General features: G+C 68.0%; 50 protein-coding genes and 1 pseudogene (2 of these 51 cut by a window edge). 25 read left to right on the forward strand and 26 right to left on the reverse strand.

What is annotated here, in order from left to right; genetic code table 11:
* The 3 genes from AC5RVV_RS14890 to AC5RVV_RS14900 form a co-directional block, all read right to left on the reverse strand.
* Positions 1-262, reverse strand: the 5' portion of a protein-coding gene (locus tag AC5RVV_RS14890; RefSeq protein ID WP_494002167.1) for an MFS transporter. Its footprint begins 956 nt before the window's first position; 262 of the gene's 1218 nt are visible here — the first part of the coding sequence; it begins with the start codon at positions 260-262; its stop codon lies off the left edge, out of view.
* An 84-nt stretch (positions 263-346) separates the two neighbouring features.
* Positions 347-1162: a matrixin family metalloprotease gene (locus AC5RVV_RS14895; protein WP_494002168.1), complete on the reverse strand. Its 816-nt coding sequence runs from the start codon at positions 1160-1162 to the stop codon at positions 347-349.
* Between the two features lie 428 nt (positions 1163-1590).
* Positions 1591-2823, reverse strand: a complete 1233-nt coding sequence (locus tag AC5RVV_RS14900; RefSeq protein WP_494002169.1) for an MFS transporter — start codon at positions 2821-2823, stop codon at positions 1591-1593.
* Positions 2824-2913: 90 nt separating this feature from the next.
* Here AC5RVV_RS14900 and AC5RVV_RS14905 point away from each other — a divergent pair, with 90 nt between their 5' ends.
* Together AC5RVV_RS14905 and AC5RVV_RS14910 are read left to right on the forward strand one after the other, a co-directional pair.
* Entirely contained in the window at positions 2914-3648 is a 735-nt protein-coding gene (locus tag AC5RVV_RS14905) for a DUF8548 family protein (RefSeq protein ID WP_494002170.1), read from the forward strand.
* A gap of 367 nt (positions 3649-4015) precedes the next feature.
* Entirely contained in the window at positions 4016-5689 is a 1674-nt protein-coding gene (locus AC5RVV_RS14910; protein ID WP_494002171.1) for a ribonuclease J, read from the forward strand.
* Positions 5690-5835: 146 nt separating this feature from the next.
* Here AC5RVV_RS14910 and AC5RVV_RS14915 read toward each other — a convergent pair whose 3' ends face one another.
* Both AC5RVV_RS14915 and AC5RVV_RS14920 read right to left on the reverse strand, forming a co-directional pair.
* A complete protein-coding gene (locus tag AC5RVV_RS14915; RefSeq protein WP_494002172.1) occupies positions 5836-6585 on the reverse strand; it encodes a TMEM175 family protein in 750 nt (249 codons plus the stop codon).
* Between the two features lie 167 nt (positions 6586-6752).
* On the reverse strand, positions 6753-7949 hold the full coding sequence (locus AC5RVV_RS14920) for a M14 family zinc carboxypeptidase (RefSeq protein WP_494002173.1): 1197 nt from the start codon (positions 7947-7949) through the stop codon (positions 6753-6755).
* A gap of 290 nt (positions 7950-8239) precedes the next feature.
* Here AC5RVV_RS14920 and AC5RVV_RS14925 point away from each other — a divergent pair, with 290 nt between their 5' ends.
* Both AC5RVV_RS14925 and AC5RVV_RS14930 read left to right on the forward strand, forming a co-directional pair.
* Positions 8240-8680 (forward strand): helix-turn-helix domain-containing protein, encoded by a 441-nt coding sequence (locus AC5RVV_RS14925; protein ID WP_494002174.1) that lies wholly within the window; start codon positions 8240-8242, stop codon positions 8678-8680.
* A 9-nt stretch (positions 8681-8689) separates the two neighbouring features.
* Positions 8690-9094 carry a VOC family protein gene (locus tag AC5RVV_RS14930; protein WP_494002175.1) on the forward strand — a complete coding sequence of 135 codons (405 nt, stop codon included), beginning with the start codon at positions 8690-8692 and terminating at the stop codon, positions 9092-9094.
* A 77-nt stretch (positions 9095-9171) separates the two neighbouring features.
* Here the strand turns inward: AC5RVV_RS14930 and AC5RVV_RS14935 are convergent, their stop codons facing one another.
* Positions 9172-9816 carry a TetR/AcrR family transcriptional regulator gene (locus tag AC5RVV_RS14935; protein WP_494002176.1) on the reverse strand — a complete coding sequence of 215 codons (645 nt, stop codon included), beginning with the start codon at positions 9814-9816 and terminating at the stop codon, positions 9172-9174.
* A 97-nt stretch (positions 9817-9913) separates the two neighbouring features.
* On the opposite strand from AC5RVV_RS14935, the gene AC5RVV_RS14940 reads away from it, so the two are divergent.
* Both AC5RVV_RS14940 and AC5RVV_RS14945 read left to right on the forward strand, forming a co-directional pair.
* Positions 9914-10960 carry an agmatine deiminase family protein gene (locus AC5RVV_RS14940; RefSeq protein ID WP_494002177.1) on the forward strand — a complete coding sequence of 349 codons (1047 nt, stop codon included), beginning with the start codon at positions 9914-9916 and terminating at the stop codon, positions 10958-10960.
* Positions 10957-12675: an amidase gene (locus AC5RVV_RS14945; protein ID WP_494002178.1), complete on the forward strand. Its 1719-nt coding sequence runs from the start codon at positions 10957-10959 to the stop codon at positions 12673-12675. The genes AC5RVV_RS14940 and AC5RVV_RS14945 overlap by 4 nt, the downstream gene beginning before the upstream one ends.
* Before the next feature lie 68 nt (positions 12676-12743).
* Here the strand turns inward: AC5RVV_RS14945 and AC5RVV_RS14950 are convergent, their stop codons facing one another.
* Positions 12744-13517, reverse strand: a complete 774-nt coding sequence (locus AC5RVV_RS14950; RefSeq protein ID WP_494002179.1) for a VOC family protein — start codon at positions 13515-13517, stop codon at positions 12744-12746.
* A gap of 155 nt (positions 13518-13672) precedes the next feature.
* On the opposite strand from AC5RVV_RS14950, the gene AC5RVV_RS14955 reads away from it, so the two are divergent.
* Genes AC5RVV_RS14955 through AC5RVV_RS14965 form a run of 3 tightly spaced genes read left to right on the forward strand, consistent with a single transcriptional unit; the run spans position 13673 to position 17642 of the window.
* Positions 13673-14527, forward strand: coding sequence for an ABC transporter ATP-binding protein (locus tag AC5RVV_RS14955; protein WP_494002180.1), 855 nt, complete (start codon positions 13673-13675; stop codon positions 14525-14527).
* Positions 14524-15492: an ABC transporter substrate-binding protein gene (locus AC5RVV_RS14960; protein ID WP_494002181.1), complete on the forward strand. Its 969-nt coding sequence runs from the start codon at positions 14524-14526 to the stop codon at positions 15490-15492. The genes AC5RVV_RS14955 and AC5RVV_RS14960 overlap by 4 nt, the downstream gene beginning before the upstream one ends.
* A 17-nt stretch (positions 15493-15509) precedes the next feature.
* Positions 15510-17642, forward strand: a complete 2133-nt coding sequence (locus AC5RVV_RS14965) for an iron ABC transporter permease (protein WP_494002182.1) — start codon at positions 15510-15512, stop codon at positions 17640-17642.
* A 49-nt stretch (positions 17643-17691) separates the two neighbouring features.
* Here the strand turns inward: AC5RVV_RS14965 and AC5RVV_RS14970 are convergent, their stop codons facing one another.
* Genes AC5RVV_RS14970 through AC5RVV_RS14990 form a run of 5 tightly spaced genes read right to left on the reverse strand, consistent with a single transcriptional unit; the run spans position 17692 to position 22422 of the window.
* A complete protein-coding gene (locus AC5RVV_RS14970) occupies positions 17692-18966 on the reverse strand; it encodes an ABC transporter substrate-binding protein (RefSeq protein ID WP_494002183.1) in 1275 nt (424 codons plus the stop codon).
* Between the two features lie 59 nt (positions 18967-19025).
* Positions 19026-20057 (reverse strand): branched-chain amino acid ABC transporter permease, encoded by a 1032-nt coding sequence (locus AC5RVV_RS14975; RefSeq protein ID WP_494002184.1) that lies wholly within the window; start codon positions 20055-20057, stop codon positions 19026-19028.
* A complete protein-coding gene (locus AC5RVV_RS14980; RefSeq protein ID WP_494002185.1) occupies positions 20054-20938 on the reverse strand; it encodes a branched-chain amino acid ABC transporter permease in 885 nt (294 codons plus the stop codon). The genes AC5RVV_RS14975 and AC5RVV_RS14980 overlap by 4 nt, the downstream gene beginning before the upstream one ends.
* 3 nt (positions 20939-20941) lie before the next feature.
* Positions 20942-21652 carry an ABC transporter ATP-binding protein gene (locus AC5RVV_RS14985; RefSeq protein WP_494002347.1) on the reverse strand — a complete coding sequence of 237 codons (711 nt, stop codon included), beginning with the start codon at positions 21650-21652 and terminating at the stop codon, positions 20942-20944.
* Complete coding sequence (locus AC5RVV_RS14990; protein WP_494002186.1) at positions 21652-22422, reverse strand: ABC transporter ATP-binding protein; 771 nt, start codon at positions 22420-22422, stop codon at positions 21652-21654. The genes AC5RVV_RS14985 and AC5RVV_RS14990 overlap by 1 nt, the downstream gene beginning before the upstream one ends.
* A 232-nt stretch (positions 22423-22654) precedes the next feature.
* On the opposite strand from AC5RVV_RS14990, the gene AC5RVV_RS14995 reads away from it, so the two are divergent.
* Both AC5RVV_RS14995 and AC5RVV_RS15000 read left to right on the forward strand, forming a co-directional pair.
* On the forward strand, positions 22655-24325 hold the full coding sequence (locus AC5RVV_RS14995) for a CocE/NonD family hydrolase (protein ID WP_494002187.1): 1671 nt from the start codon (positions 22655-22657) through the stop codon (positions 24323-24325).
* 85 nt (positions 24326-24410) lie between these two features.
* A complete protein-coding gene (locus AC5RVV_RS15000; protein WP_494002188.1) occupies positions 24411-25763 on the forward strand; it encodes an aminomethyl transferase family protein in 1353 nt (450 codons plus the stop codon).
* Between the two features lie 76 nt (positions 25764-25839).
* Here AC5RVV_RS15000 and purU read toward each other — a convergent pair whose 3' ends face one another.
* Positions 25840-26736 carry a formyltetrahydrofolate deformylase gene (purU, locus tag AC5RVV_RS15005; RefSeq protein WP_494002189.1) on the reverse strand — a complete coding sequence of 299 codons (897 nt, stop codon included), beginning with the start codon at positions 26734-26736 and terminating at the stop codon, positions 25840-25842.
* Between the two features lie 188 nt (positions 26737-26924).
* On the opposite strand from purU, the gene AC5RVV_RS15010 reads away from it, so the two are divergent.
* From AC5RVV_RS15010 to ligM, 6 genes are all read left to right on the forward strand, one after another.
* Positions 26925-27659, forward strand: coding sequence for a PIG-L deacetylase family protein (locus tag AC5RVV_RS15010; protein ID WP_494002190.1), 735 nt, complete (start codon positions 26925-26927; stop codon positions 27657-27659).
* Positions 27656-28351, forward strand: a complete 696-nt coding sequence (locus AC5RVV_RS15015; RefSeq protein ID WP_494002191.1) for a 4-carboxy-4-hydroxy-2-oxoadipate aldolase/oxaloacetate decarboxylase — start codon at positions 27656-27658, stop codon at positions 28349-28351. Before AC5RVV_RS15010 ends, AC5RVV_RS15015 begins: the two co-directional genes overlap by 4 nt.
* Positions 28341-29510 carry a 4-oxalomesaconate tautomerase gene (locus tag AC5RVV_RS15020; protein WP_494002192.1) on the forward strand — a complete coding sequence of 390 codons (1170 nt, stop codon included), beginning with the start codon at positions 28341-28343 and terminating at the stop codon, positions 29508-29510. Before AC5RVV_RS15015 ends, AC5RVV_RS15020 begins: the two co-directional genes overlap by 11 nt.
* Positions 29507-30469: a VOC family protein gene (locus AC5RVV_RS15025; protein ID WP_494002193.1), complete on the forward strand. Its 963-nt coding sequence runs from the start codon at positions 29507-29509 to the stop codon at positions 30467-30469. Before AC5RVV_RS15020 ends, AC5RVV_RS15025 begins: the two co-directional genes overlap by 4 nt.
* A gap of 52 nt (positions 30470-30521) precedes the next feature.
* Positions 30522-31211, forward strand: coding sequence for a GntR family transcriptional regulator (locus AC5RVV_RS15030; RefSeq protein ID WP_494002194.1), 690 nt, complete (start codon positions 30522-30524; stop codon positions 31209-31211).
* Between the two features lie 99 nt (positions 31212-31310).
* On the forward strand, positions 31311-32717 hold the full coding sequence (ligM, locus tag AC5RVV_RS15035; protein ID WP_494002195.1) for a vanillate/3-O-methylgallate O-demethylase: 1407 nt from the start codon (positions 31311-31313) through the stop codon (positions 32715-32717).
* Between the two features lie 106 nt (positions 32718-32823).
* On the opposite strand, the gene AC5RVV_RS15040 is transcribed toward ligM, so the two are convergent.
* On the reverse strand, positions 32824-34329 hold the full coding sequence (locus tag AC5RVV_RS15040; protein WP_494002196.1) for an aldehyde dehydrogenase family protein: 1506 nt from the start codon (positions 34327-34329) through the stop codon (positions 32824-32826).
* Between the two features lie 207 nt (positions 34330-34536).
* A complete protein-coding gene (locus AC5RVV_RS15045; protein ID WP_493977043.1) occupies positions 34537-34719 on the reverse strand; it encodes a hypothetical protein in 183 nt (60 codons plus the stop codon).
* A gap of 79 nt (positions 34720-34798) precedes the next feature.
* On the opposite strand from AC5RVV_RS15045, the gene AC5RVV_RS15050 reads away from it, so the two are divergent.
* Positions 34799-36262, forward strand: coding sequence for a protein adenylyltransferase SelO (locus tag AC5RVV_RS15050; protein ID WP_494002197.1), 1464 nt, complete (start codon positions 34799-34801; stop codon positions 36260-36262).
* A 235-nt stretch (positions 36263-36497) separates the two neighbouring features.
* Positions 36498-37199 (forward strand): endonuclease/exonuclease/phosphatase family protein, encoded by a 702-nt coding sequence (locus AC5RVV_RS15055; RefSeq protein WP_494002348.1) that lies wholly within the window; start codon positions 36498-36500, stop codon positions 37197-37199.
* Between the two features lie 148 nt (positions 37200-37347).
* On the opposite strand, the pseudogene AC5RVV_RS15060 reads toward AC5RVV_RS15055, so the two are convergent.
* A pseudogene (locus AC5RVV_RS15060) lies at positions 37348-38163 on the reverse strand (EamA family transporter); the annotation flags it as partial.
* Positions 38164-38209: 46 nt separating this feature from the next.
* Between AC5RVV_RS15060 and AC5RVV_RS15065 the strand changes: the two are divergent.
* A complete protein-coding gene (locus AC5RVV_RS15065; RefSeq protein ID WP_494002198.1) occupies positions 38210-38704 on the forward strand; it encodes a MarR family winged helix-turn-helix transcriptional regulator in 495 nt (164 codons plus the stop codon).
* 201 nt (positions 38705-38905) lie between these two features.
* Entirely contained in the window at positions 38906-41269 is a 2364-nt protein-coding gene (gene treS / locus AC5RVV_RS15070; RefSeq protein WP_494002199.1) for a maltose alpha-D-glucosyltransferase, read from the forward strand.
* 4 nt (positions 41270-41273) lie between these two features.
* Here the strand turns inward: treS and AC5RVV_RS15075 are convergent, their stop codons facing one another.
* The 3 genes from AC5RVV_RS15075 to AC5RVV_RS15085 form a co-directional block, all read right to left on the reverse strand.
* Positions 41274-42179, reverse strand: coding sequence for a hypothetical protein (locus AC5RVV_RS15075; protein ID WP_494002349.1), 906 nt, complete (start codon positions 42177-42179; stop codon positions 41274-41276).
* A 102-nt stretch (positions 42180-42281) separates the two neighbouring features.
* Positions 42282-42629: a GNAT family N-acetyltransferase gene (locus AC5RVV_RS15080; protein WP_494002200.1), complete on the reverse strand. Its 348-nt coding sequence runs from the start codon at positions 42627-42629 to the stop codon at positions 42282-42284.
* A gap of 34 nt (positions 42630-42663) precedes the next feature.
* Positions 42664-43677 (reverse strand): pirin family protein, encoded by a 1014-nt coding sequence (locus AC5RVV_RS15085; protein ID WP_494002201.1) that lies wholly within the window; start codon positions 43675-43677, stop codon positions 42664-42666.
* An 84-nt stretch (positions 43678-43761) separates the two neighbouring features.
* On the opposite strand from AC5RVV_RS15085, the gene AC5RVV_RS15090 reads away from it, so the two are divergent.
* Positions 43762-44385 carry a DedA family protein gene (locus tag AC5RVV_RS15090; RefSeq protein WP_494002202.1) on the forward strand — a complete coding sequence of 208 codons (624 nt, stop codon included), beginning with the start codon at positions 43762-43764 and terminating at the stop codon, positions 44383-44385.
* A 44-nt stretch (positions 44386-44429) separates the two neighbouring features.
* On the opposite strand, the gene AC5RVV_RS15095 is transcribed toward AC5RVV_RS15090, so the two are convergent.
* The 3 genes from AC5RVV_RS15095 to AC5RVV_RS15105 form a co-directional block, all read right to left on the reverse strand.
* Positions 44430-45704 carry an ArgE/DapE family deacylase gene (locus AC5RVV_RS15095; protein ID WP_494002203.1) on the reverse strand — a complete coding sequence of 425 codons (1275 nt, stop codon included), beginning with the start codon at positions 45702-45704 and terminating at the stop codon, positions 44430-44432.
* A gap of 135 nt (positions 45705-45839) precedes the next feature.
* On the reverse strand, positions 45840-47168 hold the full coding sequence (locus tag AC5RVV_RS15100) for an MFS transporter (protein WP_494002204.1): 1329 nt from the start codon (positions 47166-47168) through the stop codon (positions 45840-45842).
* Between the two features lie 186 nt (positions 47169-47354).
* On the reverse strand, positions 47355-48551 hold the full coding sequence (locus AC5RVV_RS15105) for a helix-turn-helix domain-containing protein (RefSeq protein ID WP_494002205.1): 1197 nt from the start codon (positions 48549-48551) through the stop codon (positions 47355-47357).
* Between the two features lie 162 nt (positions 48552-48713).
* On the opposite strand from AC5RVV_RS15105, the gene AC5RVV_RS15110 reads away from it, so the two are divergent.
* Positions 48714-50408 (forward strand): amidohydrolase, encoded by a 1695-nt coding sequence (locus tag AC5RVV_RS15110; protein WP_494002206.1) that lies wholly within the window; start codon positions 48714-48716, stop codon positions 50406-50408.
* Positions 50405-51658, forward strand: coding sequence for a M20 family metallo-hydrolase (locus tag AC5RVV_RS15115; RefSeq protein ID WP_494002207.1), 1254 nt, complete (start codon positions 50405-50407; stop codon positions 51656-51658). The genes AC5RVV_RS15110 and AC5RVV_RS15115 overlap by 4 nt, the downstream gene beginning before the upstream one ends.
* Positions 51659-51685: 27 nt before the next feature.
* Here AC5RVV_RS15115 and AC5RVV_RS15120 read toward each other — a convergent pair whose 3' ends face one another.
* The 4 genes from AC5RVV_RS15120 to AC5RVV_RS15135 are packed head-to-tail and all read right to left on the reverse strand — an operon-like array spanning position 51686 to position 55496.
* Positions 51686-52126 (reverse strand): ATP-binding protein, encoded by a 441-nt coding sequence (locus tag AC5RVV_RS15120; protein ID WP_494002208.1) that lies wholly within the window; start codon positions 52124-52126, stop codon positions 51686-51688.
* Complete coding sequence (locus AC5RVV_RS15125) at positions 52119-52451, reverse strand: STAS domain-containing protein (RefSeq protein WP_494002209.1); 333 nt, start codon at positions 52449-52451, stop codon at positions 52119-52121. Before AC5RVV_RS15125 ends, AC5RVV_RS15120 begins: the two co-directional genes overlap by 8 nt.
* Positions 52435-54387 carry a glycosyltransferase family 2 protein gene (locus AC5RVV_RS15130; RefSeq protein ID WP_494002210.1) on the reverse strand — a complete coding sequence of 651 codons (1953 nt, stop codon included), beginning with the start codon at positions 54385-54387 and terminating at the stop codon, positions 52435-52437. The genes AC5RVV_RS15125 and AC5RVV_RS15130 overlap by 17 nt, the downstream gene beginning before the upstream one ends.
* Positions 54384-55496, reverse strand: a complete 1113-nt coding sequence (locus tag AC5RVV_RS15135; RefSeq protein WP_494002211.1) for a response regulator — start codon at positions 55494-55496, stop codon at positions 54384-54386. The genes AC5RVV_RS15130 and AC5RVV_RS15135 overlap by 4 nt, the downstream gene beginning before the upstream one ends.
* Before the next feature lie 58 nt (positions 55497-55554).
* Here AC5RVV_RS15135 and AC5RVV_RS15140 point away from each other — a divergent pair, with 58 nt between their 5' ends.
* Positions 55555-56939 carry the 5' portion of a sensor histidine kinase gene (locus AC5RVV_RS15140; protein ID WP_494002212.1) on the forward strand. The gene runs 373 nt beyond the window's last position, so the window shows 1385 of its 1758 coding nt (coding positions 1-1385); the start codon lies at positions 55555-55557; its stop codon lies beyond the right edge, outside the window.

Below are 56939 nucleotides of genomic sequence, written 5' to 3' on the forward strand. Positions count from 1 at the left end.
AAGCCGCGACGAAGGCGGCCAGGCTGATCAGCAGCATCCGCCGCCGTCCCGCGTTGTCGATCAGCGGCCCGGCAAAGAACCGCGAGACGAGCGCCCCCAAAATGAAGGCGCTGGACGCAAAGCCGGCCCCGGCGTCGGAGGCCAGGAACCGCTGGGCCGCGTAGAGCGCCATGGACGTCATCAGCAGGTAGAAGACGATGTAGATGAACAGATTCGCGCCGATGGCCAGCACGAAATTTCTGCTCCACAGCTTCTCCTGCATTCGGACTGCCTCCTAGCCTGCCTGGGCCGGTCCTCGTTGTCCCAGCGTTCCGGACAGACCAGCAGTCCCGATTATGCCGCCGGGCTACACTTCCGGCACGCACGGCCCGGTGCCCAGCAGCGCCAGGCCCGCCCGGTCGCCGTCGGCCAGTGCAGTCACGTCGTTTGCCCCGGCATACATCAGTTGCTCCGGATCATCCACATGCGCCAGCCCCAACACGTGGCCGAGCTCGTGGATGATGACGGCGCGCACGTGCTCCCGACCGTCGGGATACGTGAGGACGTTCCGGAGCGACGGCGCATCCAAGGTGATCTGGCCGGCGACGAGAACGTGCGGCGTTCCCCGTGCGCCGACCGAGGAGCTGCCGCCGAGCCCGGCTATATCTCCGGCCAGCCGGGACACTTCGTCTGGATCCGACCACGTGATCAGCACCGGCGCCCACCGCTTGCCGTACCGTTCCGGCTGAAAGCGTTCGCGGCCTTCCTCGGCGAAGGCCTCGTCAGTAGGTCCGTCGTAAGCGAACCGCAGTCCGCTGGCCGCGGAAACCTCAGCGATGGCTTCCTGAATGATCGTGTCGCCCCCCGGCGGCGCATTGTCCGGACGGACCACGTAGTGGATGGGGCGGCAGGGGTCATAGGCGAGGAAGGGCTGCGGCAACTCCGGCGGTGTTGCGTACAACTCGTAGGCGTCCGACTCCGCGACGGCGGGCGGCCGGCCCAGGGGGTTGTCGGCAGCTTCGACGCCGCGGGGCGGAATGTCCGCGCCGGGAAGGTAGGGGGCTATCGCCGGCATGACGTGTCGGCTGAACACGCCCGGGGCGAAGCACAGGGCGATGATGAAGGCGAGGGCCAGCCCGGTCGACAGGCGGCCGGCGCGGCGCGGGGAAACACCCCGCTGCACGGAACGCGGGCGGGACTTTCTTGCCGGCGTCGGCCAGCCGGCAGCGGGCCCCTCGGCGGGCCGGGGCGGGGAAGAGGTTCCCAGTGCCTCGTCCAACGCCCATTGCGGGATCCTCCCGCTGGGTGACCGCTTGACGCCCGGCTGCCCGGGCCCGGTTTGCGCCCCGGGAGACGCGTCCCTTGACAGTCCCTCTGCCCGGTGCTGCATCTGCTTCCCCCAACTACCCCAATTCGGCCTCGCCGAACGACGACAGCAGCAAAATTATACGTTTCATCATCGCGAAACCACCAGCGTAGAGGCAGCTCCAGGGCGGTCGCCGGCCCGAATAATTCCGCGGCCTACTACCGCTCGGACACCCGCACGGCCAGCGGCCGGCCCGCGGCCTACTGCCGCTCGGACGCCCGCACCGCCAGCGGCCGGCCCGCGGCCTACTGCCGCTCGGACGCCCGCACGGCCGACAGCCCGCCCGCGGCGAACGCCACCGTGCACGCGAGGACAAGAAGCAGGGGAGCGGTCCAGCCGCCGGTCACCGTGTTCAGCCATCCGGCCACCGGCGGAGCGCAGGTCGCGGCCAGATATCCGCCCGTCTGGATCCGAGCGGACGCGGAGGCCGCTTCATTGTCGTTGCGGGCCACGCGCGGGATGACCGAAAAGATGGCTGTGAACCCGCCGCCCTGGGCGATCCCTCCCGTGATGGACCAGAGAATGTAGGCGTCGGGTGCCAGGAGCAGGCCGAGGGGGAGGGTCATCCACAAGACGGCGATGCCTGCCGTCGGCACCCAGAGCCGGGTTCGTGCTGCCACGAGCGGCACCCCGAAAGCGCCGACAATGGCGGCCACCTGGAAGAGCGAGGCCGTGGCTCCGGAGGCGGCGATGGACATGCCCCGGACTTCGGACAGCAGCAGGGGCAGCCAGGTGGTCGTTCCGTAGTAGGCGGCGGACTGGCCGCAGAAGGCCAGGGTCAGCAACCAGATGATCCACCTGTTGGGCCGCCCGCCGCCGGTCTTCGGGCGCGGCAGCGACGCCGTTCCGGATCCACCGGTGCCAGAGGGTCTGGCTGCGGCGGTATTGGCGGGCGGTTCAGCGAACGCGCGGTCCGGCCCGGCTGCCAAAGCCGCGCGCCGCCGTCGCGCCGTCGGCAGCCAGTAGGCGAGGCCGAGGATGGCCAACACGCCCCAGGCCGCCAGTGCCCACCGCCAGCCGACGAGCGCGGCGAGCGGTGCGGTGCCCAGCAAGGTCGCCATGGAGCCGACGTTCATCGTGGCCGAGTAGACGCCGGTGGCAGCGGAAACGCGGTTCCAGGGCACGTCGCGGCGAATCAGCACCGGAACCACGATGTTGCCGAGCGTGAGCGCCGCGCCGATGATTACCGTCCCTGTCAGCACCACCGGTACCGGGCCGAGGGATCGGATCACGGTGCCGGCCAGGACGCCGGCCAGGCACAGCACCACCGTGGCTTCCGGACCCCAGCGCCGGATCGTCTGGGTGGCCAGGGGAGTGGCCAGCGCGAAGAGCAGCACCGGCAGCCCCGTGAGCAAACCCGCGCCCGCGGCCGACAGCCCGGTGTCGGCGCGGATGTCCCCGACGACGGCGGTGGGCGCGATGATCGGTGCACGCAGGCTTAAGGCCAGGATGGCGATGCCCAGAAGCACCCACGGCAATGCCGGCCGGGAGGCGAATGCGCGGACCGTGGCTGGCTCCTTCGGGTCGTGTGGGCGGCAACGGAGAATCCCCCAGTCACCCTAGCCGAAGTGATCGGTGCCGGTTCTTCACTGCCGCTGGTCGTTACGGTGCAAGGCGCCGTCGTGCGGGCGCAGAATTCTCCCAAGGAAGTGGTACACGAAACCGACGGACTGGCATGGCAGTATTCAGGCATGATCACACTGGACGCAGAAAAGCTTCTCGCATACATGGATTCAAACGGAATTGCCGGATCCACAAAAATCACCCGTGGTTGGTCCCATATGGGGGCGATCGTGGTTGACGCTGTTCTCCAACGACGGCAGAAGTACAAGAGCACAGTTCTACCGCGCGTGCAGGCCCTTATTGCTGCGTGGCCCGATGCGGAGACGACTTCCGGCTTCCGCCGACACCTGGATCAGGGCGGGCTCTCGGGTGTAATTCGGTGGAGGGGGCAGGAACGTCTGACCCAGATTGAAGAAATCGTCAAGGTTCTTGAAAGTGACGGATTCCAAATCGACACGGTTGAAGATCTTCGTGCTCAGCTCTCGGATGCTCCTCAACGTCAGGTACTTCGCGCAGCCCTGCGTGAAGTCGATCATGTGGGCCCGAAAACGGTGGACTACTTGGACATTCTCGCGGGGATCGATTCAGGGACAGCAATAGATGTACGCATTCGTCGCCACATGCGGTCGGCTGGCATTTCGAATCTGCAGTATGACCACGTGCAGGCAGTCATTCGTTCTGCTGCTGATATGAGGCAATGGCGTCACGGTGATGTCGACGCTGCACTGTGGAACGCCTGACCCGATCACGGGAAGGATACTGAGTTCCAGTTCGGATGACTGCTAAATCCGCCGAAATTAGGACGGCTTTCGAATCTGCTCAGATGCGTTGCATCCAGCATCGCGGGGGAACCAAGGTCCCCCGAGGACGATGCACGATAAATGCAAGACGCAAAGCACTTTGCGGTGCCAGTAGTCTCGGGTCGGAACTGAAGAAGCGAAGCGTCAACGATGGTAAAGTCGGGAGAAGTATGCTTTCCGTCCGCACCCGCTGCGCGGAAGGCCGTCGAAGCGCCTCGGGCGCATCGGCCACCCAAGACTTCAGTGCCGGCAACTCCGGCTTCGGGCGTTGATGCCCGGCAACACACCGCACCACAGATCGGAATCCATGAACACCAAGCCGTTGCAAACTCCTCCGAAACTCGCCAAGGACGCCTTGCGCATAGTCCCCTTGGGCGGACTGGGCGAGATCGGCCGGAACATGACGGTGTTCGAGTTCGGCGGCAAGCTGCTGATCGTGGACTGCGGCGTCTTGTTCCCCGAGGAGCAGCACCCGGGCGTGGACCTGATCCTGCCCGACTTCTCCTACATCCGCGAACGCCTCAACGACGTCGTCGGCATTGTCCTCACCCACGGGCACGAGGATCACATTGGCGGCGTGCCGTACCTGTTGAAGGAACGCGCCGACATCCCCGTGATCTCCGCGAAGCTGACGCTGGCCTTCGTGAAGACCAAGCTGCAGGAACACCGCCTGAACGCCAAGATGGTGCAGGTCAAGGAGGGCGACCGGAAGAAGTTCGGTCCGTTCGACCTGGAATTCCTGGCCGTCAACCACTCCATTCCGGACGGACTGGCCGTGGCCATCCGGACCGGGGCGGGGCTGGTGCTGGCAACCGGCGACTTCAAGATGGACCAGTTCCCGCTGGACCGCCGGATCACCGACCTGGCCGGGTTCGCGCGGCTGGGCGACGAGGGCGTGGACCTGTTCCTGCCGGATTCCACCAACGCCGAAGTCCCCGGTTTCCTCGCTGCCGAGGCCGATCTGGTGCCGGCCATCGATACGGTCATGCGCACCGCCCCGCGCCGCGTGATCGTCTCCAGTTTCGCCAGCCACGTGCACCGCATCCAGCAGGTCATCGACGTGGCACACAAGTACGGCCGCAAGGTCGCCTTCGTGGGCCGGTCCATGGTGCGCAACATGACGACGGCGCGCGAGCTCGGCTACCTGAACATCCCGCGCGGGGTGCTCGTGGACTTCAAGGAACTGGAGAAGCTGCCGCCCACCAAGGCCGTGCTGATCTGCACCGGCTCCCAGGGCGAGCCGATGGCTGCGCTGGCCCGCATGGCCGGCGGCGACCACATGATCGACCTGACCGAAGGCGACACCGTGCTGCTGGCGTCCTCGCTGGTGCCGGGCAACGAATCCTCCATCTACCGGCTGATCAACGACCTGACCAAGCGCGGCGCCAACGTGGTGCACAAGGGCAACGCGAAGGTGCACGTCTCCGGCCACGCCTCGGCCGGCGAGCTGGTGTACTGCTACAACCTGGTCCGCCCGAAGAACGTGCTGCCCGTCCACGGCGAGCACCGCCACCTGAAGGCCAATGCCGAACTGGCCGTTCGTACCGGCGTGGACCCGAAGCGCGCGCTGATCGTGGAAGACGGCACCACCATCGACCTGAAGGACGGCGTGGCCCGGGTTTCCGGCCAGATCGCAGCCGACTACGTCTACGTGGAGAACATGGTGGCCGGCGCGGCCACCGAAGCCTCCCTGCAGGACCGGCTCCGGCTGGCCGAAGACGGCGCAGTCACCGCGCTGCTGATCGTCAACCCGGACACCGGGCGGCTGGAGGAAGACCCGGAGTTCTTCCCGGTCGGCTTCGCCCCGGCGGTCGAGCAGTTGGAGAAGGCCACCGGCATCGTGGAGAAGACGCTGATGCAAATGCGCGGCGACAAGACCGGCCCGGACGCCGAGAAGGCGATCGCGCAGGCCCTGATCCGCTGGTCCGACCGGGCGCTGCGGCGCAAGCCCGTGGTCACGGTCATCATCGTGGAGGCGTAGCCGGCCCGTTCGTCACAGCGAAGAAAGCCGGGAGGGACGGACGGGCATAAGCCCGTCCGTCCCTCCGCTCTTTTAAGGAGCGCTCCTGCCTCCCGCTCACTGCCCGAGGGCCGGCGGGTTCCGGCAGCCCGTGGAGGAATTCCTGGTCACCGGCGCTCCTTCTGCCGTGAATCAGCCGTTGGCCGCCGGCTTTCCCGGGCGGCGAGCCTGCCCGAAAGCGGTCCCAGCACGATGAGCGAGGCCCAGGTGAGCTTTCCCGCCGTCCCGCCGGCGGCGAAGGCCACCGGGATCGATATCGCGAAGACCAGCGGCGGGACGAGGGAATCGAGCACGAACGCCCGATGCTGCCTGCGGTTCATCGGCTCGATCTCGAGGCGGTTCCTGCGGGCGATCTCGAACATGGCCAGCTGCGCCAAGGCAGCGAGGGCAAGGTTGGCTGCGTACAGCACGGTCGACAGTTCCAGGGACGAGGTTTCGGGGTCGCTGATGCCCTGCGTGGTGAACGGAATCAGGATGACGAAGGAGGCAGCCACCAGGTTCGCCGTCGTCGTTGCGGAATCCAGCGCCGAGAGCCGTTGTATCAGGCGGAGGTTCATCCGCCAGAACACGGCGATCACCACGAAACTCAGGACGAAACCGGCAAGCTGATGCACCAGGCCGGAGCCTGCCAGCGACCGGAGGTCTTGCCATGCCTCCGGCGAAGGAGCATCCAGGTTGGTGATCAGCAGCGTGATGGCAAAACCGTAGATCACGTCGTAAAAGCCGATGCCGCGGTCAAACTCGCTGGACTCCCGGGCCAACATGGCGGAATTGCGCTCCGGCTGTTCGGAATGTTCCGCGGAGCTTTCGGGGCCCGCGCCGTATGCCGGCGGTTCGCCGTCCCGGGGTTGTGCCACGAGATCAGCGTGGCGCAAACCGTGGTCACTATGCAATGGGCGGAAGGCGCGAGGGCGGCGCCCGCCTCTGGTCGGGACTGAGGCCCGATGGTGTACCCCGCACCGCCGTCGTTGGTGGCGCAGTGGCGCGGCGCGGGAAAGCGCCGCGCCACTGCTGGCAAGGCCGGCTACGGGACCGGGATGGTCCCGGCGTAGTCGGTGTTGTAGCCGGTGACCGGCTGATGCGGGATCTCCTCCCAGCGGTCCGCGTCCTCCTGCTGGACTTCGCCGGTGGCCAGGCCCAGGAGCAGTTCCTTCATGGCGAGCAGATTCTGCCTGACGCTCTTGCCCCTCGCCTTCTGGCCGAGGCTGCCGTCGGACGTGTTGCCGGACGTTTCGAAGAAGACCACGGGGTTGGAGTGGCCCTCCGGGTTCATTCCCTGATAGTCCAGGCCCAGCATCATGGCCGAGACCACGCCGCCCTTGATGTCGATCTCAAGGCCGTTGCCCACCTGGTAGCGGTCCATATTGATGGAACCGTACTGGGAGAGTTCGTCGTAGACGTGGACGTGCATCTGGCGGGTCAGTTCGTCGTAGGCCCCGTCTTTGATCCCCGGCAGGGTCGGTCCGCCCGGGGCGAGCGAGATGCCCAACGACAGCGTGACGTCGTCGCCGGTGCCCCACTCCTTCTTCAGGCCCTGGTGGTGGATGTCGATCCCGTAGGCCGGCTTCACATCGGTCCAGTACTCGTAGAAGGCCAGCGACTCGTTGGCCACGAATCCGGTGGGCGTCCAGTCCCGGTTCAGGTCGATCCGCTGTTCCCGCCCGTTGGCGCCGAACTCCGGCAGATCGGCGGCCTGGTCCCAGAGCACGGTGTGGCGGATGTTCGCCTCTGAACCGTCCGGGTTGTACATCGGGATGAAGTGGAAGGTGAACTTCTCGCGCAGCAGCTGATAGTCCGCCGAACCGTTGGTGCCCAGGTCCTTCAGCAGCGACAGGATCGACTCGGTGCCGTAGGGTTCGTTGCCGTGGATGCGGCCCTGGATCCACACATGCTCGGCGCCGGTGCCGACGGTGGCCACCCAGAGGTCGCGGCCCTGCTCGGACTTGTTGACCTGCGTGCCGGCCTCCTCCAGCGTGAAGGCGTCCACGCCGAAGCGGCTGTTCTTTTCCAGCTTCCGCAGTTCCTTCACGAGGTCGTCATAGGTCAGGATGCTGGCGGTATTGGTGTTGCCCTCGGTGGAGGGGAAGTTGGCATCCGCAAGAACAGGGGTTGCGGCGCTAAAGGGAATGACGACGGCGAGGGCCGCCGCCGCGGCCAGGCTGCGGTAGCGCCGGGGCTTGGTCGAACCGTGGCTGGTGCTGCTTTTGGGCTGGTGCGTCACTGCATGTCCTCCAAAGGTTGAGCGATTCATGCTTCAGCGCAGCCGGCTCAGGCGGCTGCGCTGAAGGGATCGGCGGCTCGAGGGAACTGCCGGTAATGAGACGCTAGCGGTGGGTCCCGGGATTGCACCAGAGTTCAGGGGCGGATCGCGGACTGCCACCCCATAGTTGCCGGCCGCGACGTCCAACGACCCGCCACGGCTGCATCCGGGGTCCGGGAAACCGCGCGGCGGCCGCCTGCCGCCGCCCCGCACGGCTACCCGTCGCTCCGGGCAGGGGATAACCTCGACGTGTGACCCCTGAGGAACTGGTCAACCTGGCGCATCTGCGCCGGGCGCGGGACCTGATCGACCGGGACTTTGCCCGGCCTCTCGATGTGCCGACGATGGCGGCGAAGGCGCTGATGTCGCCGGCGCATTTTTCGCGCCGGTTCAAGGCGGCCTACGGGGAGACGCCCTACAACTACCTGATGACCCGCCGGATTGAGCGCGCGATGGCGCTGCTGCGCTCCGGGGCGAGCGTCACGTACGCGTGCATGGAGGTGGGCAGCACCTCGCTGGGATCGTTCAGCACCCGGTTCACCCAGCTGGTGGGCGAAACCCCCAGCGCTTATCGGGCCCGGGAGCATCCGGCGGCCGAGGCGATGCCGCCCTGCATCGCGAAGCTGCTGACCCGGCCCGTGAACCCGAGATCGAGCAGGATCGAAGAAGCGGCCGCCCCGGCCCCTGCGTAGGTTGGGTGCATGAGCATTTCACTTCAGTACTGCAACATCACGGTCAATGACCCCGCGGAATCCATCCCGTTCTACCGGGACGGCCTGGGGCTGGAAGTCCGCAACGACGTCGCCAACGACGGCTTCCACTGGATCACCATGGGCAGCCCCGACCAGCCCGGGCTGGAGCTGGTGCTGTCCGCTCCCCACGCCGGGCGCTCGCAGGCCGACGGCGACCAGCTCCAGGAGCTGCTGGTCAAGGGCGTACTGCCCATGCTGGTCTTCAGCACCGATGACCTGGACGCCGCCTTCGAACGGCTGGTGTCCATCGGGGCGGAGGTCCTGCAGGAGCCCATGGACCAGCCGTGGGGACCGCGCGACTGCGCCGTCCGCGACCCTTCGGGCAACATGATCCGAATCAATCAGGACGAGTAACCCCGGAACGACGGCGGCCGCTCACCGGTTGAGGCGAGCCTCCGCCGTCGTCCCATACCCCGGCATGCGTCCGCGGGTCACGTGTCCGTGACGGGCGCCGCGTGGGGCAGCAGCGACGACGGCGCCGCTCCGACCATCACTTCCACGGCGCGGGCGAGGTGGGTGTGCCGGTCGCTTACCCCGTTCCAGCGCACCAGCCCCTGGGCATTCAGCCCGTCGATCATGCCCAGAACCTGCCAGGCCACGGTTTCCGCGTCCGGCGTGGTGAATTCGCCGGCGGCAACGCCCGCCTCGAGCAGCTCCCGGATCACCGCCTGCCACGCGTCCATCTGCGCGCGCACGCTGACTGCCAGCGCCTCGTTCCGGCGGCCCAAGGACCACGCTTCCACCCATACCGCCGTCACATCCAGCCGGCGGTCGTCCAGGAGCGTGTCAAGCAGCAGGCCGAGGCCCTGCCGGGGCGTGGGCCTCTCCGCCACCATGGCCGACACCTCATCGATTTCGGCGGCCACGATGGAGGTGAAGGCGCCGGCCACGAGGACGTCGACGGTGGGGTGGTAGTGCGCCACCAAGCCCGGGGCCACACCGGCCCTGCCCGCCACGTTGCGCAGGGTGATCGCGGCAAGGCCCTGCTCGAGCCCGATGGCCCGGGCCGCTTCGGCGAGTTCCGCGGCGCGTTCGGCGGGCGCCTTGCGCGGGGTGCGTTTGGGTGTGCTTGACATCACAGAACAGTCTAGAGTAACTTCGCTGCATTATTGATCAAGCGATCAACAAGCGGGCCGGGCGGCCCTTCCTGTTCCTCACGAGACGGAGGCCTCTGTGGCTTGGAGAATGCCGGCGGAAACCGATCCCCATGAGCGCACCTGGATGGCGTTCCCGCGGGCCGGCCTGACGCTGGGCGCGGATGCGGCGTCGGCCGAGGAAGCGTACGGCGCCTGGGTCGCGGTCGCGCATGCCGTCGCGGAGTTCGAACCGGTTGCCATGGTGGTCGACCCGACGGAGCGGGAGCGCGCCGGCCGCATGCTGGATGGCGGTATCGACCGGCTCGAGGCGCCGCTGGATGAGTTCTGGATGCGTGACATCGGCCCCACCTTCGTGGTCGACGACGAACGGCCGGACGTCCTGGGAGCGGTGGACTGGACCTTCAATGGCTGGGGCGCGCCGGCTTGGGCCGAGTGGGAGAAGAGCCGCGGCATCGGAAGCTTTGTTGCCGCGCAGGCAGGCGCCGAACTCGTCACCTCCCTGCTGGTGAACGAAGGCGGCGCCATCCACGTTGACGGCGAGGGCACCGTGCTGGTGACCGAAACCGTGCAGCTCGATCCCGATCGGAATCCGTATGCGGACAAGGGGCGGGTGGAAGCGGAACTGGCCCGCACGCTGGGCGCCACGCATACAGTGTGGGTCCCCCGGGGCCTGACCCGTGACTACGAGGACCTGGGCACGCGCGGGCACATAGACATGGTGGCCGCCCTTCCCTCGCCGGGACGAATCCTGCTGCACATGCAAAACGACCCCGCACACCCCGACTTCGACGTCAGCCGGTCCCTGCGGTCCTTCTTTGAGACTCAGGTCGATGCGGCGGGCAAGCCGTTCGACATCGTCGAACTGCCCGCCCCGGACACCCTGAAGGACGAGGAGGGTTTCGTCGACTGGAGCTACGTCAACCACCTGGTGGTCAATGGCGGCGTCATCGCCTGCGGCTACGGCGAGGAGCGCGCCGATGCGCTGGCGGCCGAAATCCTGGCCGAGGCCTACCCCGGCCGCCGCGTGGTCACGGTGGACGCGCGGCCGATACTGGCCCGCGGCGGCGGGATCCACTGCATCACGCAGCAGCAACCCAAGCTCGGCGCGAAGGCGGCAGCATGAGCCGGTTCGACGTGGTCGAGGCCTCGATTGCCCAGCTGCGCGAGGCGCTGCACACGGGGCAGGCGACCAGCGAGGAACTCACGAACGCCTACCTGGAACGCATCGCCGCCTACGACCACGGCGGCATCCGGCTGAACGCCGTCGTCGTCATGAATCCCGAGGCGCTCGCGGACGCCCGCGCTTCGGACCGGAGGCGTTCGCGCCGAGAAACCCTGGGACCGCTGGACGGCATCCCCTATACGGCCAAGGACAGCTATCTGGCGGAAGGCCTCACCGCCGCCGCGGGCTCGCCCGCCTTCGAGCATCTGGTCGCCAGGCGGGACGCGTTCGCCATCGAACGGCTGCGCGCGGCAGGGGCGGTGCTCCTGGGCCTCACCAACATGCCGCCGATGGCCAATGGGGGCATGCAGCGCGGCCTCTACGGGCGCGCCGAAAGCCCCTACAACGCCGACTTCCTGACGGCCGCCTTCGGCTCCGGCTCATCCAACGGCTCCGGAACCGCGACCGCGGCAAGTTTCGCCGCCTTCGGCCTCGGCGAGGAGACCTGGTCCAGCGGCAGGGCCCCCGCGTCCAACAACGCTTTGTGTGCCTACACCCCGTCGCGCGGCGTCATCTCGGTCCGGGGCAACTGGCCGCTGGTTCCCACCATGGACGTGGTAGTGCCGCACACCCGGACCATGGCCGACCTGCTGGAAGTGCTGGACGTGATCGTGGCGGACGACCCCGAGGTTCGCGGCGACTTCTGGCGCCTGCAGCCCTGGGTGCACCTCCCCGCCGCCTCGTCGGTCCGGCCCGCCTCCTACCCGGCCCTGGCGCCCAGCGGACTGCAGCAGGCACGGGACGCGCTGCAGGGAAAACGGTTTGGCGTGCCCCGCATGTACATCAACGCCGACCCCGATGCCGGCACCAGCGAGGACCCCGGCATCGGCGGTCCCACCGGGCAGCGGATCGAGACCCGGGCCTCCGTCATCGAGCTGTGGGAAGCTGCCCGCCGAGACCTCGAGGCGGCGGGGGCCGAGGTGGTTCCCGTCGATTTCCCGGTCGTTTCCAACTACGAAGGCGACCGGCCCGGTGCCCCGAAGATCGGCACCCGCGGCCTGGTCAGCCCGGAGTACCTGCGGCGGGAGATCCTGGATCTCTCCGCGTGGGCGTGGGATGACTTCCTCGCCGCCAACGGGGACCTGGCGTTTCGGACCCTGGCCGACGTGGACGGGTCGAAGATTTTTCCGCACCCGCCCGGAGCCCTGCCGGACCCCTACGACGATTTCGACGACATCGCCGCCTATCCGGCGCACGTGCGCGAACACGGCGTTGCCTCGTTCACCGACATCCCCCATCTGGAGGAGGGGCTGCGGGGACTCGAGGAAACCCGCCGGGTGGATCTGGAAGCATGGCTGGACCACCATGCGCTGGACGCCGTCGTCTTCCCGGCGGTGGCGGACATCGGCCCCGCGGACATGGACGTCAACCAGGCTTCGGCAGACCTTGGCTGGCGCAACGGCGTCTGGGTGGCCAACGGGAACCTCGTCCCGCGCCACCTCGGCATTCCCACCGTCACCGTGCCCATGGGCACGACGGCGGACATCGGCATGCCCGTGGGGCTCACCTTCGCGGGGCGAGCCTACGACGACAACGCCCTGTTGGCCGTGGCGGCCGCCTTCGAGGCGACCGGCGCCCGCCGCACCGAGCCGCCCCGGACCCCGCGGCTCGGCTGACGGCAGGGCGGGCCGGCAGGGGCGGGGGCGACGCCCCCTGATGTGCCCGCCCGCAATCCCGCAGGCTATTAGTGCGGCAACTCCTGGACCACGAGGAACATGGCGCCGGTCGGGTCGGTCAGGGCGGCGACGCGGCCGAAGGACGTGTCTTCGGCGGGCTGGACCACGCTCCCGCCCAGGGCGGTGGCCTTGTCGACGGCCGTGTCGGCGTTCTCGACGGCGAAGTAGATGCGCCAGTGCGCCGGGACGCCCTCGGGCAGCCAGGCGCCGGCGTCCATGATCCCGGCCGCCGCGGTGTCGCCGGAGCCAAGCGTGGTGTAGCGGAACTCGTCGGTGTCGCTCATGACGTCGGTGTCCCAGCCGAACACGTCCTGGTAGAACTTCACGGTGGCGGGGTAGTCGCGGGTGAAGAGTTCGTGCCAGGCGGGGGCGCCAGGTTCGGCGGCCAGCTCGTAGCCGGTATGCCCGGCGAACTCCCAGAGGCCGACGGCGGCCCCTCCGGGATCGGCGAGCATGCCCATCTTGCCTTGTTCGGGAACCTCCATCGGCTCTACGTAGACCTGGCCGCCGTGGGCCGCGGCGATGCTGGCGGTGGTGTCGATGTCGTCCACGCGCAGGTAGGTGGTCCACGTGTCCGGGGTGTCGGCCTGCTGGCTCTGCATGATGCCCGCAACGGCATGGCCGTCCTTGAAGGCCATGATGTAGCCGCCGTACTTCTCCTGGTCGCCGGTCTCATAAGTCCAGCCGAAAAGCTCCGTGTAGAACTGCTTGGCCCGCTCCGGATCGGAGGTCATCAGGTCCACCCAGCAGGGTGCACCGGGTGCGAGGGTGGGCTTGGGCATGGCTGGCTCCTGTTCAAAGGGTGGGTGCTGGAGACAAGCGCGAGCCTACTCGGGGCCGGGCCGCGGCGGCAATGGGTGTTCCGGGGGACCGAGGGGCGCCGCAACATTGCGGCCGCATTAGGTTAATTAGGTAAGCCTTAGCTAATCTGTTCCGCGTGATCCAACCAACACGAGCAGGACTCCACGCACGCGACTTGGTGCTGCGCTATGGAAACAAGGACGTTGTCCACGGTGCCGGCCTTCAGTTGGAGCCAGGGCGGATCATCGCACTCGTGGGGCCGAACGGCAGCGGAAAATCAACCCTGCTGCGGGCGCTCGCGCGGCTGCACGCAGTGTCTGCCGGAACGATCGCCGTGCAGCCCGACGACGGAGCCCCAACCGATGCGCTCATGATGAAACGCAGCGAATTTTCCAGACACGTGACTCTCCTGTCGCAGAGCCGGCCGGTTCCGCATGGACTAAGCGTCCGCGAGGTGGTGGAATTCGGACGCCACCCGTACCGCGGACGCTGGAGGGCCGCCGATCCTGAGGGGCCCGTCGCAGTCGAACGGGCGATGCTGCTCACGGGTATCACGGATCTGGCGGACCGGGGCGTCCAGGAACTGTCCGGCGGCCAGTTGCAACGCGTGTGGCTGGCCAGCTGCCTGGCGCAGGATGCTGCCGTGCTGCTGCTGGACGAGCCCACCAATCACCTGGACCTGCGCTACAAAGTGGAGATCCTCGATCTGGTCTTTGACCTGGCCCGTGTCCACGGCGTAGCGATCGGCCTGGTACTGCACGATCTCGACGAGGCCGCCGCGCTCGCCGACCACGTCGTGGTGCTCTCGGAAGGCCGCATCGCAGCCGCCGGCCCGGCCCACGAGGCGCTGGACGCGGAGCTGCTCAGCAGGGTTTACTCCATCCCCATTGTCACCCATGCCGACCCGCTGACCGGGCGGCTGCGCACCCGGGCCGTGGGGCGGCACACCGACCAAACGCATGACCAACACGAAAGGACCATCCGTCCATGAAGATCCATAAGGCCCTGGCGGCCCTCGGCGCCGTGGCATTGTTGCTCACCGGCTGTGGCACCACCGAAGAGCCTGCCGAACCCGCAGCCGCCGGCAGCGGCGGCAGCCTCACGGTCACCGACTCGCGCGGCGTAGACGTGGAGCTCTCAGGACCGGCCACCCGCGTGGTCGGCACCGAGTGGAACGTGGTTGAAAACCTGGTCACCCTGGGCGTGATGCCGGTCGGAGTCGCCGACGTCAAGGGCTATGGCGCCTGGGTGAATGCCGCTCCGCTGGACGACACGGTAACTGACATCGGCACCCGCGGTGAACCAAGCTTCGACACGATCGCCTCGCTGGACGCGGACCTGATTGTCGCCACCACCGACCTGGCCGAGAACGTCGTTTCCCAGCTGGAAGAGCTGGCCCCGGTGGTGGTGGTTAAGTCCGCCGACGCCAGCCGCCAGATCGATCAGGCCAAGGACAACCTTCGGCTGATCGCCGAGGCCACAGCCACCGAAGCGAAGGCCGACGACGCCATCGCCGAGTTCGACGCCGCCATGGCGGATGGCAAAGCCGCACTGGAAGAAGCAGGGCTTGCCGGCTCCCGGGTCGCTTTCGCCGACGGCTGGGTGGCCGACGGCCAAGTCTCGATCCGGCCCTTCGTCGAAGGTTCGTTGCTGGCCGACATCAACACCGGATTGGGTCTGGTCTCTCCCTGGGATCTCGAAGGAGATGCCGCCTACGGCCTGGCCTCCACCGACGTTGAGGGGCTGACCACGGTTGACGCGCACAGCTTTGTCTACATCACCAACAGCGTCGAGGGTGACTTCACCGACGAACTGGCCGACAATGCCGTCTGGAAGTCGCTGCCGTTCGTAAAGGCCGGCGAGGTCCACAGGCTGGAGGACGGCATCTGGCTGTTCGGCGGTCCCGCGTCGATGACCCAGTACGTCGACGCCATAGTTTCCACGCTCACCAAGTAGCACGGGACGGACCAACCATGACCGAGACGGTGAACAGGCCCGCGCCGTCCGTGCAGGCGGCCGTTGCAGGGGCTCCCGAACCGGTTCCCGCCGGGGCAGGCGGGCGACGGGCCGCAACAGGGGTGGTCGCCGGAAGCGGACTGGTGCTCCTGCTCCTCTTCTCACTGGTCCACCTCACCCAGGGGACCGCCGCCGTCGGGCTGGCCGAGTTGCTCGGCCTGCTCGACGGCGGCGGTTCCGACCAGCAGACCGCCGTTTTGGTTGCTTCCCGCATTCCGCGGCTGCTGGCCGGAATCCTGGTCGGCGTTGCCCTCGGGGTAGCGGGTGCCGCGTTGCAGTCCGCTACCCGCAATGTCCTGGCGTCCCCGGATACATTGGCGGTCGACGCCGGCGCCCATTTGGCGATCGTCGCGGTCGCCGCGTTTGGGATCACGCTACCCGCGCTGCTCTCCGGCGGCCTCGCATTCATCGGTGGCCTCGCCGCTGCTGCACTGGTGCTTGCCTTGTCCGGGGCGGGGGCCAACAGCAATGGCGGCCCGATCCGTCTGGTGTTGGCGGGAACCGCCCTGGCCCTGGGACTTCACTCGGCTACCAGCGGCCTGCTGCTGTTGTTCAGCCAGGAGACCACCGGCTTGTATGCCTGGGGCAAGGGCAGCATTGCCCAAACCAGGAACGATGAGCTGCTGCAGTTCACCCCGATCATCCTGCTGGCTGTTGCCGGGCTGATGTTCCTGGCCCGGAGGATGGACCTGCTGGGTCTGGGCGACGATGCTTCCCGCTTGGCCGGCGCCGACCCCCGGATCGCGCGCACCGGCGCAATCGTCCTGGCCGTGATGCTGTCCGCTTGCGCGGTGACCGTTGCGGGTCCGATCGGCTTCGTGGGTCTGTGCGCACCCGCCATCGTGCGGCTGCTGGCCTCCCGCGTCCGGGGCTTGGGTCACCACCGGGTGCTGCTGCCCATCTCAGGGCTGGCGGGCGCGGTGGTCGTGGTCGGCGCCGACGTGGCGGTCCGGGTGGTGCTCGGTGCGCAGGCCGGGGTCGAAGTGCCGACCGGTGCGGTCACCACGGTATTCGGCGCGGTCTTCCTGGTGATCCTGGCGCTGCGGATGCCGGACGCCGGACTCAGCGCGGCCGGCGACGCCCTGGCCAGATTGCGTTCCCGCACGTTTTATCTCAGCGTGGTTTTGGGGCTTGTCCTCCTGTTGGCCGGCCTGGTGGTGGCCGGGGCGCTGCTCGGCGACGCAAAACTGCTGCTCGGCGATCTGGCCAATTGGCTCACCGGTCAATCCGGAGACCGCGTGAGCGCGGTTCTGGGTACGCGGATGCCTCGCGTTGTGGCGGCAGTGCTGGCCGGTGCGGCGCTGGCGATCGCCGGAGCGCTGATCCAGGCGGTGTCCCGGAACTCCCTGGCCGAACCGGGCATTATCGGCGTGTCCGGCGGCGGCGGGCTCGCGGCTATCATCGTCATCACCACTGTTCCGCTGGCCGGCGCCTGGGCGGTCACCGGAACCGCGCTGGTCGGGTCGGCGCTGACGGCTCTGTTGGTGTTTGGCCTGGCGTTCCGTGGCGGCCTGCAGCAGAACAAGCTCGTCCTGATCGGCATTGGCGTCTCCGCCGCGCTCACCGCGGTGATCGCAGTCCTGCTGGTCACCACGGACCCCTACAACCAGACGAAAGCCCTGACCTGGCTCTCGGGTTCCACGTACGGCCGGACCTTCGCCTCCGTGCTGCCGCCGCTGGCCGCGCTGGTTCTTGCCGTGCCGGTGCTGGCGGGGCTGCGCCGCGACTTGGACCTGGTCGCCGTCGACGACGATTCCCCGCGCGTGCTGGGCGTCGGCCTGAACGGCACCCGGCTGCTGCTGCTGACGACGGCGGTGCTGCTGACCGCCGGCGCGGTGTCCTCGGTGGGCGTGATCGCCTTCGTTGGCCTGGTCGCCCCGCACGCGGCCCGGTCGCTCGTGGGCGCCCGGCACAGCCGGGTTTTGCCGGTGGCCGCAATGCTCGGCGCCTGCACCGTGGTGCTGGCGGACATCATCGGGCGGACGGTCATCGCCCCGGCACAGATCCCGGCCGGCATCATGACCGCGTTGGTCGGCGCCCCGTACTTCGTGTACTTGCTCTGGCGCTCACGCGTCGACCGGACTGCATGACCCTTCGGGCGCCGGAACGGCCGGAACCGTTCCGGCGCACGGGGTGCCGTTAGGGCGTGAAGGACTCCGCCGGCACGTAGCCCTCGTCGGTGTGCTCCTGGACCTGTACCTCGGAGATCGGCGCCATGTTGGTGGTGGTGTCCACGCTCAGGCCGTCGAGCAGCAGCGGCGGCTCGAAGTTCTTGACGTTGCGGACCGCTTCCATCAGCGCCTCGTGGGTCGGCTCGGCCATGTTCTTGAACGCTTCCTCGAGGGTGGCCGCGGTGGCGTAGCCCCAGAGGCAATGCGGGATGATCTGGTCGGCGGTATCCGGGGCGTACTCCTTGATGTCGGCCAGGAACTGCTTCACTTCCTCGTCGTCGGTCTGCGTGGGTTGCTTGGTGAAGCCGGTGCTGTACACGTTCGGGAAGGCGCTGGCATTGCCCGGTTCCAGCACGTCCCGCTCGTTGGCGGCCACGGCCGCCAGGAAGATGGACGGGGTCCAGCCAAGGTCCTGCGCGCGGACCATCGACGACGCCGTGAGCGCCGGCACCGTGTTGGCCGAGAAGAAGACGTCGGCCTCGCTGTCCGCGAGCTGGGCCATCTGCGCGTCCACCGTCGGGTCGCCCGGTTCGAACGTGGCCCGCTGGACAATCTCCACCTCCGAGCCTTCGATGGCGTCCTCGAGCCCGGCAACAAACTCGTTGCCGGCGTCGTCGTTTTGTTCCAGCACGGCGACGGTGACGGCCGTGCCGGAGTCCACCAGGAACTTGCCGAACGAGTTGCCTTCGGCGTAGTAGGTGGGCATCCAGCCGATGGTCCACGGGTTGGCCTCGGGGTCTTCGCTGAACACCGAGTCGCCGGAGGCCACGAACACCTGCGGGAACTCTTCCTCGGTGGCCACCGGCATGACGGCCAGGTTGGTGCGGGTGCCCAGGCCGTTGACGTCGGCGAAGACGCCCTCGGCGATCATCTGCCGGAAGTTCGCCACGGCGCGGCCGGGATCGTAGGCGTCGTCGTACGCCTTGAGCTCCACTTTGCGGGTCTTGCCGTCGCCGAATTCCACGCCGCCGTCGGCATTGGCCGCGCCGAAGTAGGCCTCCATGCCCGCGACCAGGCAGCTGCCCGGCGCGCCGGCCACACCGCTGAGCGAGGTGGTGCTGCCGAGCAGGATGCTGGTGTCGGTGATGCCCTGCTCGGCTCCGCCGCCGCCCTCCGTGGCGCCCGGGCTGCCCTCGGGCGAGTTGCCGCCGTCGCCCCGGCCGCAACCGCTGAGCGCGAGCGTGAGGGCTGCCGCGGCGGCCACGGCACCCGTAGCGCCGCGTCCGATATGCCGTGTTCGCATTGTTCTCTCCTTAGCCTTGTGGGCCTTGTGCTGGATCGGAAAGCCGGCCCCCTGCCGGCTCACATAGCGGTGGTGGTCGGGGTATGGACTTCTGGGCCGGTATCGGGAGCCTTGACGGCGGCCTCGGGCTCCGCGCGTCTGCGGCGCAACCGCCGCAGCAGCGACGGCAGGGTCACCAGCCCGCCCGGGGCCACGAACAGGATGACCAGCAGGGCGGCGCCGTAGATGATCGGCGTGTGCGAGGCGTCGATTTGCCCGGCCAGGACCGGAATGAAAACGAAGAAGACTCCGCCGAGCAGGGAGCCCACGATGCTGGCCGACCCGCCGATGATCATCGCCGCCAACATGTTGATGGAGACCACGAAACTGAGGGTGGCCGGGGACATGTACTGCACGGCGGCCAGGTAGAGGAAGCCCGCGAGCCCGCCGTAGAGGGACGCGACGGTGAACGCGAGGACCTTGTACCGGTAGTTGGAGACGCCCATCGCGGTGGCCACGGCCTCGTTCTCGCGCACGATGGCGAAGGCCCGTCCGATCCGGCCACGGGTCAGGTTGGCCGCCAGCACGAAGAGCACGGCGGCGATGCCGAGCACCACGTAGTACCGCCACTGGTCGTCGGCCAGGCCGCTCCAGTCCGGGGCGTTCATCCACTGCACCGTGATGCCGACGGAGCCGCCGGTGAAATCGTCCAGCCGCTTGGCCAGCCGGTCCGCGATGATCGGCAGCGAGATGGTGACCATGGCCAGCGAAACCCCGCGCAGCCGGACCGCGGGCAGGGCGACCAGGAATCCGACGACGGCAGGGATCAGGGCGGCGAGCACGAAGGTCAGCAGGACCGGCCAGCCCTCGGTGACGCCGTACGCGGTGACGTAGGCGCCCAGCCCCACGAACGCGCTCTGGCCCAGCGAGATCTGCCCCGCGTAACCGGTCACGAGGTTGAGCCCCAGGATCGCGACGGCGAAGGCGGCCACCACGGTCAGCTGGTAGTTCACGTAGGGAATCAGCTGCAGCGGCGCCAGGACCGCCAGCACCACGACGACGACGGCGGCGGCGATCCGGAACCAGCGCGAGGTGAACACCTTGCGCCTCATACCCGCACCACCTCCTTCTGCCCGAAGAGGCCCTGGGGCCTGACCAGCAGCACGATGAACATGGCGATCAGCGGCACGGCGATCTTGAGGTCGTCGCCGATGAAGCCGATGTAGGCCCCGGCGAGGTTTTCCACCACGCCGATCAGGCCGGCGGCGACCACCGCGCCCAGCGGGCTGTTGAGGCCGCCGAGGATGGCGGCGGCCAGGGCGTATACCAGCACCTGGTCCAGCATGTGCGGGGACAAGAAGACCTTCGGAGCGATCAACACGCCCGCGATGGCGCCCAGCACCGCGGCCAGGGCCCAGCCGACCATGAGCAGCCGGCCCACCGGGATGCCCGAGAGCGCGCTGGACTCCGGGTTGTCCGCCACCGCCCGCAGGGCCAGGCCGAGCTTGGTTTTCTTGAACAGCAGCTGCAGGGCCAGCACCACCAGCAGCAGCACCACGATGTTGCCCAGCGACTGATAGCTGATGAAGGCCCCGGCGACCTGGAAGGTGCCCAGCGGGAAGAGGGAGGGGAACTGCTGGGAGTTGTAGCCCCAGAACAGGCCGGCCAGCCCGGTGAACAGCACCAGCAGGGCCACCGTGACGATGATGGCGGTGTCGGGCAGCCCGCGCTCGAAGCGGCGCATGATCAGGCGCTCCACCCCGGCGCCCAGCGGCGCGGAGATCAGGATGGCCAGGGGGATGGCGAGCGCCGGCGGAATGCCGGCCTGCCACAGGGTCCAGGCCAGGAAGGTGGAGAAGACCGCCATGGCGCCCTGCGCAAAATTGATCAGCCCGGTGGCCCGGTTCACCAGCACGATGGCCAGCGCCAGGGCGGCGTAGATGGCCCCGTTGCCCAGGCCGTCGATGATGAGCTGCAGGAACAGTGAATCCACGGCTCACCCTCCCAGGTACGCTTTGCGGATGGCGTCCATGCCCATGAGCTCTTCGCGCGGCCCGGACAGCACGGTGTGCCCGGTTTCCAGGACCGTGGCCTCGTCCACAATGGAGAAGGCCAGGGCGGCGTTCTGTTCCACCACCACCATGGACAGCCCCGTTTCGGTGCGCAGTTTGGCGATCGCCTCGTAGACCTGGCCGGCGGTGCTGGGCGCCAGCCCCAGGGACGGCTCGTCCAGCAGCACCAGTTTGGGCGCGGACATGAAGGCGCGGCCGATCGCAAGCATCTGCTGCTCGCCGCCGGACAGCGCGGCGGCGGGAGTCTTGCTCCGCGCCGCGAGCTGCGGGAAGAGGTCGAAATAGTGGTCCCGGTCGGCGGCGACGCCGCGCTGGTCCTTGCGCCGGTAGGCACCGACCAGCAGGTTGTCCTGCACGCTGAGGTTGGCCAGGGTGCCGCGGTCCTGCGGCACGTGGGCAATGCCCAGCCGGGCCACCTGGTCGGGCCGCATCCCGGTGATCCTGCGGCCGTCGAAGGTGATGTCCCCGCTGGTCTTGACCAGGCCGCTGATGGTGCGCAACGTCGTGGTCTTGCCGGCGCCGTTGGCCCCCAGGATGCCGGTGGCACCGCCGTCGGCCACGCTCAGGCTGATGCCGTGCAGCGCCACGGCCCGGCCGTACCAGGCGCGCACGTTGGAGAGTTCGAGGAGGCCCATCACGCCGCCCCCTGCCCGAGGTACGCCTCGACCACGCGCGGATCCTGCCGGACCTCGGCGGCCGTGCCCTCCGCCAGCTTCCGCCCCTGGTTGAGCACGGCCAACCGGTCCGTCACCGCGGCAATCAGGCCCATGTGATGTTCGACGACGACGATGGTCAGCTCGAATTCCGCGCGCAGGTTCCTGATCCAGCCGATCAGGTCCTCGACTTCCGCATGGGAAAGCCCGGCGGCCGGCTCATCGAGCAGCAGCAGTTTGGGCTGGCTGAGCAGCGCCCGGCACAACTCCACCCGCTTGCGGAAGCCGTGGGCGAGCTCGCCCGCCGGCAGGCGGGTGGCCCAGTCCAGGTCCAACCGCGCCAGAACGTCATGGGCCTGCCGGCGGAGTTCCCGCTCGCCGCGGACGGCGTGCGGGAGCCGCAGCGCCCAGGACAGCGCGCCGCCGGACAACCGTGAGTGGCCGCCCAAGAGCACGTTATCCAGCACCGTTTGGTCCAGCTGCAGCGCGGGATGCTGGAACGTGCGGGCCAGCCCCATCCGCGCCAGGGCGGACGGTGCACGGGAGAGGACGTCCGCGCCGTCGATGCCGATGGATCCCGACGACGGCTTGTAGTGCCCGCTGACGCAGTTGAACAGGGAGGTCTTGCCGGCGCCATTGGGGCCGATGAGCCCGAAAACCGTCGACGGCTCCACCTCGAAGGAAACGGAATCCAACACCTTGATCCCGCCGAAGTGCAGAGAAACATCCTCAACGGTCAGCCTGGCCGTCATGGCCGCACACTCTCTGCCATACGCCACATGGATTCAACGCTTCCTGGAGGCGGGAGACTGCTCGATTCCGGCGCCGCGCGCCGGTGGTGCTAACAAGAATGTTGACATTGAAGCTAACGATGTGGTCTATCTCATGTCAAGGTGGTTGCGCGAACGTTATGGCCCGCCGCGGGACAGGCGAAACACGCGCGTTCGGCGGCGGCCACGGCTGCACTGCGGAAAGGCGGACACGATGTCTGGCTCCATCCCGTATCTCTTCAGGGGGCACCGCCATGCTCCGGAAGAGCGCGGCGCCCGTCCGCCCCAGCCGCGGACCGAACATCTGCCCGGCATGGTCATCGAGCGGGACGTCGCCGTGGCCGCCTCGTCCGGCGCGGTGATCCGCGTGGACGTCTATCGGCCCGACGGCGCGGAGCCGGCCGCTCCGCTGGTCAGCTGGTCGCCGTACGGAAAGCACATCACCGAGCAGCTGGGCCAGGTCCGCCCCACCAGCGGGGTGCAGGCCGGATACACCAGCGAACTGACGACGTTCGAGGCGCCGGACCCCGCCTACTGGGTGCCGCATGGCTACGCCGTCGTCGTGGCCGACATTCCGGGCACCTGGTACTCGGAGGGCGCGGCCACCTACTGCTCTCCGGAGGAAGCCAGGGACTTCTGCGACCTGATCGAGTGGGCCGGCGGGCAGCAATGGAGCAACGGCAAGGTCGGGCTGTCCGGCGTCTCCTACCTGACCGTGTCCCAGTGGCGCGTGGCGGAGCTGAACCCGCCGCACCTGGCCGCGATCAACCCCTGGGAAGGCTGGACCGACACCTACCGGGAAGTGGCGCGGCACGGCGGCATCCCGGAAACGTGGTTTTGGCCCTACATCTGGGAACGCTGGGGCTACGCCACCGGCCCCATCGAAGACCTGGAAGCCGAAACGGCCGCGCATCCGTTCTACGACGCGTTCTGGGAGTCCAAGAGCGCCGACCTGGAGAAGGTCACCGTGCCGGCCTTCGTCGTCGCCAGCTGGTCGGACCAGGGGCTGCACACGCGGGGCACCCTGGAGGGCTTCCGCCGGATCGCCTCCGAGGAGAAATGGCTGTACGTGCACGGCCGGAAGAAGTGGGCCGAGTACTACCGCCCCGGCATGGTGGAGCAGCAGCGGGCCTTCTTCGACCACTTCCTCCACGGGCGGGACGGCGGCCTGGCGGACTGGCCGCGGGTGCGGCTGGAGGTACGGGACCGCTTCTACGAGGGGAGCACCTACGCTGCCGCGGATTGGCCGGCACCGCAGACCCGGTACCGCACCCTTTACCTCGATGCCGCGGCCGGCTCGCTCACGGACGAGCCGCCCGCCGCAGAAGCCGCCGCCGGCTACGATTCGCTCGGCAGCGGGCTGCGGCCGCACCGGGCGGAATTCAGCCTCGCCTTCCGCGAGGAGACCATGCTCGTGGGCCACGCCAAGGCCGTGCTCTTCCTGTCCGCCCCGGACGCCGGCGACCTGGACGTCTTCGTGGCACTGTTCAAGAAGGACCGGGACGGCACGGTCGTCGGCTTCCCCTACTACGCCATTTTCGACGACGGCCCCGTCGCCGTGGGCTGGCAGCGCGCCTCCCACCGCGAACTGGATCCGGACCGCTCCACCGACTACCTGCCGGTGCTGGCCCACCGGCGGGCCCTGCCGCTGCCCCAGGACGGCCCGGTCCGGCTGGAGATCGAGATCCTGCCCTCCGGTACCCGCTTCGAGGCCGGGGACACCCTGGTCCTGGTGGTGCAGGGGTCCGACGTCATGCGCTACCCCAAGCCCGACCTCTACGCCCGCCACGAGGACTCCGTCAACCGCGGAGAGCACCGCATCCACACCGGCGGGCAGTCCGCCTCGCACCTGGTGATCCCGGTGTTCGCCGAAATCCCCGGCTAAACGAAACGGCCGCCGCCCGGGCCGCGAACCGGGCGGCCGGCCACCGGCCCGGCCGAAGAACCAGAACACGGATAGGGAGAACGACATGCCTGCCGAAAACCTCGAAGCGGCCATCCAACGCACCGGCAACCCGGTGGAGCTGCTGCGGAACCTGCCCGCGCCGCCCATCGTCTTTCCGATCCAGCCGGAGTTCACCAACTGGCGGTCGGAGCAACGGGCCTGGGACCGGTCCGTTGCCCTGCTGGACCAGTCCCACCACATGACCGACCTGTTCCTCGACGGGCCCGACGCCCTGAAGCTGCTCAGCGACCTGGGCGTGAACAAGTTCGCCAACTTCCGGCCGGACACCGCGAAGCAGTTCGTCGCCGTCAACGAGGACGGCCACCTGATCGGTGACGCCGTCCTGGCCTGCCTGGCCGAGTGCAGCTTCAACCTCGTGGGCCACCACATGGTCGTGGACTGGGTGCAGTTCCATCTGGAGAAGGGCGGCTACGACGCCACCGCCGAGCGCGACGGCAACTCCCTGGTCCGGACCGGCAACCCGAAGATCTACCGGTACGAGCTGCAGGGGCCGCAGGCGCTTCCGCTGGTGGAGAAGCTCACCGGTGGACCGGTCCCCGACGTGAAGTTCTTCCACATGACCGGCTTCAGGATCGCTGGCTGCCGGGTCCGGGCGATCCGGCACGGCATTGCCGGCCAGGCCGGATTCGAGATCTTCGGCCCGTGGAAGGAGGGCGAACGCGTCCGCCAGGCCATCCTCGAGGCGGGCGAAGAGCTTGACCTGCGCCAAGTGGGAGCCAAGGCCTATTCCACCTCCCCGCTCGGCTCCGGATGGGTGCCGACGCCCGTGCCCGCCATCTTCAGCGGGGACCGGCTCGCCGACTACAGGAAGTGGCTGCCGCTCGCGGCCGCCGGGTCGCTCGGCGGCAGCTTCGCCTCTCCAAACATCGAGGATTACTACCTGACGCCGTGGGACCTGAACTACGGCCGCGTGGTCTCCTTCGACCATGACTTCCTGGGCCGGAGCGCCCTGGAGCGGATGCGGGAGAACCCGGCCCGCGAAAAGGTCACCCTGGTCTGGAACAGCGACGACGTGGCGAGCGTGTTCAAGTCGCTCGGCGAGGACGGGCTGCCGGCCAAGTACTTCGACATGCCCAAGGCCCGCTACGCGTTCTACCAGGTGGACCAGGTGCTGGCAGGTGGGGAACCCGCCGGCCTGTCCTTCGACTGCGGCTATGCGGCCAACGAGCAGGCCTTCCTGTCGCTGGCCACCGTGGAGAAGCGGCACAGCGCACCGGGCACGGAAGTCACCGTGCTCTGGGGCGAGGAGCCCAATACCCGCAAGCCCCAGGTCGAGCCGCACCGCCAGGTGGAGATCCGGGCGACGGTCGCCCCGGTGCCGTACGCCGACTTCGCGCGGAAGACCTACCGCTCCTGACCGGGCACCCGGCCACGTCGTCGACGATCAACGGGCCGGCGGCGGCGGCAACGTGGCCCGGAGGAGCCGCCGCCTTCTAGAACACGATGGTGCTGTTGCCGTCGCGCAGCACCCGGTCCTCGCAGTGGGCCATCACCGCGCGGGACAGGACGCTGCGTTCCACGTCGGCGCCCAGCCGGGCGAGGTCCTCGGCGGAGTCGCCGTGCGAAACCCTGATGACGTCCTGGTCGATGATCGGCCCCTCGTCCAGGTCTTCCGTGACGTAGTGGGCCGTGGCCCCGATGAGTTTGACGCCGCGTTCCTTGGCCTTGCGGTAGGGCGCCGCGCCGATGAAGGCGGGGAGGAACGAGTGGTGGATGTTGATCACTGGGACGCCCACCTCCTCCAGGAAGCCGGGCGAGATGATCTGCATGTACCGGGCCAGGACCACCAGGTCCACGTTGCCCTTCAGCAGCTCCAGGTGGCGCCTCTCGGCCGCGGCCTTGTCATCCTTGTCCACCGGCACGTGGAAGTAGGGGATCCCGAACTGGCGGACATCGGAGCTGAGATCGGGATGGTTGGAGACGACCATGGCGATGCTCACCGGCAGCTCGCCCCGCCGCTGCCGCCAGAGCAAGTCCAGCACGCAGTGGTCGGACTTGGACACGAAGATCGCCACGCGCTTCTGCCGGCTGACTTCCACCAGCCGCCACGACAGGTCCGGGTCGCCGGACAGCTGCTGCTCCAGGCTGTGCGCCAACTGCTCCACCCGGGCCGTCAGATGGGGCAAATGGAAAACCGTCCGTTGGAAAAACCGGCCGCCTTCGGGATTGGTCGAGTGCTGATCCAGCGAGACGATATTGGCGCCGGCCTCGGTCAGCAGGGTGGAAACGCTGGCGACGATGCCCGGCCGGTCGGTGCCCTGAACGATCAACCGCCCCTGGTCTTCTACCGACGGCGCTCCTGCCGGGGGCTTCTGCGGGTAGGTAGTCATGGCGCCCTGCCTTCCGAGGGCTCGCAGTTTGTTGCCAACAATTTAGCAGGCCCGGGACCCGGAGGCTCCTGGTGGGAAGGGCATATTTTGCCGGTCTGGCGGCGCCCGCGGGAAGTGGAACCAGAATTGTTGACGATTATGGTTCCCGGTGGTTGACTTCCCCTAGGACAACGACCACGGGAGGACCTTTGAGCGACACCGAGCCGGCCCTGTTGGTGGTCAGCGCGCACGCGGGCGATTTTGTCTGGCGGGCCGGCGGCGCCATTGCCGCCGCGGCACAGCGCGGGGAACGCGCCGTCGTCGTGTGCCTGTCCTACGGAGAACGCGGCGAGTCCGCCAAGGCCTGGCGCGAGGGCAAGGAACTGGAAGAGATCAAGGCGATCCGCCGGCAGGAGGCGGAGAACGCCGCCGCGGCGCTCGGCGCCGAGGTCCGGTTCCTGGACGCCGGCGACTATCCGCTGGTGCCCACGCGGGAACTGGTGGACGAGCTGGTCAGGATCTACCGCGAGGTCAAGCCCACGGTGGTGCTGACCCATCCGCTGGCCGACCCCTACAACGGGGACCACCCGGTCGCCGCAAGGATGGCGCTGGACGCGCGGGTGCTGGCGCAGGCCATCGGCTACGACGCCCCGGGCGACCCGCTGGGCGCCCCGCCGGTGTTCTTCTTCGAACCGCACCAGCCGGAACAAAGCGACTTCAAGCCCAACGTGCTGCTCGACATCACGGCGGCCTTCCCGGCCAAACGCACGGCGATGGAATGCCTGCCAGCGCAGCAGCACATGTGGGATTACTACACGGACCTGGCCACGCGCCGCGGCGTGCAGGTCAAACGCAACGCCGGCCCCAACCTCGGCTTCCCCACGGACACCAAGGGCGAGGCGTACATGCGCTACTACCCCCAAGTGACCGGCACGCTGGCATGAGAAACGTCATCGTCACCAACCCGCCCCGCGCCGAGCTGGCCGACGCCAACGCGCTCGCAGGCTTCGGCGTGGCCACGGTCCACGAGGCGATGGGCCGCACAGGCCTGGCCGGCCCGCAGTTCCGGCCGATCCAGTCCGGCGTCCGGGTGGCCGGCACCGCCGTCACGGTGCTTTGCTGGCCCGGCGACAACCTGATGATCCACGCGGCCATTGAGCAGTGCCGCCCCGGGGACATCCTGGTGGTCACCACGACGTCCGAATGCACCGACGGCCTGTTCGGCGAACTCTTCGCCACCGCCCTGCAGTACCGCGGCGTCCGCGGCGTGGTCACCAGCACCGGGGTGCGCGACGTGGCCGAACTGCAGGCGATGGGCTTCCCCGCCTGGTCCGCGGCCGTCCACGCCCAGGGCACGGTGAAGGCGAGCGCCGGGGCGGTCAACGTTCCCATCACTCTGGGCCGGGTCACGGTCCGGCCGGGCGACGTGATCGTGGCCGACGACGACGGCGTGGTCTGCGTGCCGCGGCTGGAAGCACCGGCAGCGGTCGAAGCTTCGCAGGCGCGCCTGGACAAGGAGGAGAAGACCCGGTCCCGGTTCCAGGAGGGGACGCTGGGCCTGGACTACTACGGTTTGCGGCCGGTGCTGGAGAAGCTCGGCGTTCAGTACGTGGCGGCCGAGGACTATGACGGCTGAGCACGACGGCGATGCCCGGCCCTTGGGCGCGGCCGCACCTTCCGGAGCCGGCGGGGACTACGACCACGGCGTCCGCTGCATGCTGATGCGCGGCGGCACCTCCAAGGGTGCCTACTTCCTGGCCCGGGACCTGCCGGCGGACAGCGCCGGCCGCGACGACCTGCTGCTGCGGATCATGGGCAGCCCGGACGCCCGCCAGATCGACGGCATCGGCGGGTCGCACCCGCTGACCAGCAAAGTGGCGGTCATCTCGCCGTCGGCCGGCGAAGAGACCGACGTGGACTACCTGTTCCTGCAGGTCGCCGTGGACGAGGCGACGGTCACGGACAGCCAGAACTGCGGCAACATCCTCGCCGGCGTCGGACCCTTCGCCGTCGAACGCGGCCTGCTTCCGGCGCAGGGAAGCACGACGGCGGTGCGCATCCGGATGGTGAATTCGGACAGCAGGGCCACGGCCACCTTCCCGACGCCCGGCGGCCGGGTGGACTACCGCGGGGACGCGGCCATCGACGGCGTGCCCGGTACGGCCGCCCCGGTCACCCTTGACTTCGCCGACACGGCCGGATCCTCCACCGGGGCGCTGCTGCCCACCGGGCGGGAGACGGACGTGGCGGACGGCGTCGACGTTACCTGCGTGGACAACGGCATGCCGTCGGTCCTGCTGCGGGCGGCCGACCTCGAGGTCACCGGCTACGAGGATCCGGCCGAGCTGGAAGCCGACACCGCCCTGGCCGACCGGCTGGCCCGGATCCGACGGGAGGCGGCGAAGCTGATGGGCATGGGCGACGTGTCCGGCAAGACCGTGCCGAAGCTGGTGCTGCTCTCCGCGCCGCGGAACGGGGGCACGGTCAACACCCGCAGCTTCCTGCCGGTGCGCTGCCACACGTCCCTCGGCGTGCTCGGCGCCACCACCGTGGCGGCCGGCATCCAGCTGCCGAACGCCGTCGGACACGAACTGGCCCGGCTCCCCGCGGGCGGGAGGCCGCTGCGGCTCGAGCACCCTACCGGCTACCTGGACGTCGGCGCGGAACTGGCCGACGGTCCCGCCGGCATCACCACCACTTCCTCCACGGTGCTGCGGACGGCGCGGAAGCTGTTCGACGGCACCGTCTTTCCCCGAGACCGGGCCGCCCCGCAACCACGTGAAGGAAGACCATGACACCCCAGCACCGCGACATCGCCCACCTGGGCAACATCGAACTGTTCACCGACAAGTTCGACGAGAGCTACCGGTTCTTTAACGACCTGCTGGCCATGCGGGAGGTCGCCCGCGCCGGAGCCTCGGTCTTCCTGCGCACCTGGGACGACTACGAAAACTGGAGCATCAAGCTCACCCCGCGCCAAGCCTCCGGCGTCGGACTGGTCGCGCACCGGGCGGCCTCACCCGAGGCGCTGGACCGGCTGGTGGCTTCGATCCAGGAATCCGGGCGGGGCGGACAGTGGCGGGACGGGGAATTCGGCGTCGGGCCGTCCTTCCACTTCGCGGACCCGGACGGCCACCCGATGTCCGTCTACTACGAGACCGAGTGGTACCGGGCCACGGACGACAAGCCGGCCCTGAAAAACCAGGCGTCCCGCTTCCCCGGCCACGGGGTCAACGCCCGCCGGCTGGACCACATCAACTACCTGGCGGCCAATGTGGAGGAGAACGCGAAGTTCTCGGCCGACGTCTTGGGCCTGAAGGACAGCGAACTGATCCGGCTGGACAACGGACGCATCGCGGCCCATTGGTTCCGGTTCGGCCAGAAGTCCTATGACCTGGTCTACTCGGCCGACCACCTGGGCGCCTCCGGCCGCCTGCACCACATCGCCTTCGCCCCGGACACCCGCGAAGACATCCTCAAGGCCGCCGACATCTTCCTGGAGAACGGCATCCACATCGAGTCCGGCCCGCACAAGCACACGATCAACCAGACGTTCTTCCTCTACGTCTACGAGCCGGGCGGAAACCGCATCGAGTTCGCAAACGCCGGCGCGCGGCTCCTGCTGGCGCCGGACTGGGAACCGGTGGTCTGGACCGAGACGGAACGGAAGAAGGGCCAGGCCTGGGGGATGCAGACCATCTCGACCTTCCATACCCACGGCACACCGCCCGTCGAGGTGCCGGACACGCACTGAGAACCGATGGGCTAGGTTATTGGCAACAACTTTGTCAGCACACTATCCAAGCATGGAGCAACCTCCCGTGAGCACCGCCAGCCAAACTGCCGTACCCCGATCAACCGACTCGGCCGCCGTCGTCGCCGGGCTGAAAAGGGCGATCGACCGGGGCGAACTCGTGCCCAACCAGCGACTGGTGGAGGCGGATATCTGCGCCGAGTTCCATGCCAGCCGGGCCACCGTCCGGGCGGCGCTGGCGGAGCTGACGCTGGAGGGGCTGGTGGAGCGCATCCAAAACCGGGGCGCCCGGGTGCGCGCGGTCGCGGTGGAGGAAGCGGTGGAAATCACCGAGGTCCGCGCCGCCCTGGAAGCCATCTGCGCGGCCAAGGCCGCCGAACAGGTCACCGACGAGGACGTGCGGGAACTCCAGGCCCTGGGCGAGTCCATGAGCCGGGCCGTGGCCGCCGGCGACCTGCTGCAGTATTCGGACCTGAACAAGACCCTGCACCGCCGGGTCGTCGAATTGAGCCGGCACGAAACGGCGGCGGCACTGATCGCGCGCCTGCGCGGCCAGAGCGTCCGGTTCCAGTTCCGGCTGGCCATGCAGCCGGGCCGGCCGGCCGTATCGCTGCCCGAACACCTGGAGATTCTGGACGCGGTCTGCGCCAAGGATCCGGAACGGGCCGCCGCAGCCATGGATAAGCACCTCAAGAGCGTCGCCAATGCCATCACGCGGGCGGCCGAGGAGCCCGGCCGCTAAAGAAGCCGGTTCCCCTGCCGCCCGCAATCGAACAGCATGCCTTCGGCCAACGGAGGCATGGAAGAGACGCCGGCCCCGGCCGGCGGGGATAGGGGAATCATGAGTGCACAGAACCTGCAGGACGTCCTGGACCAGGCCGGCAATACGGTGGATCTGCTGCGCAATTCGCAGATCGGCGCCTATGTTTATCCGGTGGTGGCACCGGAATTCACGAACTGGCGCAGCGAGGTCCGGGCCTGGCGGGAGACCGCCGTGCTGTACGACCAGTCCCACCACATGGACAACCTGTTCATCAAGGGCCCCGATGCGCTGAGACTGATCTCCGACACCGCAATCAACTCGGTGGCCACCTTCCCTGTAAACAGGGCCAAGCAATATGTGCCGACGACGCCGTCCGGGCACGTGATCGGCGACGGCATCCTCTTTCACGAGGCCGAGGACCAGTTCGTCTACGTGGGGCGTTCCCCCGCGGCCAACTGGCTGCTCTTCCACGGACAGACCGGCGGGTACGACGTGGAGCTTCAGGTGGACCGGCGGTCGCCGTCGCGGCCGATGGGCAAGCCCGTGCAGCGCAGGTACTGGCGGTTCCAGATCCAGGGTCCCAACGCGTGGCAGGTCATCGAAAAGCTCAACGGCGGCACCGTGGAGCAGCTGAAATTCTTCAGCATGGACCACATGCAGGTGGCCGGGGCACAGGTGCGCACGCTCCGCCACGGCATGGCCGGCGCCCCCGGGCTGGAGCTCTGGGGGCCCTACGAGTCCTACGAGCGCGTCCGCGAATTTATCCTGGACGCCGGCCGGGAGTTTGGCCTGCTGGCCGTCGGCGCCCGGGCCTACTCGTCCAACACCCTGGAATCGGGCTGGATTCCGTCCCCGCTGCCGGCCATCTACTCCGGGGCAGAGCTTCGCCCGTACCGGGAATGGCTGGGCGCGGACAGCTACGAAGCCGTCAACGCCGTGGCCGGCAGCTTCGTCTCCGACAACATCGACGACTACTACCTGAACCCGTGGGAGCTGGGCTACGGCTCCTTCGTCAAGTTCGACCACGACTTCATCGGCCGCGACGCGCTGGAGAAGATCGACGGCGAGGCGCAGCGGAAGAAGGTCACGCTGGCCTGGAACGCCGAGGACATGACCAAGATCTTCGCCTCGCTGTTCGACACGGAGGGGACGCCCTACAAGTACTTTGACCTGCCCAACGCCAACTACGGCTCCTCGAACTACGATTCCATTGTCGACGCCGGCGGCACGAACGTGGGCCTGTCCCTGTTCACCGGTTACAGCGCCAACGAGCGGCGGGCGCTGTCGCTGGCCACGGTCAACCCCGACGTCGAAATCGGTACCGAGGTGAACGTGGTCTGGGGCGAGCCCGACGGCGGCACCCGCAAGACCACCGTGGAACCGCACCGGCAGCTGGAAGTCCGGGCCGTGGTCAGCCCGGCGCCCTACTCCGTCACCGCGCGCAAGGAATACCGCGGCGGCTGGCGGACCGCCCAGGCCGTCTGAACCGGGGCCGGGCCGCCCGCGCGGCCGGCCCGTTCCTCGGGTGCCTCGGCGTCGGGCGGAGGAAGGGCCGCCCGCCGCCGCGGTAGCCCGCCCGCCGTCGTCGTATTTAGTGGCCTGCGGCGGCCGCCGCCTCGTCCAGGTGGGCGATGGCGCGGGTGTCCTGGAACGCACGGATGCCTTCGATGCCCTGTTCCCGGCCGAAGCCCGAGTGCTTCATGCCGCCGAACGGCGCCCGGAGGTCCAGGCGGGTCGCGCCGTGGTCGTTGACCCAAACGTAGCCGCAGACCAGTTGCGAGCCGACGGCGTTGGCCTTGTCCGTGTCCGCGGTCCACACCGAGCCGCAGAGGCCGGCCCAGGTGTCGTTGGCCAGGGCCAGTGCTTCCTCTTCGGTGTCGAAGGGGAGGATCGGGATGACCGGACCAAACTGTTCCTGCGTGACCACGCGCAGCTGCGGGTCCGGATCGACCACCAACGCCGGCCGCAGGAAGTTGCCGCCCTGCAGCTCCGGGTCCGCCGGCAGTTCCCCGAATTCGCGGACGTCGGCGCCGGCGGCCTTCGCCTCTGCGATGAGTTCTTCGACGAAGGTCTTCTGCGCGGGCTGGTGCAGCGGGCCTATGGTGGTGCCCTCGTCCAGGCCGTAGCCGACGACGGCCTTCTCCAGCCTCTCGGACAGCCCGGCGACCAGTTCCTCCAGCCGGGAGCGGTGCACATAGATGCGCTTGGCGGCCATGCAGATCTGCCCGGTCGTGTCGAAGACCGCGGCATACAGCCGGTCCAGGTGCGTGTCGTCCAGGACGGCGTCTTCGAGGACCACCGCCGGGTCGTTGCCGCCGAGCTCCAAGGTGACCCGGGTCAGGCTCTTGGACGCCATCTCCATCATCTTCTTGCCGCCGCCCACGCTGCCGGTGAAACAGACCTTCGCCACGTCGTCGTTCTGGATCAGGCCGCCCATCTCGCTGTCCTGGCCGGTGACAATATTCAGCACCCCCGGCGGCAGCTTTTCCGCCACGCGCTGCACTACCCGGGTGATTGCCAGCGGGGTGGTGGGCGGCGGCTTCACGATCGCGGTGTTGCCCGCCAGCAGGGCGTGCGGCAGCGAGGCGCCGAGGATGGCGATGGGCCAGTTGAACGGAACAATCACCGTGACCACGCCCAGCGGCTGGTACGCCACGGAGGTGGTTACCGGGATGCCCGGAGCCGGTTCCAGGACCTTGCCCTGGTCCACCTCGTCCGCGAGGGCGAGGGCGAGCTGGAAGCGGATCTCGAAGACCAGGGCGTCCACCCAGGCCTCCATGCGGATCTTGCCGTTTTCCTGCGACAGGATCGCCGCGTCCTCGTCGCGGAGATCGGCGATGCCTTCGATGGCCGCGCCGAGCTGGGCGGCGCGTTCCTTGGCGCCGAGCGCCGCCCACGCGGGGAAGGCGGACTTCGCGGCGGCGACGGCGTCGGCCACATCCTGCCGGGTGGCGGCCGCCGCGTAGCCGACCACTGAACCGGGCTTGCCGGGGTCCGCTACCGCGTATTTTTCGCCGGAGTCCCGGACCTCGCCGCCGATATAGAGCCCGGTGGTGACCTGGCCGGTTTCGCCGGTAGTGCTTGCTACGTCAGTCATCTCGAAACACCTCTCTGTGTTTTGACCGTTCCGGCCCCATGCCGGAACTGCAGGAGCGACGTTCTTCAGCGTCGGCGCCCCCGGCCGGCTGAAGGCGACAACCAGAAGAGCGTGGTGGCGCCAGTTTCCCCTGCCTTCAGCTTTGCCTATCCACGGGGGGAGTGCTAGGGGTAGGTGCGCCCTATTTTCCGGCTGGCGCGGCCCGCTTTAGTAGCCGCGGTACGGGTTTTCGTCCGTGCCGCCGCTGCGGCCCTGGTCGTAGCCTTCCTGCCAGGCTTGGTGCACGGAAGCCACCAGCCCGGCGAGCAGTTCGTAGGAAGGGTGGTCCGGTCCGATGTACACCATCTCTTCTCCGGCCCGGTTCAGGATGCTGTGGATGTGCGTGCTCATCGTGGTCTTTCCTTTGCAGTTCCCGGGCATCTGCCGGCTGGGGTGACGCCGCCCGCGGTGTCCTAGTTATTCTTGGGGGATGAGTGCTTCAGCACAATCAACCCTCGCGTTTGATGGCCGCTTCGCCCGCGAGCTTGCGGAGTTGGCCGTCCCCTGGCGGGCGCAGGAGGCCCCCGACCCGCGCCTGCTGGTTCTCAACGAGCCGCTGGCCGCCGAATTGGGAATCGACCCGGCGGCCCTGCGCAGCCCCGACGGGCTGCGGCTGTTGACAGGCAACCGGATCCCCGGCGGCGCCACTCCGGTGGCGCAGGCGTACGCCGGCCACCAGTTCGGCTGGTACTCGCCCCGGCTCGGCGACGGGCGGGCCCTCCTGCTGGGCGAGCTGACCGATGCGGGCGGCCGGCTGCGCGACGTCCACCTCAAGGGTTCGGGGCCCACGCCGTTCGCGCGGGGCGGTGACGGCCAGGCCGCGGTGGGCCCGATGCTGCGCGAATATGTGGTCAGCGAGGCCATGCATGCCCTGGGCATTCCCACCACGCGCTCCCTCGCCGTCGTGGCCACGGGGCTGCCGGTATACCGTGACACCGAGTTGCCGGGAGCCGTTCTGGCGCGGGTGGCCGGCAGCCATCTGCGCGTGGGAAGTTTCCAGTATGCCCGGGCCACGGGTGACGCCGGCCTCCTGCGCCGGCTCGCCGACCATGCCATTGCCCGCCACCATCGGGCGGCCGCCGAGGCCGAGCACCCGTATCTGGCGCTGTTTCAGGCAGTGATCGGCGCCCAGGCCGCGCTGGTGGCGCAGTGGATGCTCGTGGGATTCGTGCACGGGGTCATGAACACCGACAACATGACGATCTCAGGTGAAACCATCGACTACGGGCCCTGCGCCTTCATGGACGCCTTCGATCCGGCCTCCGTCTTCAGTTCCATCGACGAGGGCGGGCGTTACGCGTATGCCAACCAGCCGCTTGCCGCCGAATGGAACCTGGCCCGGCTCGCGGAGGCTCTCCTGCCGCTCTTGCACGACGATCAAGAGCAGGCGGCCGCGCTCGCGTCAGAAGCCCTGGGCGCCTTCAGGAGCGAGTACAGCGCCGCCTGGCTGGCCGGCGCGAGGAGCAAGATCGGCCTGGGCGACGAGGTCGATGCCGCGGGGGCCTCCCTGCTCGTGAATGACCTCCTGGCCCTGCTCCAGGCGGGCAAGGTAGACCACACAGCGTTCTTCCGCAGCCTCGGCGCGGCCGCCCGGGGCCAAACAGAAGCGGCCCGGCGCCTGTTTCCGGACCCCGCAGGGTTCGATGACTGGCTGGGACGATGGCGTCCGCTCGGACCGGACGCGGGTTTGATGGACCGGGTCAACCCCGTCTACATTCCCCGCAACCACCTGGTCGAGGAGGCCCTCGACGCCGCCACGCACGGAGACCTGGACCCGCTGAGCCGCCTGCTGAACGCGGTGACCCGCCCCTACGACGAGCGTCCCGGTTTGGAGCGCTACGCCGCCGCCGCGCCGGACGACTTCGGCAGCTACCGGACTTTCTGCGGAACCTGAGGGACCGCCGTCCTTAAAGCCACGACGGGATGGCTGCCGTTGCCCGTGAACGCACCCCCGATGGTCGCCGCCGGCACGCGCCGTCGAAGGAAATCCGTGCCCGGTTTCCGGCCTCCATGCGGGGCGAATCCGCCCTTTTGACCGCCCCGGCAGGCGGCAGCCGAATGTAACCGCAAGGCTGGCTCTGTAGTATGGGCGCAGGCTACAGCGACCGCGACGGAAGGGTGATTCTTTGTTGAGAGCCATCAGCTACAACCTGCGGAAACACAGTGCGAGCGCGGAGCTCGAGGATTTGACCGACCGCTACGACGTCGACGTCATGTGCCTGCAGGAAGCGGACACAGAGAAACTTCCGCACACGCTGGGACACCTGCGGTTGGCCGATTCGACCAAGGGAAACAGGCTGGGGCTGGCTGTCTATTACGACGAGAACAGGTTCTCCGCACTCGATACCAACACCTTCGAACTCAAGAAGTCGCTGCACGATTATGTGCTGGCGCCGGCCCACGAGCGGCTGCTCGGAGTCAAAATGGTGGACAACGAGAGCAAACACGAAATCGTCGTCGGTGACTTTCACGCCGCGCCGCTGACGGCCACCAACTCCCTGCGCCGGCACCAGATCAAGGCCGGCCACGAAGCGCTGCTGGGCATGGGCGGCAACGGCGAGCAGATGACGCTGATGGTGGGGGACTTCAACTACCCCTTCTTCACCAAGAACCTGATTGAGCACCTCAAGGAAACGGGCTACGAACTGACCCTGAGCAACCGCCGGACCTACACGCGCTACAAGCTGTTCCGCGGCCACTTCGATTTCGCCACCTCCCTGGGCCTGGACATTCAAAGCGTGGAAACCCTGCCGCGCGGCCAGTCCGACCACCTGCCGATCCTGGTGACGGCGGAATACGTGGACGAGAACCGCGAGGCCCGCGCCAGCTGACGGGTTCGCCATATTCCGCCAACTGGCGGTCGGCTGAAGGTCTGACAGACGAGAACCAGCGGAAGTGCATGCGCCGAATGGCTGCCGCGGCGGCGGAGGCCCGCCCGCCCCTTGCCGTCGCCTTGGAATTGGAGGCGACCAGTGTTGCCAAAATCAGCAACGCCCCCGCTGTTTGACCGGGGGCGAGTTCCTGATAAAGGACCAGCCATCCGGTGGCGGTGGCGACGACGGGACTCAACAGTCCCAGTAGCGACACGCTAAACGCCGGCAGCAGCTGCAGCCCACGGAACCACAACGCGTAGGCCACAGCAGTTCCGATCACCGACAGGTAGATGTAGCCACCGATATTCGAACCGGTCAGCTGCGGCAGCGGGCCCTCCATGAGGAGGGCCAGCGGTGCCAGCAGCAAACCACCGGCCGTCAACTGCCAGCACGTAACGGCCAGAGCCGTATCCGGCTGCCCCCACTTCTTAGCCAGCACCAGGCCGGCGCCCATGGACAAGGTGCCGCCCAAGGCGGCCGCGACCCCCACCGCGTCGAGTCCGGCGTGTGATTGCAGCACTATCAGCGCGACGCCAAACAAGCCGACGGCCGCTGCAATGACCTTGGGGCCGGTCAGCCGCTCGCCGATCCAACGCGAGGCCAGGGCAGCCACCAGCAAAGGCTGCACGGCGCCAATGGTCGCCGCCACTCCGCCGGGCAACCGATGGGCGGCAACAAACAGCAGGGCGAAGAAAACGCCGATGTTCAGTGCGCCGAGCAGTGGGGCCTTCCACCACCAAGGGCCCTGCGGGAGCCGCCGGACAATCAACAGCAGGAGGAGCCCTGCAGGTAGCGCCCGCAGTGCCGCTGCCAGGAGCGGCTTGTCTGCAGGCAGCAGTTCGGTGGTGACCGCGTAGGTCGTTCCCCAGGTCAACGGGGCGAAGGCAGTGGCTGCCAGGAGGAGCCATCGATTGCTAAGCACTTAGCCAATATAGCTAAGCTCTTAGCGAATCGTCTATGCTGGATGCGTGGAAGACCCGGTAGCGAAAATTTTGGCGCAGTGGGCTGCGGAACGGCCCGACCTGGACGTTTCGCCTATGGCAGTGATTGGACGGATCACCCGCGCGTCGCGGAAGGTGGACGCCGTGCTGGCGGCAACGTTCGCCCGCCACGATCTCGATTCGGCCAGTTTTGACGTCTTGGCGACACTGCTGCGCTCGGGGAAGCCTTACACGCTCAGTCCACGGGAGCTGACCCAGGCCGCCATGGTGACCTCCGCCGCCATCGCCCAGCGCTTAAACCGGCTGGAAGAGCGGCGGCTGGTCACAAGGACCAAAGACATCACGGACGGCAGGGGCAAGCAGGTTACCCTCACGCCCGCAGGGCGGGACCTCGTCAACAAGGCTCTGCCAGACCATGTGAACACCGAACGCGCCCTGCTCGCCGGATTGACTCGGACGGAACGCGACCAGCTCGCGCGCCTGCTGGCCAAGGTGGAGCAAGCGGCCGAAGCGCGCTGCTAGCCGACCGGTACGAAGTCGGCTCCTACAACGAGCACGACCGGAACGGTTCCGCGGTCCTCGTACCCGGCAGCGGTCCACTTCCTGCTGAAACCGCCCGGCTGACCGGTGGCCCGGGGTAGTGGTGGCCCCGGCCGTCTGGCAATGTTGGGGGTAGAGCCCGTCTGGAGAATTCCAGCCGTCGAGCACAAAGGAGATGACGCCATGAAGGATTCGGTTCTGCGGCACGATCCCGTCCTTGACCGCACCAACCATGACGACGGCGGTGCTGCCGCGAGGGCGGACGGGGGTGCTGCCAGGGCAGACGGGGATGCCGCCGCGGCAGACGGCGGGAACACCGCCGTCGAGCCCCTCGCCGAACCCCAGGCGCCGGACATCAGCTTTGACGAGCAGTTCTACCCGGCCCGTCCCCGCTCGCTGCGCCCCACGGCCCGCCGCCGCCAGTTCGTCCCCGGCCAACCGCCGTTCGAGCCGGACGCGCGCAACAAGGTCTATGTGGAGTGGCTGCGCAACCAGTCCATGCTGGGCGACGCGAAGGTTTTGGGGCGCCAGCTCTCCGGGCAGGCCAGCATGTGGCAGAACCCGTTCGCGTACCCGAATCCGCGGGCGGCGGTGGAGCGGGCCTCGGTCTGGTTCACGGCCTACCCGCTGTCGCTGATCACCAGGCCCGGACAGACGTTCTTGGCGGCGCTGGGCGATGCCGCGCTCTGGGAGGCCTTCCAACAGATCGGCATCAAGGCCATCCACATCGGGCCGGTGAAGCTGGCCGGCGGCCTGACCGGCTGGAACCATACCCCCAGCGTGGACGGGCACTTCGACCGCATTAGCATGGCGATCGACCCGCTGTTCGGCACCGAGGACGAGTTCCGGAGCATGTGCGGGGTGGCCGCCGAACACGGCGGCACGATCGTGGACGATATTGTGCCCGGCCACACCGGCAAGGGAGCAGACTTCCGGCTGGCGGAGATGAACTTCCGCGACTATCCGGGCATCTACCACATGATCGACATCCCGGAGTCCGACTGGGACCTGCTGCCGGATGTCCCCGAGGGCGAGGACTCGGTCAATATCGACGTCGCGACCGAGCGCCGGCTCCAGCAGGCCGGCTACATCATAGGCGAACTCCAGCGGGTCATTTTCTACGAACCCGGCGTCAAGGAAACCAACTGGAGCGCCACCCCGCCGGTCCTGGACACCGAGGGCAAGGCCCACCGCTGGGTCTATCTGCACTACTTCAAGGCCGGCCAGCCGTCCATCAACTGGCTGGACCCCACCTTCTCCGGCATGCGCCTGGTGATGGGCGATGCCCTGCATTCGCTGGTGGACCTGGGGACCGGGGCGCTCCGGCTGGACGCCAACGGCTTCCTGGGCGTGGAGAAGAGCGCCGAGGAAACGCCGGGCTGGTCCGAGGGGCATCCGCTCTCAGCGGCGGCCAACCAGATCATCGGCAGCATGGTCCGCAAGGTCGGCGGCTTCACCTTCCAGGAGCTGAACCTCAGCATCGACGACATCAAGGCCACCTCGGAAACCGGCCCGGACCTGTCCTACGACTTCGTGACGCGCCCGGCGTACCACCACGCCCTGGTCACCGCGGACACCGAGTTTCTCCGGCTGACGCTGCGCCTGGCCATGGACATCGGCGTAGACCAGGCGTCGCTGGTGCACGCGCTGCAGAACCACGACGAGCTCACCTACGAACTGGTGCACTTCACCACCAAGCACAAGGACGACGTCTACGAGCTCGACGGCGAGGAGCTCACCGGCGCGGAGCTGGCCCACAAGGTCCAGCAGACCCTGCGGGACGGGATCACCGGCGAAGCCGCCCCCTACAACCTGGTCTTCACCGCCAACGGAATCGCCTGTACCACGGCCAGCGTGATCACCGCGGTGCTGGGCATCACCGACCTGGATTCGATCACCGAAGAGCAGTCGGCCGAGATCTGCCGCGTGCACCTGCTGCTGGCCATGTACAACGCGCTGCAGCCGGGGGTCTTCGCGCTCTCCGGCTGGGACCTGTGCGGGATGTTGCCGCTGGAGCGCAGCCGGGTGGCCCGGCTGATGTCCCGGGGCGACACGCGCTGGATCAACCGCAGCGCCCATGACCTGATGGGTTTCGACCCGACAGCCGAGACGTCAACCTCCGGCATGCCCATGGGCAAGGCCCTGTACGGCACGCTGCCCGAGCAGCTCGAGGACGAAGCGTCGTTCGCCCGGCAGCTGGCACGCATCCTGGCGGTCCGGGAAGAGCACGGCATCGCCAAGAGCGCCCTGATAGATGTTCCCGACGTCTCCCATCGCGGCATGCTGGTGATGGTCCACCAACTGGTCTCGGGCGGGCAAGAGGTCACGGTCCTGAACTTCTCCGGGCAGGAAATCGCCGGTACCGTCCGCTCCGAAGCTTTGGAGCTGGGCTCCGAAGTGACCGACGCGTTCAGCGGCGAAACAATCGGCACGGTGGACGACCTGCACAGCTTCTATCTCCACCTCGGACCGTACGCGGGCACCGCCTTGCTGATCGCGCCGCCGGTTGCCGAGGCCGACGACGACGCTCCCCAGGCGGGTGCCTGATCCGCTAGATCTCCCAGTCGCCGAGCCCCTCGGCGCCGTCGCCAAAGAAACCACCGAAGCCTGCGTTGTCTGCAAAGCCCTCACCGGCGGAGGCGACGGTGTCGCCGAATCCTTCCGCGGCGCCGGCCAGTCCTTCCCCGATGCCGGAGAATCCTTCCAGCAGGGGACCGGCGATGGCCGAGCCGACGAAGCCGGCGGCCACACCGGCCAGCAGGCCGGCGCCCAGACCTCCCGCGGCGCCGGCGGCTCCGGCGGCAAGGCGGCCGCCGCCCCGCCCCGTTCCGCTCCGGCCGAGGATCCGTTCCATGAAGCCCGGCTGCGCCAGTTCGGCGCGGGTAGCGGTCCTGGCCAGCGTCTCGGGCCGGTCGGAGGCGGCCCGCTCTGCCGCGGGGAGCTGGCTGTTGAGCTCGTCCCGGAGCATCGCGCGCTGCTGCGGGGTCAACCGGTTGAAGGCTTCGGCGTGGGCCCGCTCCATGTCCTGGGGCGGTGCAGTCTGCAGCATGTACTTGTATTTCGCGATGGCCGCCTGGTCGGCGTCCCGGCCGGCGGGTTGCCCGGGCCTGCCGTCGCGAGGCTGCGGCCGGGACGGATACCTTTGACCGCCGTCGCCCCCGCCACGGTTGTACCCGCCGTCGTAGCCGCGGTCCTGCCCATAACCACGGTCCTGCCCGTAACCGCGGTCGTAACCACGGTCCTGACCGTAGCCGCGGTTGTAACCGCCGTCGTAGTTAGGGTCCTGGCCGTATTCGCGGTTTTGGCCGCGCCCGTAGCCTGCCTCCTGGCCGTAGCCGGGTCCCCGGCCGGAGTCCTGGGGCCGCGGCGGGCGCTGCTGTCCGGTGCGTTGGGCCAATTGCTCCTTGGCGTACTGGATGGCCTTTTGCTTGCCCTTTTGGACCAGCTTGTCAAACATTCCCACGGTTCCGCTCCTTGCCTGCCCGGTGGAAGCCGGTGCACGGGGTCATCTCTCCCCGTTAAGAACTGTTGGCGACGGCAAAGGGTTCCGGCGGTCTCCCTAGCCCGCGACGCGTTCGACCGCTTGCACGTGTTCGGGCCGCACCGGGGTGGTCTGGGGCAGGTACTCCGGGTGCTTTTCGACGTAGGCCTTAATGTAGGGGCATACGGTCACCACGGACACCCCGGCAGCGGCCGTGTCATCCAGCGAGTAGCGGGCCAGGCGTCCGGCCAATCCCTGCCCGGCATACTTCTCGTCAACGGTGGTGTGGAAGAAGACACGCTCGGGGCCCGACGGCCCCTCGAACGGCAACCAGTGGGCCTTGCCGATCACCTTGCCGCCGTCCACCAGTTCGTAGCGGCGCCGTCCGGCATTGCTGCGGACGGCGATGGGGGCGTCGGCTTCCATGGTTACTCCTGATGATGGGTCGGTCCGGCAGTGCTCAGCCGCGGGGTCGCAGCTGGACGGTCGGCAGCGTCGGGGCGGGCAGCGGTGCGGGCGTCCCGTCGGGGAAGGGGCCGAACCGGGGATACGGGGCACCGTCCGGATAGGTGCCGTTTTCGGGTTCCGGCGCGGGGTCGACGTCGATCTCGGCCTGCCAGGCGGCGCGGTACGCCACGATCTCCTCATGGCTCCGGCCCACGAAGTTCCACCACATGATGATCTGCTCGCCCAGCGGCTGGCCGCCGATGAGCAGCAGCCGGGCCGGGGCGTCCCCGGCCTCGAGGACGAGGCGCTTTCGCCCGGGGGCGAGGTAAACCAAGTGGTCCACCGGGACGTCGTTTCCGTCCAGCCGGAGGTCGCCGGTATCCAGCAGGACTCCGTGTTCGAACCCGGCGTCCAAGGCGAGTTCCAGCCGGGACCCCGCACGCAGCGTGGCCTCGGCACCGAGCAGCGGAGGGGTGTAGGTGTTGACGGGAGACGTGGAGCCGGCCAGCGAACCGAAGAAGACGCGCAACTCCGTCCCCTCGCCGACGACGGGTTCCGGTGCGTAATGTTCGAACGTCGGCGGCATGTTGCGGGTCGAGTCCGGAAGGGCGAACCAGAGCTGCGCGCCGTGCAGGACGGTGGTGTCCGGCGTCGAAAATTCCTGGTGGGAGATGCCCCGGCCGGCGATCATGAGGTTCACTTCCCCCGGGCGCACGATGGCTTCAAACCCGGCCGAATCCCGGTGCGCGATCTTGCCGGAGAACAGCCAGCTGACCGTGGCCAGGCCGGTGTGCGGGTGGCGGGGAACCTGCATGCCGCCGGTACCGGACACCAGGTCGGGCCCGTAATGATCCAGGAAGCACCAGGAACCGATCAGGCTGCGCCGTTTCTGCGGCAGGGTGCGGCGGACGTTCATGGCCCGGATGCCGCCCAGCGGGACGTCACGCGGCGCCAGGACCTCCGCGTCGGCGGAGTCTGCTTCCAGTGAACAGACAACTTCCCTCGGTGCCGCCTCCAGGTTGCTCATGGCCTCAGTTTAGACGGGCGCTTGCAGCGTGCCGCCAGATGCAGCGTTGCACCTGCACCGCCGTGCATCGGGGAGGATGGGGGGATGGACGAACTCGGCGAACTGCTGCGCAGCCTGGATTACTGGTGGATCTACCCTGCCGGTGCGCTCTTCGTGACCGTTTCCGCGCTGGTTCCTCCGGTGCCGAGCACCACGCTGTTCGTCGCGCTGGGGTCGCTCTCGGTGCACTCGGACCACCTCGACCCTTACGTACTGGCGGCCGCCATGCTGGCCGGCGCGGTAGCGGGTGACGCCGGCACGTTCTTTCTGGTGCGCCGCTTCAACCTCGCCGAGCGGAAGGTGTTCTCCGGGCGACACTGGCAGTCAGGCTTCCGCAAGGCCCGCACCGGGCTGGGCCGCAAGGGGCTGCCGCTGGTGCTGACGTCCCGGTTTGTTCCCATGGGGCGGGTGACGCTCAATGTGGCCGCCGCTATGATTCCCCAGCCCGGCCGCCGGTTCCTGGCGCACTCCGCCCTGGCCGGTGTGCTGTGGTCCGCCTACTCGGTGGGCATCGGCACCGCGTCGGGCGTGTGGCCGCAGCTGTCCACCGAGTTCGCGGTGCTGCTCGCCATCGCAGCGTCCTTGGTGCTCGGGTCGCTGATCAACCACACGTTGAAGTGGTGGGAAAACCGGCAACGGATGGAGTCCCTCCAGAAGCGGGGCCGCTAGGCGGTCGCCGGCACCGGCAGGAAGCGCGGGTGCCGGCGACTGTGTCAGGCCCGCTCTTCCACGCCGCACCAGTTGGCGATGAACAGAGCGATGCTCTTGGTGATTCGACGGACCGATTCGATGGATACCCGCTCGTCGAAGCCATGGATCGCTTCGGAGACCGGGCCGTAAACAAGCGCGGGCGTGTCGGCATAGAGCGCGAAGACACGCCCGTCCAGGTAGCCGGGAGTGGTGAAACTGCCAAGCTCCTGACCGAAGACTTGCTCGTGCGTGCTCTCCAGCAGGGACTCGGCTTCGCTGCCGGGCTCCAGCACGTAGCCTTCGGAGAAGAATCCGGTTTTGGTGGCGACGGCCTTGATCGGCTCGGGGCCGGCCCCCAGCCGGGCGAGGCATTCCTGCAGTTCGTGCCAGGCCTGCTCGGCCGGGATCCCGGGGTAAATGGCCGCCCGCACATCGAATTCACACCAGGCGGGCACGCTGGAGGGCCAGTCGCCGCCGATGATCTGCCCGAAGTTGAAGTTAATGGGGTGTTCCAGGTCCTCGAAGTAGCGGTGCCGGCCCCGCTCCGCGTTCCACTTCTCCTCGACTTCGCGCAGGGCGGTGATGGCGGTATAGGCGGCGTCGATGGCGTTGAAGCCGGTGCCCATCTCGCGCGGATGGGTCGGGTTGCCGGTGACACGCACCTTGAACCAGAGCACCCCGACGTTGGCCCGGACCAGCATGTCCTCTTCGGGCTCGGGAATGATGACCGCGTCCGCCCGGTACCCGCGCATCAGCGCGGACAGGGAACCGTTGCCGGTGCATTCCTCTTCGACGACGGACTGGAAGTGGATGCGGCCGGCGGGGTCGAGGCCGGCCGCCTTGACGGCGTCGAACGCGAAGAGGTTGGCGGCCAGGCCGGCCTTCATGTCGCCGGCGCCGCGGCCGTACATCCAGCCGTCGATGATGGGAGCATCCCAGGGGGAGCGCGACCATGCCTCTTCCGGCCCTTCCGGCACCACGTCGACGTGTCCGTTCAGGATGAGCGAGCGGCCGGTTTCGGCGGCAGGCCGGTAGGTGCCGACAACATTGTCGACGTCGTCGTAGGAGACGGTGACGGGGCCGAAGCCCGGATGCGTGGCGAGCTCGTCGGGATCCAGCTGCCAGCGGTCCATTTCCAGGCCGCGGGCGGCCATCGCCGTGTGCAGCAGGTCCTGGGCGCTGCCTTCCGCGGTCCGGAGCGACGGGTGCTTCACCAGCTCCTGGGTGAAGGCCAGCTGCGCGTCGAACGCGGCGTCGACGGCATCGAGAATACGTTGGGACTGTTCGTCATTGATCATCCGAATGCTCCTTGATATGGCGCGGGGGAGCCGCCCGGCTGGACGGCTCCCCCGCGAGGTGGTGAGAGGCTGGCTTCCGGAGGCGGTGTCCACCGGAGGCCGGAGCCCGCCCCGGGGTGGGGCGGGCGTGGGGACTTAGCTGTCGGCTACGATCTGCTTGTCCTTGACCCGCAGCCGTTCGCCGAGGAACCCGCCGAGGGCCGTGAGCAGCGCGATGATGGCAAGGATCATGGCCGCGCCCCAGGATTGGTTGCCGGAGACGCCGAGCATGGCGGTGGCGATCATGGGCATGAAGCCGCTGGTCGCGCCGGCGATGTTGTAGCCCAGGGCCACGCCGGAGTAACGCAGTTTCGCCGGGAACAGTTCGGTCAGCAGCGCGCCGTTGACCGCGTACGCCACGGCGATCAGCATGATGCCGAAGGTGATGGCCAGGGTGATCAGCAGCGGGGACTTGGTGTCGATCATGGCGAACAACGGGAAGGCCAGGACGGCGGTGAGGATGCCGCCCCACATGGTGACCTTGCCCGGGCCGATCTTTTCCGCGAGCCGGCCCATCAGGATGGTGACGATGATCTGGGCGACGGCGGCGATCAGGGTGGCGTTGACCATCACGTTGCGGTCCACACCCAGGGTGTTGACGCCGTAGCTGACCACGAAGGTGGTGATCATGTAGAAGCCGCCCACGCCCAGCAGGGCGGCGAGCACGGCAACCACCAGGCGGCCGCCGGCGTTGCGGAAGACGTCGAAGGCCGGGACCTTGGAGGTCTCTTCCTGGGCCAGCAGATCCTTGAAGATCGGCGACTCCTCCACCTTGAGCCGGATCCACAGGGCGATCAGGAGCATCGGGAAGGCCAGCAGGAAGGGAATGCGCCAGCCCCAGGCGTCAAAGAAGTCGGACGGGAAGAGCAGCACGAGGGTGAACGCCGTGGAGGCCAGCAGGGTCGCCACCGGCGAGCCGACCTGGACCAGGGCGGCGTACCGGCCGCGCTTCTCGGCCGGGGCGTGCTCGACGGCCATCGTGACCGCGCCGCCCCATTCGCCGCCCACGGCCAGTCCCTGGACGAGCCGCAGGACGGCGAGCAGGATCGGGGCCGCCAGGCCGATGCTGCCGAAGTCGGGCAGCAGGCCGATCAGGCCGGTGGCGACGCCGATCATGACGATGGTGGTCAGCAGGGCGGGCCGGCGGCCGTACTTGTCGCCGATGTAGCCGAAGAGCATGGCGCCGATCGGGCGGGCTGCGAAGCCGACGCCGAAGGTGGCGAATGAAGCCAGCAACGCGGCCGTGGGATCCAGTTCGGTGAAGAACAGGCGGTTGAACACCAACGCCGCGGCCGTGCCGAAGAGGTAGTAGTCGTACCACTCGAGAGCCGTTCCGACGAAGGCGGCCCGGGCGATCTTGCCTGCGTCCTTGCCGGAGACTTTCGGCGGAGCGCCGGGGGTGTTGAGAGATTGCGGCGTCGTCACGTGTTGCCTTTCAAGCTGTGCGGGGCCGGCATCGTTGGAGGAGGCAGCGGCAGCCCGTAATTCCTATGGCCCTGAACGGAGGACATCCCGAGGTAGAGCTGTGAAGTACCTCTCGACTGTAAGGTAGTGCCATTCCCCTGAACAATGACAATACTCACCGGCTTGACAACGCTTACTTGTGCCTTTTCACAACTTGTGCCCATTTTTGTAGTCCGCGAGCGCCACGAGTGCGAGCGCTGCCTGCGCCGGAACCGTCATGTCCAGCCCGATGACTTCCTCCAGCGAATGCAACCGGTTGACCACCGTGTTTCGGTGGCAGTAAAGTTCCTCCGCGGTTTCCTTGATCGAACCGGTGCGGCCGTAACTTTGCGCCACCTGCAGCAACCGCTGGCGCTCATGCGGCGTGCAGTGGTCCAGTGCCGTGGTGACGGGGAGCGAGAATCCGGGGAGCGCCTTCTCCAGGAGGTCCCGGGCGATGGACATCCAGGTGCCCGCGATGGTGGCCAGCCCCGTATCGGCACCGTGCTTGGCGGCCAAAACCAAAGCCGCCGCTGCCGCCTGCGGAATCGCGGCCAGGCCCTCCACGCCGGGCATATAGCCGGCCGGAAATTCGGGCGGATCGTCCTGCCAGGTCCGTCCGGCTCGGCTTACCCGGAAAAGGTAGAGGGCGCCGGCGCGTTCGTAGGAGAAGGTGTGACGGTCGGCCGCCGGCTGGTCCGGCAACTTCGCCGCGGCCTCCTTGGTGACCGCAATCAGTTCAAACACGTCCGAGCTTTCTACTTCCAAGCCGGCGGCGATGTCGGAGACCTCGCCGGTGTTTTGGGTGTCGGTGTTAAAGAGCCGCGAAAGCAGCCGTTGCCGGTGCAGCTGCTTGTCGCGGGCAAGCAGGGCTTCTTCTTCCGAAAACGCCTGCTGGATGCTGCTGACATATCTCTCCACAGTGTCCAAGACCCGGTCCATGTTGGCAACGAGCACGTCGGTGCCGTGCCCCCGCGCAACGCGTTCAAGGCCTTTCCACAGGACCCGGAAGTCGTTGCGTACCGCGCTCAGGAAGGCCTCCAGCGGAACCCCCTGGCGTGCCCGGCGGGAAGCCACATCCCTCGGCAGGGACCGAAGATCGGGCGGCAACTCGAGGCCGGCCATCTGGAACAGGAACATCTCCATCGTGTCCACCGCTGTCCGGCGGACATCCTCGTCCGGAACCAACGCCCCCTCATAGGAGATGGCCGCAAAGCGCGCCAGGAAGTCGCTGACCAGTAAATCGCGTTCCTGCCACAGGCGCCGGATAAGTTCGGTCCACTGAGGTTCGGCCGACGGGTCGGGATTGAAGTCCCAATGCCGGCTGGCGTCGTGGGGGAAGGGCTCTACGCGCGGCTCGCTCATGCATCCATCTTATGCATTTGCCTAATCCTTCCGCCGGAGATGGCGTCTTTTGTCCATTGAGCGTGACATTGCTCCAGTGTTGAAATGGAGGCGGCGCCGGGCACGGCTGGCTGCGCCATCTACCGCTCCGGGCACGCCGCAGCGAAAGCACGAAGAGGACTCATGCTCGTCGATCTCCTGATCCGCAACGCCCGCATACTGACCCAGGACCCCGGACATCCGGTGGCAGAAAACCTGCTGATCCACGACGGGAAGGTGCTGGCACTCGACGTCGACCCGCAGGCCGCGCCCCGGGCCCGGAGGGTCGTCGACGCCGCCGGTGCGGTCATCGTCCCCGGCTTCAATGACGTGCACGCCCACAGCGTCTGGTTCGGGCTCGGCCTGATGGAAGCGAATTTGGGGACCGTCGCCAGCCTCGATGAGGCCTATGCGGTGATAGCCGACGCCGCGTCCACGCTGGCGGAGGACGAATGGGTGGTGGCCTCGGGGTACAGCCCGCTGCTGCACGGCGGAGCCCAGCCTGACCGCGACCGGCTCGATGCTGCCGCCGGCGGCCGCCCGGTATGGATCAAGCACTCCTCCGGCCACGCCTGCAATGTCAACGGTGTTGCACTCGATCTCATCGCCGCACGCGGCGCCGACCTTGCCGCGCCGATCGATGGCGGCGTCGTTGTCACGGATGCCCAGGGCCGGCCCACCGGGCTGCTGGAAGAGAACGCCATGCGGTTGGTGCAGGACATCATGCTGCCCTACCCGCTGGCGACCATCGAACGCGCGCTGGACCTCGCGACCACCCACTATCTGACCGAGGGCATCACCAGCGTCACCGACGCAGGCATCGCCGGCGGCTGGATCGGCTACTCACCGCGCGAGTTCGGCGCCTACCAGAGTGCACGGGACAAGGGGCTGCTGAGCGTCCGGATGCAACCCATGCTGGTTCTGGATGCCCTGCACGAGGTTCCAGGGCACGACGCAGACCCGGTCTCGCGCGGCCTCGATGCCGGCATCCGCACCGGCTTGGGGGACGACTGGCTCCGGCTGGGACCGGTGAAAATCTTCAGCGACGGATCGCTGCTGGGCAGCACCGCCTACGTCACCGAAGAGTATGTCGGCTGCCCCCACAACCACGGCTACCTGCAAATGGACGCCGAAGTGCTGCGCGCATCGTCCCTCGAGGCGTACCGCGCCGGGTGGTCCATCGCGATGCACGCGATCGGGGATCACGCCATCGACCACGCGATCGACATCATCACCGAAGCCCAGGAAACCTACGGCCACAGGCCGCTGCCCAACAGGATCGAGCACGGCGGCGTGATCCGGCCGGAGCAGCTGGACCGCATCGCCGCGGCCGGCATCGTCCTGGTGCCGCAGCCGCATTTCATCACCGAGTTCGGCGACGGCATGGCGCGGCTGCTCGGTCCGGAGCGGACGGCGACGTCCTACCCGGCCAACAGCCTGCTGCGGCGCGGCGCTACGTTGCCGGGCAGCTCGGACCGACCGGTGTCCAACGGCCGTCCGCTCGACGTGATCCAATCGTTCGTGGAGCGGCTGACCCCGTCCGGCGAGGTATACGGCCCCGACGAGCGGATCACCGCGGCCGAGGCGCTGGCCGCCTACACCGTCGGTTCCGCGGCGGCGACGGGAGCGGGGGACATCAAGGGCCGGTTGGTACCGGGCCTGCTGGCCGACCTGGTCTTTTTGGACCAAGACCCCACCGCCGTCGAGCCGTCGCGCATCGGCGCCACGCAGGTGCTGGCCACCATGGTGGGCGGCGACATCCGCTTCGGCGCGGAGAAATTTCCGGCACTGGAATCCGCTGATGCGGCGACGGCGTCGACGGGGGAGGAAGCACGATGAGCACGACCGGCCAGGAATTTCTTGACGACTTCGGTGCCATGTCCGGGTTCGGCGCGACCGCCGGCGGCGGCGTGGACCGGCAGGCCGGTACGCCGGAGGACCATGCCACCCGCCGGTGGTTCGGCGAGTGGCTGGCGCGGCACGGCTTCACGGAAAAGGTAGACGCCGCCGGAAACCAGTTCGGGACCCTTGAACTTGTTCCCGGTGCTCCCTATGTCTTGCTCGGCTCGCACCTGGACTCCCAGCCGTTGGCCGGGCGGTACGACGGCGCCTACGGCGTGTTGGCCGGGGCCCACGCCGCGGCCCGCGTGGCGGCCGAAGCTGCCGCGGGCGGGATCGACCCGGTCTACAACGTGGCCGTGGTCAACTGGTTCAACGAGGAAGGCAGCCGCTTCACGCCCAGCATGATGGGCAGTTCGGTTTTCACGGGGAAGCTGCCCCTGGAAGAGGCGCTGGCCACCGCGGATCCGGCCGGGACGACGGTTGCCGCGGCCTTGGCCGCCGGCCACCGCACCGCCGACGACGGCGCCCCCCGGCTCGCCGACGTGGCCCGTTACGCCGAGATCCATATTGAACAGGGCCGGAGCCTTGAGGAAACCGGCGCGCAGGTCGGAATCGTGGACCGCACGTGGGCGGCGAGCAAGTACCGCGTCACGGTGGACGGGGAGCAGTCGCATACCGGCTCCACCCGGATGGAGGACCGCAGGGATGCCCTCTACGCAGCCGCCCTGGTCATCTCCGCCGCCCGCGACCTCGCCGCGGAGTTCGCCCCCGGCCAGCTGCACACCTCGGTCTCCGAGATGTACGTGTTGCCCAACTCGCCAGTGACCATTGCGCGCCAGGCCGTCATGAACCTGGACCTGCGGTCGCCGGATGAGGACGTCCTGGCCCGCGCCATGGAATTGCTGGACAAAAGGATCGCCGAGGCGGAGGCCGTGTCCCGGACGACGGTCGGTTTGGAGCTGACCCACCGGTGGGGACTGGTGTCCTACCAGCCCGCGGGCGTGGCGCTCGGCATCGCCAGCGCGGAGCGGCTCGGGTTCAGCCACACGGATATCATGACCGTGGCCGGCCACGACTCGACGAACCTGAAGGACGTTGTGCCGACGGTCATGCTCTTCGTTCCCAGCGTCGAAGGGATCTCCCACAACGAGGCCGAATTCACCCGGGACGACGACGCCGTGCGCGGCGTGGAACTGCTGACCGAGGTCGCGCGGCGGCTGGTCGCCGGGGAGCTCGCGGCCGGCTAGGAGCCGGTAAGCAGCCGGACGGCGGCTTCAGGCGCTGTCCTCGGAGGCATGGCGGCAGAGGACCCATACGTTGTCCTCGCCGTGGCGCTCGAAGGTGACGGTGCTGACCAAGGCATGGATCAGGTTGAGTCCGCGCCCTGACTCCGACTCGTCGTCGACGTCGTGCTCTTGCGGGTTCGAGATGCCGGGGCTGGAAGGTGCTGCGCCGATTTCGGAAATGCGTGCTTCCAACCGGCGGGACCAGATGGTGATCTCAACACCGAGCTGGAGGGGAGTTTCGGAAGCAGGGACGGCGTGCTGGACCACATTGGTGGCGGCCTCGATCACGGCAGTCGAGAAGGCCATCCGGTCCAAGTCCGGAACGAAGTCGGCTTTCGTCCACAGCGCCTCGAAGTCCTCGTGCAGGGCCTCGACGGTTTCGGCCGTGGCCAGCCCCTGGCGTGTCGTTCGGGCGAGGACCTCAGTCATCGGAAAACGCCGCGTCGACGCTCTGGTAAGGAGTCAGCACGCGGTGCATGCTGGTCAGCTCAAGCACCATCCTCACCTGCGGCTGCACGTTCGCGATGCGGAGGTCGCCCCCGGCTTGCCGGGCGATCTTCAGGCAGCCGATGAGCGCCCCGAGGCCGGAGGAGTCCATGAACTCCGTACCCGCCATATTCACCACCACATGGTGGTTTCCTTTAGCCACGACGGCCGCGACAACTTCCCGGAGGCGGGGTGCTGCGACCATGTTGAGCCGGCCGCTCCCGATGACTTCGGCATAGGCGGGCGTGGTCTCAACGGTGAACTGCATCCACGTTCCTTTCGTCGGGCTTGAACCCTTTGTACCTGACGGCCTTGACCAGCACGCCCAGAATCAGCAAATCAAACATAACCCAGGCCACGTTCACCAGCGTGCCCACGGGTTCGTTCAGTCCGGCCGCCAGTCTTGCCGCGCCCGTCAGGAGGGCAGCAACCAGCAAAGCCATGGTGACCAGCTGGGGTGTGATCAGGTTCCAGCTGCTCCCCCCGGATTGGCGGGCTTTCGGAGTGACGGCAAAGCCGAGGGGCCGTCCCAGCCACACGTTGCGGGCCGCCGTCGTGCAGGCCTTGATCCAGGTGGGGAAGAGGGCGAGGCTGTACTGCTGCCCGCGCCAAGTGCTGACGCCCTTGCCCACCACGGCGAACAGCAGTTGGTTGACCACCATGAACGGGATGAACCGGATGAAAAAGTCCGTGCTCAGGCTGTTGACGGGGAGGATGCCCAGGGTGAGGTAGACGATTGGCGCGGCGAAGTAGATCACCGCGGCAAAGCCACTGAGGTAACTCCACATCGTGGAGAAGTACATCAACCGTTGGCCGAGCCTCAGCCCGCGTTGCGCCAGCGGGCTCTCGCGCAGCATGACCTGGACGGTGCCCTGGGCCCAGCGCAGCCGCTGGGTCAGCATGGTTTTGAGGTCCTCCGGGGCCAGGCCGTGGGCGAGTACCTCGTGGTGGTAGACGCTGTGCCACCCCATCGAATGCAACCGCATCGAGGTCGCCATGTCTTCTGTCACGGAGATAGTGGCCAACGGCATCACCGGCTGGGCCTCGTCGGGGCGTTCTATCGAGACGGCGTCCAGCACCGCCTGCACTGATCCCAGCGCCCCCAGCGGCGACCAATCCCGCCGGGACATCCGCTCGACCGCGCCGTCCAATTCGTCCGGCTCGGGCACACCGGCCGTGCCCCCGAGTTCCATGGCGGCGATCTCGGCCAGGTCCGCTTCCACGGCCGCGAAGTTCTCGGCAACCAAGGACCGCACGGCGTCGTCGACCTTCTTCCGGAGGTCATAAGTGATTTCGCTGAGCGACCCGCCGCTTCGGAGGCTGGCGCGGGCCGTGTCGGTGGCGGCCTCCACGTCGTCGAGCAGCATTGCCACGAGTGGATCTGCCGCCTCCGGGGACCTTCGGGCCTTGCGGATGGCACTTCGCGCCCCTGCGAGCGCGCGGTGAACCCCGCGGTCGACTTCGGTGACATAGCCGGCCAGGCCCAGCTGCATCAACGCTTCGCGCCGGAGCAGGGCATTGGAACCGCAGAAGAACGCTGCGTTCCAGCCGTCCTTGCCTTGCTGAATGGGCCCGTAGAACAGCGGGGCCTGGCTGCCCAGCGGATCGTCGGCCGGAACGTTGCTGAAGTACTGGGGGGTCTGGACGAGGGCGACCCTGCGCTGGTTGAAATACCCCAGCGTCTTGTCCAGAATGTCAGGCCGGGGGACCTGGTCGGCGTCGAGGATCAAGAGGAATTCCCCGTGGGTCATCATCAGCGCGTTGTTCAGGTTGCCCGCTTTGGCGTGCCGCGGCTTGTCCGCCCAGTCACCGGTGCGGGTCAGGTAGCCCAGCCCGTGGCGGGCGGCCAGTTCGCCCAGCTCCGGCCTGGCGCCATCGTCCAAAATCCAGGTGCTGTGGGGGTAACGGATGTCCCGCGCCGCCAGCGCGGTAGCCATGACGAGGTCCAGCGGCTCGTCGTAGGTGGTGATGAAAACGTCGACGGTGGCGTCCGCAGGCGGTGGCGGCGCTTTGCGCTCCCGGAACCGCCAGACCGTTAAACCAAAGAGTCCGACGTCGATCAGGCTGTAGGTCTCGGCCAGCACCAAGGGGACGGCTATCCACCACGCCGACCAGTTGAGCGAGTCGAGCCATCGCCACGCGAGGTAGTTGGTTCCGAGGATGACCGTCAGAACCACCAGCAGCCGTATGGCAAAACGTTTCACAAGGGTACCGGGCTGTCCGCCGGGCACCGGCGCAGCATCACGGCGGTGATGTCGTCCGCCACCGCGGCGCCGGCCAGGTCCAACACGGCATCGCAGACGTCCCGGACATCGTCACCGGAGCTGGCAACGGCGGCCACCGCGTCCATGGCTGCATCCACCGAGTCGAAGGCGTCGAGAAGCCCGTCGCTGAGTACAAGGAGCGATTCGCCGGGCTCCAGCAGCAGGCGGCTTGCGGCCCACGTGCTGCCCGGGACGGCACCGACGGGCGGGCCACCGGAGGGCAGGCGGCGCAGGCCGCCGTCGTAGAGGTGCAGCCCAAGCCCGTGCCCCGCGTCCACGTAGTCGACCGTTGAGTTCCCCGCGTCCAGCCTGGCGTGAAAGATGGTGACGAAGGAGTCGGACTGGGCCAGGTCGCTCTCGAGCGACTGGCTTGCCGCCTGGAAGGCCGGGACGATGTCCGCGTGTCCGTGGGAGGCGCGCAACACCGCGCGGACCGTCGCGGCGATAAGGGCAGCGCCCATGCCCTTGCCCATGGCATCGGCGACCGTCAGTTGCAGTCCGTTTTCCGTGGCGCACCAGTCGAAAAAGTCCCCGCCCACGCTTCGGCTGGGCCGGCAACGGCCGCCGATCTCATAGCCTTGAAGTCTCAGGGGCTCGGCCGGCAGAAGGCTGCGCTGAACCTCGGCTGCGCGTTTCTGGTCTTCGCTAGGAATCGCCTCAACGGGTTGGGATCGCGGGCGGCGGAAAAGCGCTCCGATTCTTGCCTGGAGCTCCCGGGGGCTGAACGGCTTGCTGATGTAATCGTCGGCGCCCGTGTTCAACCCGCTGAGCCGGTCCAGCTCCTCAGCGCGCGCGGTAATCATCAGTATGTAGGCGTCGGAAAAGGTCCTGACTTGCCGGCAGACTTCAATGCCGTCTAAATCGGGCAGGTTCAAATCCAACGTAATGAGGTCGGCGCCGCCGTTGCGGACCAGCTCGAGGCCGTCCCGCCCGTTTTCTGCCTCCGCAACCGTGAAGCCTTGGTCGGAGACGATTTGGGCCAGCAACCGGCGGATGTCCGCGTTGTCCTCGACTATGACGGCACGGCGGTTGCTGGGGGCAGCTGGCATGCTTTCATTAAGGCGGTTATCTTCCCGTTTGTCACATCCGTCACTGCAGAATCCGCCCGTGACGACGATATTGGAGTTCGCCGCCATGGAAAAAATCCTCGACCTGCTGACCCTGCATCGGGTAAAGTTCCACGACCTCTCACTGCGCGGGCGGGTAGTGATGAGCCAGTTGCCGCTGTCCATCACCATGCTGTTCCTGGGGGTGGGCACGTGGCTTTTTTCTCCCCCGCTCCTGGTGAATCCGCTCTTTGAACTCAGCATGGTGCTCAACGCGGTACTGCTGGCGGCGTGTTTCCTCGTTCCGTGGGAGAAGCTGCCGTACCCGTCGTTCCTGATCATCCCGCTGCTGGATTTCATTCCGATCGGCCTGCTGCGCGAAGGCGCCGGGTCGCTCCTGACAGGGGTAGGGCTGCTGGCCGCTTTCCCGGTGATCTGGCTGGCGGCCTCCGGACAACTGCCGCGGCTGTCCGTCATCGGGGGCGCGCTGGCCGCGCTGGCGATGGTGTGGATTCCGGTGTTCCTCAAGCAGCCTGCCGTCACTTTCGATGCGTTAATCCACCCGCTGCTCATCCCCTTCATGATGCTGGCCATCGGAATCACCGTCCGGGTCATGACCGCGAGCATGATGGAACAGCAGCAGGTGGTCGAGGCCAAGGACGCAAGGCTCCGCGCGCTGCTGGAAGCCAGCGACAAGCGCGAACGGCTCCTGTCAGCCGTCGTCAACGCCGTGAACGTGGGGGTCCTGGCCGTCGATGAGGACGGCAACCCGACTCTGCGCAACCGTCGGCAGGAAGAGCTGCGCCGCCTGGCGCTGCCGCCGGGCGACGAGGACGCGCCGGAATCCAGGCTCGAGCTCTATGCCGACGGAGGCAAATCGCTTATGCCCGTCCAGGATCGGCCCATCCGCCGCGCACTGCGGGGCGAGTCGTTTGCCGAATACCTGGTCTGGTTCGGCCGGCCCCCGCGGCAGCGGGTACTCTCCGCGTCCGCCCAGGCGATGGTCGACGGCAGCGGCCGGCGCGAAGGCTCCGTGCTCGCCTTCAACGACGTCACGGAACTGGTGTCCGCGCTGGAAGCGAAGAGTGATTTCCTGTCCAGCGTGTCCCACGAACTGCGAACTCCGCTGACCTCCATCCAGGGGTATGCCGAGTTGCTGGCGCTGACGCCGGACTTGCCAGAGAACATGGCGGCAGGCCTGGACACCATCCTCCGCAATTCGCACCAGTTGCTCGCCCTGGTCAAGGATTTGCTGGGGACGGCCGCCGGCTTCTCCGAGCTGCAGCCGGTTCCTGCGGATCTCGGGGATATCGTGGCGCAGGCCGTAGCAGCAGCAGAACCCCGGGCCGCCGCCGGCGGCATCACGCTCGCCGTACAGGCGCCGCCTCCCCTGCGGGTGGTCTGCGACCCGGCGCGGGTCCGGCAGGTGTTGGATAACCTGCTGTC

The sequence above is a fragment of the Arthrobacter sp. MDT2-34-1 genome (genome assembly GCF_059091365.1).

Excerpts from the sequence above, each read along its gene's own strand:
- AC5RVV_RS15050 (WP_494002197.1), top strand. The coding sequence starts at position 34,799 with ATGAGTGCTTCAGCACAATCAACCCTCGCGTTTGATGGCCGCTTCGCC.
- AC5RVV_RS15115 (WP_494002207.1), top strand. The coding sequence starts at position 50,405 with ATGAGCACGACCGGCCAGGAATTTCTTGACGACTTCGGTGCCATGTCC.
- AC5RVV_RS14945 (WP_494002178.1), top strand. The coding sequence starts at position 10,957 with ATGAGCCGGTTCGACGTGGTCGAGGCCTCGATTGCCCAGCTGCGCGAG.
- AC5RVV_RS15020 (WP_494002192.1), top strand. The coding sequence starts at position 28,341 with ATGACGGCTGAGCACGACGGCGATGCCCGGCCCTTGGGCGCGGCCGCA.
- AC5RVV_RS15105 (WP_494002205.1), bottom strand. The coding sequence starts at position 48,551 with ATGAGCGAGCCGCGCGTAGAGCCCTTCCCCCACGACGCCAGCCGGCAT.
- AC5RVV_RS15095 (WP_494002203.1), bottom strand. The coding sequence starts at position 45,704 with ATGATCAATGACGAACAGTCCCAACGTATTCTCGATGCCGTCGACGCC.
- AC5RVV_RS15025 (WP_494002193.1), top strand. The coding sequence starts at position 29,507 with ATGACACCCCAGCACCGCGACATCGCCCACCTGGGCAACATCGAACTG.
- AC5RVV_RS15125 (WP_494002209.1), bottom strand. The coding sequence starts at position 52,451 with ATGCAGTTCACCGTTGAGACCACGCCCGCCTATGCCGAAGTCATCGGG.
- ligM (WP_494002195.1), top strand. The coding sequence starts at position 31,311 with ATGAGTGCACAGAACCTGCAGGACGTCCTGGACCAGGCCGGCAATACG.
- purU (WP_494002189.1), bottom strand. The coding sequence starts at position 26,736 with ATGACTACCTACCCGCAGAAGCCCCCGGCAGGAGCGCCGTCGGTAGAA.
- AC5RVV_RS15090 (WP_494002202.1), top strand. The coding sequence starts at position 43,762 with ATGGACGAACTCGGCGAACTGCTGCGCAGCCTGGATTACTGGTGGATC.
- AC5RVV_RS14995 (WP_494002187.1), top strand. The coding sequence starts at position 22,655 with ATGTCTGGCTCCATCCCGTATCTCTTCAGGGGGCACCGCCATGCTCCG.
- AC5RVV_RS15110 (WP_494002206.1), top strand. The coding sequence starts at position 48,714 with ATGCTCGTCGATCTCCTGATCCGCAACGCCCGCATACTGACCCAGGAC.
- AC5RVV_RS14950 (WP_494002179.1), bottom strand. The coding sequence starts at position 13,517 with ATGCCCAAGCCCACCCTCGCACCCGGTGCACCCTGCTGGGTGGACCTG.
- AC5RVV_RS15135 (WP_494002211.1), bottom strand. The coding sequence starts at position 55,496 with ATGCCAGCTGCCCCCAGCAACCGCCGTGCCGTCATAGTCGAGGACAAC.
- AC5RVV_RS14935 (WP_494002176.1), bottom strand. The coding sequence starts at position 9,816 with ATGTCAAGCACACCCAAACGCACCCCGCGCAAGGCGCCCGCCGAACGC.
- AC5RVV_RS15000 (WP_494002188.1), top strand. The coding sequence starts at position 24,411 with ATGCCTGCCGAAAACCTCGAAGCGGCCATCCAACGCACCGGCAACCCG.
- AC5RVV_RS14910 (WP_494002171.1), top strand. The coding sequence starts at position 4,016 with ATGAACACCAAGCCGTTGCAAACTCCTCCGAAACTCGCCAAGGACGCC.
- AC5RVV_RS15030 (WP_494002194.1), top strand. The coding sequence starts at position 30,522 with ATGGAGCAACCTCCCGTGAGCACCGCCAGCCAAACTGCCGTACCCCGA.
- AC5RVV_RS15040 (WP_494002196.1), bottom strand. The coding sequence starts at position 34,329 with ATGACTGACGTAGCAAGCACTACCGGCGAAACCGGCCAGGTCACCACC.
- AC5RVV_RS14985 (WP_494002347.1), bottom strand. The coding sequence starts at position 21,652 with ATGGGCCTCCTCGAACTCTCCAACGTGCGCGCCTGGTACGGCCGGGCC.
- AC5RVV_RS15120 (WP_494002208.1), bottom strand. The coding sequence starts at position 52,126 with ATGACTGAGGTCCTCGCCCGAACGACACGCCAGGGGCTGGCCACGGCC.
- AC5RVV_RS14990 (WP_494002186.1), bottom strand. The coding sequence starts at position 22,422 with ATGACGGCCAGGCTGACCGTTGAGGATGTTTCTCTGCACTTCGGCGGG.
- AC5RVV_RS15085 (WP_494002201.1), bottom strand. The coding sequence starts at position 43,677 with ATGAGCAACCTGGAGGCGGCACCGAGGGAAGTTGTCTGTTCACTGGAA.
- AC5RVV_RS14965 (WP_494002182.1), top strand. The coding sequence starts at position 15,510 with ATGACCGAGACGGTGAACAGGCCCGCGCCGTCCGTGCAGGCGGCCGTT.
- AC5RVV_RS14930 (WP_494002175.1), top strand. The coding sequence starts at position 8,690 with ATGAGCATTTCACTTCAGTACTGCAACATCACGGTCAATGACCCCGCG.
- AC5RVV_RS14970 (WP_494002183.1), bottom strand. The coding sequence starts at position 18,966 with ATGCGAACACGGCATATCGGACGCGGCGCTACGGGTGCCGTGGCCGCC.
- AC5RVV_RS15080 (WP_494002200.1), bottom strand. The coding sequence starts at position 42,629 with ATGGAAGCCGACGCCCCCATCGCCGTCCGCAGCAATGCCGGACGGCGC.
- AC5RVV_RS15015 (WP_494002191.1), top strand. The coding sequence starts at position 27,656 with ATGAGAAACGTCATCGTCACCAACCCGCCCCGCGCCGAGCTGGCCGAC.
- AC5RVV_RS15075 (WP_494002349.1), bottom strand. The coding sequence starts at position 42,179 with ATGTTTGACAAGCTGGTCCAAAAGGGCAAGCAAAAGGCCATCCAGTAC.
- AC5RVV_RS14975 (WP_494002184.1), bottom strand. The coding sequence starts at position 20,057 with ATGAGGCGCAAGGTGTTCACCTCGCGCTGGTTCCGGATCGCCGCCGCC.
- treS (WP_494002199.1), top strand. The coding sequence starts at position 38,906 with ATGAAGGATTCGGTTCTGCGGCACGATCCCGTCCTTGACCGCACCAAC.
- AC5RVV_RS15045 (WP_493977043.1), bottom strand. The coding sequence starts at position 34,719 with ATGAGCACGCACATCCACAGCATCCTGAACCGGGCCGGAGAAGAGATG.
- AC5RVV_RS14960 (WP_494002181.1), top strand. The coding sequence starts at position 14,524 with ATGAAGATCCATAAGGCCCTGGCGGCCCTCGGCGCCGTGGCATTGTTG.